Origin of the sequence: Staphylococcus sp. GDY8P54P, from assembly GCF_017892645.1 — a bacterium.
Taxonomy (GTDB): Bacteria; Bacillota; Bacilli; order Staphylococcales; family Staphylococcaceae; genus Staphylococcus; species Staphylococcus ureilyticus.
The window spans coordinates 1-57,671 of the sequence record NZ_JAESLN010000010.1 but is presented as its reverse complement, the minus strand read 5'-3'; the positions used below and the strand labels follow the sequence as shown (position 1 = coordinate 57,671).

Here is a 57,671-nt window from a genome sequence, read left to right as displayed (position 1 = left end):
GTCTTGTTACGAAAATGGTAACAATCAAGATTCCCACAATAAGTGAAATAATAACGATTGGTGATGTGAAACCTAAGTTGCCTGCGCTGCTAAAGCCGTAAAGCATTAAACCAAAACCTAATGTTGAATATATAACAGAAGTTTTGTCTAATTGTGTATGTTTGGTTTCGTTATTACTTTCTACAAATATTGCGCCTACAATAAATGCGATAATCGCAATAAAAGCTACCACAATAAATGGTGCTCTCCAGCTAAATGTATCAATTAAAAATCCGGTTAAGGTTGGTCCGATTGCTGGGGCTGATTGTGCTACTATACCGGTAAGTCCCATTGCAAATCCACGTTTCTCAGAAGGGAACAGTGTAAATACAGTGAATTGCATAAGCGGTAAAAGTATCCCTGCACCAATCGCTTGAATTACACGTGCAAACATGAGTAAGCCAAATGTAGGTGAAAGTGCTGCAATGATTGAACCAATTAAGAACGCACTCATAGAAAAAATATAGAGCGGTCTTGTGTGAAATCGATCCATAAGAAAGGCTGTTAGTGGAATCATGATACCATTCACTAACATAAAGCCTGTAATCAACCATTGAGCAGTTGTGTCAGTTATTTCTAATCCCGTAATAATTGCTGGTAGTGCGGTGTTGAGCAATGTTTGATTTAGCATCGCTACAAAAGCACTACTTAGCATAACTAATATAATCGTATTTCTTTTTTTATTAGATATAACATTCTCCGACATTATAAATGCATCTCCTTTTTATAACATCCCATCGATAAATTTTAATTATTTTAAGTTAGCAAAGCAAACCATTCGGTTTAAAAAAATTAATATTTTTTGCAAAGAATTTTTAGAGAAAATGAATGCATAGATAATATAGGTTGGAATCGCTTGTTTTAGAGGTAACATAGATCACTGTTGTTTTATTAATGGAAAAAGCTACGTTGTTTGCATGATTGCGCAAACAGCGTAGCTTTTTTAAATAGATGGAGCGATTAATCGAAACGAATCATTTCAGATACATATAAAGCGATACGTATGTTTAAGGAATGAACAGGGTCTTCAATATTTGTACCAATCATATTACTGCATTTATTGATTCTATATTTTACAGTATTTCTGTGTATAAATATTTTATCTGCCGTTTTTGTTATATCGCATTGATTATCCATGTACACTTTTAAAGTTTGTTTTAATTCTAAATCTATTTTTTGTTTTGGATAACTCAGTGGGCCCAAAGTATGTTTTACGAAAGGTAATAGCTTTTCTTGAGGGATAAGTTGTAATAGCTCCTGAATATCTTTGGAATGATATTGTGAGATAAAAGTTTTTGCATGATTTAGCAGTTCATTTTCAAAGGCCTCATTTGCTTCAAAAAAGGAAGAAGGTAACTGTGTGAATTCTGTTACTTCATTTCCGATACCAAATGAAATCGTATCATCAAAGTACTCACTATAACTTTGTTGTATTTTTTTTAGGTATTCAAAGTAATATTCATGTCGATTTTGGATTAATATCGCAAAACGATCGTTACTCGGTAATTTATAAACGCTGATATAAGAATCAATATCAGTTAATTTATGCTTTAACCAAAGGAATGTGAGATGGTGCCGCTCATTTAAGTAGTAACTATTTTCTAGATTATTTTTGGTGTCAATGCCGCAAATGATAATTTGATAATAGTCAGAGGGATAAATATAATATTGTCTTAATAAATCAGCATGCTTTTTGATCGAAAGGGTTTGATCGTTTTGATTATTGACTAACGATTCGAAAAATCGATTAATATCATTTTCCTCGGCTTCTTGTATTTTGGTGTTTTTGTATAAGGCGAAACTTAACACGCTGACTACTTGTTCGAGTGTTAATAAACTAAAGGGGTAGGAAAGCTTATTAACTTGAGAAACCATTAAATAGTATGGAAAGTATGTGTAACCTAATACTTTGAAAATTACATGGTCTTTATTTTCAAAGACGAGGTTATTTTTATCATATGTTAGCGCATCTTGATAATGGTTCATGAAATACTTGGTATGTTCAGCCATTAAAGCGTTACCTTGTCTATAATGACGACTGTATGCTTCAGGTGCTTTGAAAGGATCGAATAGAATGATAGGTACACCTAAGAGTTTGCTCATGCGCTCAATCATAGTATCAATACTGAAGCCTTTGATTAATAATTGGTTTAATTCTTGTTGTACTTGTAATGCATAATTTAACTTTCCAGTTTCAGAGTCTGAAATAAATGAAGAAATCTCGTGTGTAATTTCACCTAAGTTCCAACTTTCTGGTATTTCAATTAATGGGAATTCGATAGCATCCGCAAAATCAATGACATCTTGCTCGATTTCGTGTAAAAACCTTGAAACTTTGATTCCAAGTCCAGCAGTGTGTATATCATTTAAATCTTTAATTAACTTTTTTAAGTTATCTTGATTATCTTGAAACAAGACACCGGTTGTTAAAATAAAAGAATTATTTGAAGTAAAATGCTTAATATCATTATTTTCAGTAATGTCTAAATTTGTCACTTCTGCTGATAAATCTCCGTTGCTATTTAACAATTTTAAGCCTTTAAATTGGGGAACGGATAAAATTTCGTTTAGAGTAGTCATAATTATGTCCTCCGCTTCTGATTTACACAATCACTAGTAATGAAAATGCATGAAAATATATATAATGATAAATTCTATTTGTCTGTATTTATCTTAAAAAACAGGGTTTTTGTCAATTTGTGATAACGATTGTTCAAAATGTTCAAAAAATTTAATGTATATCATTAATTATACACTTATTTTGTTCGATTCCTATAATTTTATTGTTTAGAAATGTCATTAATAACAAAGAAAAACGCTTACACTCGTACTACACTTATAACTGAAGATTATACAACTAGTTATTAGCTTGTTAAAGTAAAGGAGATAAAAATAGAATGGGAAGACAGGAGAACAATGCGGCATTATCACAAGCGGTTTTCGAGAAGCGCGGTTATAATAAAGATATAATGCCTAAGACACCGACACAAAGAAATAACTCCGCATTTAACTTTTTCACACTATGGATGGGTGCTGTCCATAATATACCTAACTATACTGCAGTTGGGGGATTCTTATTATTAGGACTATCGCCATTACAAGTCATATTTGCATTAATATTAAGTTCTTTTGTAATCGCTTTATTATTAGTTAGTAATGGTTATGCTGGTTCTAAATACGGTATTCCATTTGCTATGCATTTACGTCATACATATGGTGATGTAGGCGCGAAGTTACCCGGTATCCTACGTGGCGTTGTCGCAGGTATCGCTTGGTTTGGTCTACAAACGTTTGCGGGGTCACAAGCACTATTAATACTATTAAATAAAATATTCCCTGGTTTTGCGGATATTGGACAAGGCATATCGATACTTGGTATTTCTGTTCCAGGTCTCATTGCATTTTTAATATTTTGGGCTATTAGTTTTGCAATTGGATTTGGTGGAGGAGATATTTTAAATAAATTCACAGCTATATTAAATCCACTTATTTATATTGTCTTTGGTGGTATGGCTATCTGGGGCGTTATGGCTGCTGGTGGCGTTGGAAATATTTTAGATTATGAAATTTCTACAAAATCTAGTGGTATCATTTACCCAGCGATTTTATCCTTTATTTTAATTATCAACTCGCTATTAGGTGTGTGGGCAGGACCTGGTGCAAGTGTTTCTGATTTTACGCAAAATGCAAAATCTACTAAAACACAAGTGGTTGGTCAAATTTCAGGTATTGTAGTTGCCCACATTTTATTCGCGATTGCTAGTGTGTTCATCATTATTGGTGGCTCGATTTATCTTGGACATCAAGAATGGAATATCCTAACAATTATTAATGAATGGAGCAACTTCTGGGCGATTCTGATATCTACTGGTGTGCTATTGATGACGACGATTTCAACAAATGCGACGAGTAATATCATCCCAGCAGCATATCAACTCACTGCACTTTTACCAAAATGGATTAACTATCGTCGTGGCGTAATTATTGCCTCGGTATTAAGTATAGTCATTATGCCGTGGAAGATGATGGAAGAGGAAGATAGTATTTTCTTATTCCTAAACGCGATAGGTGCTATTCTTGGTCCGGTAGCAGGTGTTATGATTGTTCATTTCTATATTGTGTCTAAATGTCACATTGATATAGATAAGTTGTATTTTGATTTGAAAGAAAAAGAGCATAAAATACCACGTATTAATATTTCTGCATACGTCGGAACGGTTGCTGGTGTCATCATTTCACTATTAGGATTTTTACCAGCATTTACAGTGATATCAGACTTTTCTTGGTTTATAGGCTTTGTCATTGCCGGTGGTGTTTACTTAATTTTACATTATGTATTCCATGCAGAAAGAAGAAAAAAAGGAGGAGCAGATTATAATGAAGTATGATTTGATTATTAAGAATGGTTTAGTCATTTTAGAAGACGGAGAGCAACAAGTTGAAGTCGGTGTTAAAGACGGTAAAATTGTCGCTATTGGTCAAGCATTGGGAGAAGCTGAACAAGTTATTGACGCACAAAATCAAATTGTTTCACCTGGTATGGTGGATGCGCATGTGCATATAACTGAGCCAGGCGGTGGCTATCGTGATGGTTGGGAAGGATATGTTACAGGGACAAATGCTGCTGCTAAAGGTGGCGTGACTTCATTTGTGGAAATGCCATTAAACCAAGTTCCAGCTACAACTGACAAAGCGTCTATCCAAGCAAAATTTGATGCTGGAAAAGATGAATTATCAGTGGATGTTGCAAGTTATGGTGGTTTAGTACCATATAACTTAAACGGTGGTATTCAAGAATTAGATGAAGCAGGTGTTGTGGCTTATAAAGCTTTCTTAGCAAAATGTGGTGACCGTTCTATTGAGGGTGACTTTGAAAATGTTGATGATTATTCATTATATGAAGGTATGAAGCAAATTGCTAAGACTGGCAAAATTTTATCAATTCATTCTGAAAATGCGGCAATCACTGATCGATTAGGTGAGATCGCAAAAGAAAATGGTGAAACGACATTAAGTGCTTACGTGGATAGTCGTCCGGTATTTACAGAAGTTGAACCAATTCGTAAAATTATTTTATTTGCTAAGGAAACGGGCTGTCGTGTGCACATTGTACACGTTGCTTGTGAAGAAGGCGTTGATGAAGTCATCAAAGCACAGCAAGAAGGTGTAGACATTACTTGTGAGACATGTACACACTACTTGTACTTCTATAAAGAAGAATTAGATGACATTGGACCAGTTGTTAAATGTTCTCCACCAATCCGTGAGCAATCTCGTTTAGAGGGAATGTGGAACCGCGTATTAAACGGTGATATTAGTTTTGTAACATCTGACCATTCACCTTGTACGCCAGACTTAAAAGATACTGACAATGCATTTGAAGCATGGGGTGGTATTGCTGGATTACAAAACAACGTAGACATTTTATTCGACGAAGGTGTTCAAAAACGTCAAATGCCATTAACAAAATTTGCTGACATTATTGCGACAGCACCAGCAAAACGCTTTGGTTTAGACACAAAAGGTAGTATTGCAATCGGTAAAGATGCTGACTTCGTATTTATTAAACCAGACGCACCTTATACATTACAAGCTGAAGATTTAGCTTATCGTAACAAAATGAGTCCATATATCGGTCGTGAAATTGGTGCTCAAGTCACACGTACAATTTTAAGAGGACAAGAAATTTATAGTGATGAAGCAGGTATTTCAGACAAACGTATTGGACGTTTTATCTAAAAGTTTCTTGAAAAGCTTGAAGTTAAGGATGTTGGAATATTAAAATCAAGCGCAACAAGGATTAATCCGTTTACTAAATGGATTGGTCCATACTGTCGACAAAGTCTCTGACTTTGTTGGCAGTTTTTTTATGCGCGCTTTCTAGGGACACTACCTTAGCTGTAGTCTTTCGCTAGTGTGCTTACCACAGGAGTAGGTATAAACCACTGCCAACATCACTCAAAATGATTACAATATATCAATCAAATCAGTGAGACAAGTGATTCAAAGAAATAGAAGTAAATGTAGCAGACCATTGATATTTAGGGTAGAGCTGAAGATTTAAAATTTGTTAATACTGTAAAGAAACAAAAACTGATCCATTTATTAACTGGACTATTTTTTTGTTTTCACAAGCTCTGAACTCGGTTTGAGTGAACGACTCTAGGGAATAATATTACATATTACATTTTTAAGTATCTACATATATCGCTTTTAAAGTGATTGGAGCTTAAAGTCATATTACTTTGATCACAACATATGGTGAGATGCTTTAAAGCAAAGGGGTTGTAATATTTGGAAAAATTAATTTCTTTTTCGGATTGGTTATGGGGTTATCCACTTGTACTCCTGCTTTTGTTTGCAAGTGTATTTTTGACAGTCTATTTAAATTTTATTCAATTTAGGCATTTTTTCTATATGCTCAAACAAACATTTGGGAGTGTTAATAAAAAACCTAGAGGGGAAGGAACAATTACACCACGTCAGGCTTTAACTTCCGCCTTATCTTCAACTGTAGGTGCAGCTAATATTGTGGGTGTACCTACTGCGATAATGATGGGTGGGCCTGGTGCGGTATTTTGGATGATGGTTATCGCTTTTTTAGGCATGGCTTTAAAATTTAGTGAGAATGTCTTAGGTGTCCACTATCGTGAGCAAAATAAAAAAGGTGAGTTTGTAGGCGGTCCGACTTATTACATGAAAAAAGGCTTTAAAAACAAGAAGTTAGGCACAATTTTTTCGTTGATATTTGCCTTTGCGCTGATGATTGAAATTGTTCCAAGTATTATGGTTCAAGGTCATTCTGCAGCGAGCACGATGAAGGATACATTTAATGTGCCTATGGCGGTTTCTGGTGTTATATTAGCAGTTCTTGCTGCACTCGTCGTTTTTGGCGGTGTGAAACGTATTGCTTCGTTTGCTGAAAAAATTGTACCAATCATGGTTGGGCTTTACTGTTTTTTTGGCTTTTTAATCATTTTAATGAATATTAGTCATGTCCCTAATGTTATTTGGTTAGTGATAGAACAGGCATTTAATCCTACGGCAGCTGTAGGAGGTACATTTGGTGCAGCATTAGCTACTACAATTCGTTGGGGCTTTGCGAGAGGGATTTATTCTAATGAAGCTGGTCTTGGTACATCGTCAATTGCGCATGCAGCTGCAAAAACGGACCACCCAGTTCGACAAGCTTTCTGGGGTATCAGTGAAATTGTGGTAGACACGTTAATCATTTGTAGTACCACTGGTTTTGTTGTTTTAGTTTCAGGTGTTTGGAAAGCGAGTGATGCGAAAGCACAGTCTGCAGCGTTAACTGCCAGAGCATTTGAAAATACTTTTGGTCAATTTGGAAGTATGATGGTATCTATTTCGATGATGTTCTTCGTATTTTCAACCGTTGTAGTAGTTATTTTTTATGGATCAAGAATGGCAGAATTTTTATTTGGATTTACGGCAGGTTGGGTGATGAAAACAATATATGTGCTTTCGATGATCGTAGGTGCGTTAGGTGCTGCACAACAATTGTGGGACTTGCTTGATTTGGCACTTGCAGCCGTATTGATTCCAAACGTTATCGCAGTGATAATGTTATCGCCCAAAGTGAAATCGTTAACCACAGATTTCTTTAAAAATTATAAATAAACCTTATTAATATAAAAAGTACCAAACCTCATACTTGTCATTACTAAAAGGAAATATTGGCTTTAACTTTTAGTACGATGCATCATGAATGAGTGTTATGGTACTTTTAATTGTTGATGATATTTATGATTTCGGGCTCTGAACTGGTAAATGATGTGTCGTATTATAGTCTAGGATGTGCGTGTTATTGTCGTTAATTTCTAATGTACTGAAACTACCATTAGCAAGTCTAGTAATACCAGTGCCGATTGCTCCATTAGAAAAATAATAGAATATAGCATTAATAAAGGCGCCATGAGAGATAATTAAAATATTTTTATTTGTGTGATCTTGATGTACGGTCTGAATCCCCTTTAAAAAACGTTCGGTAATCATTGCTTCAGTTTCTTTGTTTGGATATTCACGATTCGGAAAACGCGCATCTCGTTCGTAATAAGTAAGGCCTTCTGCATCTCCAAATGCAACTTCAATAAATGATTCCTTTTCATAAAGCGGTATGTTTAACTTTTGTTGAATAATTTGTCCAGTTTCTTTAGCTCTTAGTAATGGGCTCGTAATCATGAGGTCCCATTCATTTTGAAGTAAGGAAGTGCCACAAGCTTGCGCTTGTTTTATGCCTGATTCATTCAATGGGATGTCTGTTCTGCCCTGTAATTTACCAGCAATATTCCAATCTGTTTCTCCATGTCTAATAAAACATATTTTTGTCATTATAAATCAACCTTTACCTTGATGTGTTTTAAGCAGTATCTCTTTGATATTATTAACGATTTTTCTATTTATTATGGTATAACACGAATTAAATTTCCACTTATTATAAATAATCATAACACGTTTGCTTGTGTTAGATGGTGAAACACATATCAACAGGCGTTGGTTTCAAGAACCCTGTGTTTATGAAATGATGCATGATCATGATTGGTGTGATTATGCTGAAAGATTGTATATCATATTGCGATTGATAGGTCAAAAGACTAATATGCATTAAGTTTCCAGTACTGTGTCAACTTTTGCTAATTCGATCGTTGTTGCAATCATCACATTAATACCTTTTTCGATTTGGCTATCGGTTACAGACTCTTTTGGCGAATGACTAATGCCACTTTTACATGGAATAAAAATCATACTTGTAGGACAAATGGGTGCGAAATTCATCGCATCATGACCGGCACCACTATACATATAGCGATATTGATATGCTAGTGCCTTACAACCGTCTTCAGAAATCTTAGCAATCGCTTGATTAAATTGTCGAGGTTGATCCTGACCTAAATCTTCTAATTCATAATCTGCTTGACGTTTTGTGGTAATGGTTTCGATGTGCGTTTTCATCTCTTCGACAACTTTTTCTCGAATATCTTCATCTTTTCCTCGAATATCGATGAGTAGTGTGACTTCACCAGGAATTGCATTCATTGTATTAGGATAAACGTTGGCATACCCCACAGTCGTTACTATCCCCTTATCATGATAAGCCTGACCTAAGGCTTCGATTTTTAAAATGACTTCAGCAGCAGTAGTCAATGCGTCTGTACGCATCGGCATAGGTGTTGATCCTGAGTGGCTAGTAATACCAGCTATTTGTAACTTGAAGCGGTGTGGTGCAGCAATGTGTGTGACGATGCCAATATCTTTTTGATTATTTTCAAGAATTGGACCTTGTTCAATATGTAATTCTAAAAATGCTTTGATTTTGTTTCTTTCAAATAATGCTGCTTTACCGTTCATATCTTGTGCTAAAGGTGCAACAATATCGTAAAGTACGTTGCCATCGTTATCTTTGATAAATTTCATATCATCTTTTGTCATTTTACCAGTAAGGTATTTACTTCCTAAAGTTGCTTCGTTGAAACGTGTAGATTCTTCGCAAGCAAATGCAATAATTATAATTGGATGATCCGTTTCTATATGATGCGCGTTTAAATGTTCGACTACTTCCAGTGCACCAAGCACACCTAATAGACCGTCATATTGGCCGCCATCCTTTACAGTATCGATATGTGAGCCTAGTACAATTGGTTTTAAAGAAGGATGCTTTCCTTCTCTGCGTGCAATAACATTACCAAAGAAATCAAAGTAAACATCTAAACCTGCCTTTTGACATAACATTGAAAATTTTAAGGCTGCGACACGTTCTGGATGACTAAAAGCAATGCGGTTAATCCCCCCGTTTTTGGGGTTGCGAGCAAAATTATTAAATGTTTGAAAATTTTCTATTACATTTTGTAAGTTCATCATTTATCCCCTTCGATATTCAGTTTAATTTGATTCAAAAATTGAATAACTCGTTCATATACTGCTTTACTCGTTGAGTTAACTTCACGATCAAAATCATGGCTGTCTAGGTCTAAACGTTCAAAGTGACTCGTTTCAATTAATCTAGCTATATATTCACTTTCACTATAAGGTACATCAGAATCTCCTGTACAGTGTACAATGAACATAGGAGGGAAGTTTTTCATTTCTTGTGGTGTGATATTATAAGTACTTTGTGTAGATGATTGAATCCCTAAATAGGACATCCAACGTGCTTGACCACGAACATATAAGTAAATTGGATATCTTGTTTGCAACGGCGCAGATGTTAATGGTTTAGATTGAATCAATTGATTTAATATTTTCGGTGTAATTTGTGTAGATAGCGCTTGATATTGTTTATTTGGCTTCAAAAAGGCAGGCACATGTACACGCGAGTAACCATAGAAATCAATGATACTATCAACTTTACGATGACGTGCGACAAGCATAGCTAAAAATGCACCGGCTGAACGTCCGAAGGTAATCAGTGGTAACGAAGGATAAAGTGATTTTAAATAATCGTAGTTACTCAGTGCATCTTCAATAATCGTATCAATATGACTTTCTGGGGCAAGTCGATAGGAAACCATTATTAAGTGATAGGATTCGGATAAAATATCTATATACGCTTGCGGTAAATCGTTTGGTTGTCCAAAAATGAGTCCGCCACCATGAAAGTACATAATGACGCCTTTAGGGCTTTGGCTTTTAGCTGCTATGATGGAATAAGGTAATGGAAAACCATCCTTTGATAGACAAGTAGCTTTTTGTTGAGTCAAATTGACCTAGCCTCCTATTAGATATATTTTGCTAAATATATTATCTCAAATAAAAAACACGACGTATTTGTATAAATCGAATAAAAGTAAAGAACATTATTGTTAGAATTGTGAATGATAAGTCATATGTAAACGCTTATAATTGTATGTGAAATGAAAAAGGAGTTGAATTACATGGACATCCGATCTTCTTTTGAGGCTCTAGACAAAAAATTCACTGCGTTTGGCGGTTTGACTGGTGGAGGCATCACGCGTCTACTTTATTCTAAAGAATGGTCAAATGCTGTACAAGCATTGAAAGAAACACTAGAAAAAGATGGATTTGAAACAGAATTCGATAGCATCGGCAACTTAAAAGGACGTATTGAAGGTAGTAAATACCCTGAAGAAACAATTATGTCCGGTTCTCACATTGACACAGTTGTTGAAGGTGGCCATTTAGATGGTCAATTTGGTGTGTTAGCTGCTGTTGTTGCGATGCAGTCACTTAAAGCCGAATATGGCCAACCATTACGTTCATTAGAAATTTTAGCTTTAGCGGAAGAGGAAGGTAGTCGTTTCCCATTTGCTTTCTGGGGAAGTAAAAACTTCTTCAACTTAGCTGATAAAGCTGATGTAGATTCAATTGCTGATGGTGAAGGTGTTGCTTTTAAAGAAGCGATGCGTGAATGTGGCTTTGATTATCGAACAGCAGATAATGATTATAGTTACATAAAATCATTTATCGAAGTGCATATTGAACAAGGTAAAGTATTAGAGACGGAAAATAAATCAATTGGTGTCGTTAACGGCATCGTTGGTCAAAAACGCTATACGATTAACTTAAAAGGTGAAGCAAACCATGCAGGTACGACACCGATGGGCTTGAGAAATGACGCAGTTGTAGCTTTCAGCAAAATTGCTAATCAATTAACAGATCGTGCGCGAGAAATAGGTGATCCATTAGTCATTACATTTGGTCGTGTAGACCCAGTGCCGAATACAGTTAATGTGGTTCCAGGAGAAGTTACGTTCTCTATTGATTGTCGTCATATTAATCAAGATGAGTTAAATCAATTTGCAGAAGAAATTGATGCATGTATTAAACGTGTATCTGAAGAAGAAGGCGTGCAATGCGACATCGATTTATGGATGGATGAAGCACCGACTTTGATGGATGAACGCTTGGTTAAAGAAGTTCAAAATGCTGCTGAAACAGTAGTGGGTGAATCAAAGTGGAAATTAATGCCTTCTGGTGCAGGTCACGATTCTCAAATTTTTGCTAAATATGTGCCGACATCAATGTTGTTTGTACCATCTATTAATGGTGTGAGTCACAACGTTGAAGAAGAGACAAATGTAGAAGATTTAGTTAAAGGTATCGAAGTGTTAAAACAAGTATTATATAAACTTGCTTATAAAGAATAATACTTAGTCATAGACACCTAGAACAACATCATTGAGCTATATAAATAAACATGGTTCAACAAACTTTTTATAGAGAAAAGCAAAAAAGATTTTAAATACAGATAAAGAAAAGGAGCATTTTATTTATGGGTTATATTAATCATAATCAAGGATATAGAGAAGGTTTATTAGAAACACGTTCAGTAATTAAAAAAGATAACTATGCAGTCATCACACCAGATGGTTTAGTAAATAATGTTGTACCTGGTTTTGAAGATTGTGACGTAACGATTTTAGGTTCACCAAGACTTGGTGCGCGTTTCGTAGACTACCTCGTAACATTGAAAAATCAAGGTGGAAATAGACAAGGATTTGGTGGAAATGGTGTTCAAACATTCATCTATGTTGAATATGGAAACATCAACGCGTATGCAGATGATAAAAAATATGAATTGAGTGCAGGTGGTTATTTATATGTACCATCTCATCAAGTAATGACATTTGAAAATAGCAATCAAAATAATGACAGCCGAGTATTCTTATATAAAAAACGTTATCAACCTTTAGAAGGTTATACGCCAGAAGTTGTAACTGGAAACGTTAATGATATGGTTCAAGAGCCATATGAAGGCATGGAAGAAGTTAAAATTCTTGATTTGCTACCAAAAGAATTAGCATATGATATGAATATTCACATCTTGTCATTTAAACCAGGTGCTTCACATGGTTATATTGAAACACACGTTCAAGAACATGGGGCTTATGTATTAAGTGGACGTGGTATGTACAACTTAGACAACGAATGGCAACCAGTTGATAAAGGTGATTATATCTTTATGGGTGCTTATGCACCACAAGCAACTTATGCTGTTGGTTTAGACGAACCATTCGCTTACATCTATTCCAAGGATGCAAATAGAGATATAGAAATTTAAGGAAGGTTGTTAGTCATGGAAGAGGGAGCATTAATATACGTCGAACGTGGTAAACTACGCCAATTATTTAAAGAGAAATTAACACACGCAGGTTTACCTGACGCGCAAGCTGAAAAAACAGCAGATCTGATGATATTTGCTGACGAACGAGGCATTCATTCACATGGCTCAGTTCGAATGCAGTATTATGCAGAACGAATTGCTAAAAAAGGTTTTAATTTGGAACCAGATTTGAAATTTACGAAGACGGGTCCTTCAGCAGGCACATACTTCGGCGATAATGCTGTTGGCCATTATGTTGCATATCAAGCGATGGAAGAAGCGATCAATTTAGCAAAATCCAGTGGTATCGGCATGGTAGGTATTCAAGAGATGGGGCATAGTGGTGCCATTGGCTATTTTGCAGAACAAGCTGCAAAACAAGGTATGGTTGCATTAACCGTATGCCAATCTGACCCAATGGTCGTACCATTTGGTGGTACAGAATCTTATTTTGGTACGAATCCAATCGCTTTTGCGTCACCACGAAAAAGTGGTAATCCTATATTGTTTGATATGGCAACAACGGTACAAGCGTGGGGGAAAATATTAGATGCACGCTCAAAAAACAAATCAATACCTAATACATGGGCAGTGGACAAACATGGTGAACCTACTGCAGATCCTTTTGAAGTAGCTGCGTTATTACCTGTTGCCGGACCAAAAGGTTACGGTTTGATGATGATGGTAGACATATTAGCAGGTAGCTTGTTAGGTTTACCGTTTGGTAAGCATGTCACTTCAATGTATGAAGATTTAAGTCAATATCGTAGATTAGGACAATTTCATATCGTAATTAATCCAGCATATTTTGGTGATGAAACACAGTTTTTAACACAGGTTTCTGACATGGTAGATGAGTTGCATGACGTTAAACCTGCTAAAGGTTTTGATCAAGTGTATTATCCAGGTGAGATTCAAGAAGAAGTTAAAAAACAATATGCAGAGCGAGGTATTCCAGTTCCGCAAGAAATTTATGATTATTTAATATCTGATGACATATATTAGGAAGTAATAAAAAGAAGTGAACGAGATAATTTAATGTAATAAATGGTGACTTATGACATTTAGCATGGTGCGTCTTTAGTAACTTCTTTTTTTACTGCTTGAAAACACAAATTTTAATGAAATATAACACAATAATAGTAATAAGGAGGTTGTAATATGCGTGTTTCTAAAAATGATTTATTTGATTTAATGAAAAATAAACTAGTTAAAGCAGGATTAAATGAAGATGCTGCAAAGGATGTCGCTGATGTTTTGACTTTTGCAGACCATAGAGGTATTCATTCTCATGGTGCAGTCAGAGTGGAATATTATGCGGAACGTATTGCTAAGGGAGGTATTACTGCTAACCCTGAGTATCAATTTGAGCAAACAGGTCCTTCGACAGGTGTTTTTGAAGGGGATAATGGCCCTGGACATCAAGCTGCGAAACAAGCGATGGAAAAAGCAATTGCAATGGCAAAAGAAAATGGTGTCGCAGTTGTTGGTGTGAAACATATCTCTCATAGTGGTGCCTTAGGTTACTTTGTGGAAATGGCATCTAAAGCAAACATGGTTGGTTTAAGTATGTGTCAATCTGATCCAATGGTCGTACCGTTTGGTGGTACAGAACCTTATTTTGGTACAAATCCAATTGCATTTAGTGCGCCGTCTAATGATGAGAGAATTATTACATTTGATATGGCGACAACAGTACAAGCATGGGGCAAAGTGCTCGATGCTAGAGCCAAACATCAATCTATTCCAGATACTTGGGCAGTAGATGCTAACGGCGAGCCAACAACAAATGCAAGAGATGTTCATGCACTAGTTCCAGTGGCAGGTCCAAAAGGTTACGGTTTGATGATGATGGTAGATATCTTGTCTGGAAGCCTGTTAGGTGTGCCACATGGTGTTCATGTTTCATCTATGTACAAAGACTTAACTAAAGGTCGTGACCTAGGACAATTACACATCGTCATTAACCCTGCATTTTTTACTGACTTAGATCAATTTAAATCACGTATTTCAACGATGTTAGATGAACTAAAAGCGCAACCAGCTGCTGAAGGATATGGAGAAATATTCTATCCAGGTGAACGTGGACGCTTACGTAGTGAAAAATACGATGAAAAAGGCATTGAAATAGTTGATGAAATTTACGATTACTTAGTGTCAGAGGATGTACACTTTGATCGTTATCATGGAAAAAATAGATTTGCAGAATAATAACGGAGGAATAGTATGTTATACACAATAATTAAAGAAAACACGTACCAAGATTCGATTGTATTAATGTTGTTATCGAATAAATTGTCTGCTATTGATGGTGTGAACCAAGTTTCAATTATGATGGGCACGCCTGCCAATAAGGATATTTTCAAATCATCAGGATTTGACACTGAAGCATTAGATAATGCGAAACCTAATGACATCGTTGTTATCGTAGATACTGATGATGAATCTAAAGTTGATGAAGTTAATGAACAAGTTGATGCAGAACTCAAAGGTAAAGGTGAAGAGGATGACAAGTCTAAAAAGCAAGACGAAGCTTCAAACTGGAACCGTGCTTTAGAATTAGCAAACAATCCAAACTTGGCATTAATTTCAATTCCTGGTCAATATGCAGCGATGGAAGCTGAAAATGCTTTGAAAAACAATTTAAATGTATTTATGTTTAGTGATAACGTTGCAAAAGCTGACGAAGTGCGCTTAAAACAAATGGCGCATGAAAAAGGATTATTAGTGATGGGGCCTGACTGTGGTACAGGGATAATCCATAGCCTACCACTTGCATTTACTAACACAGTGAACGAAGGTGACATTGGCGTTATCGGTGCTTCTGGTACAGGTATCCAAGAAGTGACTACTATCATTGACCGTGAAGGCAAAGGTGTGACAAATGCAATCGGTACTGGCGGTCGTGACTTATCAACTGAGGTTGGTGCGATTACGATGTTAGATAGTATAAAAGCATTAAATGCCGATCCTAAAGTTAAAGTCATTACTGTTATATCTAAACCACCAGCTAAAGAAGTCGAAGAAAAAGTATTAAATCTTCTACGTAATATTGAAAAACCTGTGGTTACCTTATTCTTAGGTTCTAAACCAACTTACACAGAAGAAAATATCTATCATGCATATACTTTAGAAGAAGCGGCACGCGTATCTGTCCAACTATCTAATGATGAAACGCCGCAATTTAACCCAACTTTTAAGGAAAATCTTGGTATTAAATTTGCTGACAATCAAGACGGCATCAAAGGATATTATTCAGGTGGTACTTTAGCTTCAGAAGCAGCAATGTTAGTGAAGGATACTTTAGGCGACGCTTCAGGTGAAGTAACACCAGAAGGATTCTCATATAAAGGTGGAAACCATGAAATTATCGACTTAGGCGATGACATTTATACACAAGGTAGACCACATCCAATGATTGATCCATCGAAACGCATTGAAATGTTAGAAACATCATCTGATGATCCATCAACTGCTGTAATTATGTTAGATAATGTTATTGGTTATGGTAGTCATGATGATATGGCTAGCGAACTTGCACCGACAATCAAAACGATTTTAGACAAAGTTAAAGCTAATGGTCGTTCATTAGCAGTGCTTGCTACAGTTGTTGGTACGAAACATGATCATCAAGGGTATGATAATCAAGTTAAAACTTTAAAAGAAGCTGGTGCGATTGTTTGTGAAACAAACGACCAAATGGTTCGTACTGCGCTTAACTTAGTTGGCAGCAGCGTAGCACAACCAAAATTATCAACGAAATCATTTGATTCAGAACCTGTAGATTTAACTGTCGATGAAAAAGTGATGAATTTAATAAACATGAAACCAAGCGTGATTAACATTGGATTGAAGAGCTTTACTGAAGCAATCCAAGCAAGCGATGCACCAGTCGTTCAATTCAACTGGCGTCCAATTGCAGGAGGAGACGAAAAATTAATGAAAGTACTGCAATTCTTAAACAATTATGAAGGAGAGACGGTATAAAATGGCATATAAAACAATAGATGAAGCTAACCAAGCAGTCATTGATAAGATGATTGCAGCAGCACCATTTTTAGTGGATGTCGTGCCAGCTAAATCTAAAATTCCTGAACTCAAAGAAAACGTATTATTACATGCTGGTCCACCAATTAAATATGAAAATATGACTGATCCTATGCAAGGTTCTTGTGTCGGTGCAATTCTTTTTGAAGGATGGGCAGACAATGAACAAGACGCACGTAAATTGTTAGAAGAAGGTCAAATCACTTTCATCCCTTGTCACCACGTCAATGCAGTTGGTCCAATGGGTGGTATTACATCAGCTAATATGCCTGTACTTGTTGTGGAAAACAGAGAAACAGGTAACGAAGCATATTGCCAAATGAACGAAGGTATCGGCGCAGTATTACGTTTCGGTGCTTATAATGATACAGTAGTCAATCGTCTTCACTGGATGAAAGATGTTTTAGGACCGGTATTAAGTAAGGCATTACACAAAATGAACGATGGTTTAAATGTGAACGTATTAATCGCTAAAGCAATTGCAATGGGTGATGAATTCCACCAACGTAACATTGCAGCTTCATTAGCTTTCTTAAAAGAAGTTACGCCTATCATCTCATCATTAGATGATGTTGAAGCAGAAAAACGTACTGAGGTATTACAATTCTTAGCTGATACAGACCAATTCTTCTTGAACATAGCGATGGCTACAGGTAAAGCTATGATGGATGCAGCACGTACAATTGAGCACGGTACAGTTGTAACAGCGATGTGTCGTAACGGTGAAAACTTTGGTATTCGTATCGCTGGTATGGGCGATGAATGGTTTACTGCACCAGTCAATACACCACATGGGCTATTCTTCACAGGTTACTCTGCTGAAGATGCTAATACTGATATTGGTGACTCAGCGATTACTGAAACGATTGGTGTTGGTGGTATGGCAATGATCGCTGCACCAGCTGTAACTAAATTCGTTGGTACTGGGGGCTTTGATGACGCATTAGATATCAGTAATGAAATGACTGAAATTTGTATCGGTGAGAATCCAAACTTTGCCATCCCTACATGGAACTTTAAAGGTGCTTGCTTAGGTATTGATGCACGTAAAGTCGTTGAAACTGGTATTACGCCAGTTATTAATACAGGTATTGCTCATAAAATTGCAGGTTATGGTCAAATCGGAGCAGGTACCGTTCACCCACCGATTGAATGTTTCGAAAAAGCAATTACGGCATATGCTGAGAAATTAGGTTTTAAAGCGTGATTTTCCACGCAACAGCTATAGGCAATATTGCCCAGGAAATATTGGCAAATCATCAAACCTTTTATGTGCATAGTATATTTAACAAAGGATTCAATATTGTCAATGATGCGCAAGAACTGGTATTTATAGGTACAGATGAAAATGGCATGTTTCCGTTCGGCATATTAATAGATCAACAAACGAAACAAAGTTTGTTAAAAGAGATTGCTTTAAACCAACAAATCTCTATAGGTCCTAACACGATATATATTAGTAAAACGTGCCAACTTGTGTGGCATGTCCCATCATTGCCATTTAAAGACTTCGCTGAAAAGGTAAATAATGATGAACTCAAGCAGAATATATCGACATATGATTTTACGATGTATGAAGAAGGTGACTTTGACCGCCAAACAATGAGCCGAATCATACATGCGCTTAAAGATGAAGATGTTGAAACCGTAGAACATTATTATCGCTACTTAATTGGTAGAGGAAAAGGGCTCACGCCCTCTGGTGATGACATTCTAACTGGTATGTTGTTCATTCATTTTACTGATCCTTATATTAGAAAACCAAATTTAGAAAAGTTAAAACAACTACTTGATGAACCATTAACAACACTAGTAGGAGAAACATTTTTAAAATGCGCACAGCAAGGGTTGTTTAGTTCGAAAATATCAGAGTTACAACATGAGCCGTCACTGGCAAATATTGAGCGACTGCTTAAAGTAGGTTCGTCATCAGGAAGAGACACAGTATATGGCATGTTTGTAGCATTAACTTGAAGGAGTGAAACGTATGAGTAAGCGTGTTGTACTTGCTTTAGGCGGTAACGCTATTTTACAACCTAAACAAGAAGCGTCATACGACAATCAATATAAAAACGTGTTTGCTGCTACACGAAAAATGGCAGAGTTGAAAAAAATTGGACATAACGTTGTCATTACACATGGTAATGGACCACAAGTCGGTAATATTATTGCACAAAATGAAGCGGCAAAAGACGTTGTAGATCCACTTCCAATCAATGCATGTAACGCTGAATCACAAGGATTTATTGGTTATATGATGGAAGAATCTTTGAAAAATCATTTACATGCATTAAATATTCAAAGTGATGTGGTAACATTATTAACAATGGTAGAAGTGGATAAAGATGATAAGGCATTTGATAATCCAACAAAACCAATTGGCGTATTTTTTGACGAAATTGAAGCAAAACGCCTAGAAAAAACGCATGGTTTTGTGATGGTAGAAGATGCTGGTAGAGGTTACCGTCGTGTTGTTCCTTCACCAGAGCCACTCGTGATTCACGGTGTCAATCAAATTAAAGCATTGATTGACCAAGCGATTGTTATTTCATCTGGTGGCGGTGGTATACCAGTTTATCGTGATGAAAACGGGAATATTCAAGGTGTGGAAGCGGTTATCGATAAAGACCGCTCTGGTTTAAAACTTGCGCAACAAGTTGAAGCAGACACATTTATGATGTTAACAGATGTATCAAATGTTTGTGTGAACTTTGGTAAACCGAACGAAAAGAAATTAGCAACAATTTCAGTTGAACAAGCAAAAACTTATGTTGCCGAAGGGCAATTCCCTGCAGGAAGTATGTTACCTAAGATTGAAGCTGCGATTCAATTTGCTGAAATGGGTAAAGAAGCGATTATCTGTTCATTAGATGATGCAGTTGAAGCATTAGAGGGTAAAGCAGGTACACGTATTTTATTAAATGTTGAACAATAATGGATGAGTTCTTTAGAAACAATTACTTGCGAATCGTTCAAATGGTTTTCATTTGATCGATTCGTTGTATTATTATATTAAAAGATTTGGAAGAAAGGTGGTATAAGATGACTGAACCCTATCGTATACATAGAATTAAAGAAAATTGGGGCGTAATTTTGGCAATTGTGTTTATTGCTTCTACTTTACGTGCGCCACTCACATCAGTAGGGCCTGTAGTTGATGAGATCAAGCATGTAATGGAAATTAATAACAGTGTTGCTGGCATCTTAACTACTATACCGCTCATTATTTTTGCGATTGTTTCTCCATTAGTATCGAGAGTAACGTCGCGTATCACAATGTCTCGTACAATTCTGTACTCTACTATATTACTAATAATTGGATTGTATTTACGTGTAGCTGGTGATTTTACTTTATTTATTATTGGTACATTAGTATTAGGGATAGCAATTGCATTTGGTAACGTTGTACTACCTAGCTATGTAAAATGGTATTTCCCAATGCAAATCGGCATTGCTACGGGCATTTATAGTGGAACTATGAACTTTACAGCAGGCTTAGGTGGCGGGTTAAGCTTCCCATTATCACAAACATCACTCGGTTTTAGGTTGTCACTGTCATTTTGGATTATTCTAGGTATTATCGCGATTATTTTGTGGATTCCTAAAGCACGTCAAGGTGCGCAATTAGAACAACATACAATTGATCAAACACAAGTCAAACATCGTAAGAAAGTCAATATTGTCAAATCTAAATTAGCTTGGATGGTTGCTTTGACGATGGGCTTCCAATCTATGGTATTCTATACCGTTGTCGCATGGGTGCCATCTATATTAGTTGATAGAGGGGTAGATCCATCCACAGCAGGTTATTTATTAATGCTCAATCAATTTTCTCAAGTACCTATGACATTTTCATTTCCAATTATAGCATCTAAATTGAAAGACCAACGTATATTGGTCGTTATTATCACAATTTTATTCTTAACTGGTTTTGGCTTATTCTTTACACAATCATTAGTGTTACTTGTTATTGGTATGGTTATTGCTGGTTTAGCAATGGGAGCATGTTTCAGTTTATGTATGACATTCTTCTCAATCCGTGCACGGACGAGTGATGGTAGTATTTCATTATCCGGTTTTGGTCAATCTGTAGGATACTTAATTGCAGCGATTGGACCATTTTTAATTGGATACTTGCATGATTTCACAGGAAATTGGATATCAGGCATTGTTGCATTATTACTCATGTCATTACTATTTTTTATTTTTGGTTATCCTGCAGCTAAAAATAGAGTTGTAGAAGATGAATAATAGCAAAGACTTAAATTTATAATGAAAAAATTAAAAAGGTACGACACCAATGGTTTTTGATGGGCACCTCTAAAGTTGGACTAAAAATCTAACTTCTGAGATGTGCATCATTTTAGGATTGGAGTTGTACCTTTTTTGATTTATATAGTCAAATGATGTGTTGAAATCTTATGATATCGCATTATTATCATAGTGATTGATAAGTGTTTTAATTGCATTTTCTATATCAAGATTTTTGATAAGGCCTTGAGCAAGAAGGTGAGTTGCAAATGCAGCTAAAAATGTTAAGATATTCTGTTTTTGGATAGCATAACCCATGATACCGATTCTCCATATTTTACCTTTTAACTCTCCAAAGGATCCTGCAATTTCTATGCCATAATTTTTTAATAAACTGTCTCTGAATGCTATATCATCTATACCATCAGGAATATTAACGCATATAACCATTTTCATTTCGTTCGATTCATTGCCGTATATTTCGAGTCCTAATGCCTTCAAGGCTGCTTTTAAACCTTCTTGGTGAAAGGCATGCCGTTGCGCACGTGCTTCCAGTCCTTCAGATAGTGCTAATCTTAGACCAGTATGAAGTGCATATATTGCAGTCGTTGCTTCAGTATGATGATTTAAACGTTTTGGGCTCCAATAATCTTGTAATTGTGCTAAATCTAAATAATTACTTCTAATAAAATGATCTGGTTCTGTGGTTTCAGTAGAGCGAATGCCAAGTTCTACACGTTTGCGCGCATTGATGGCATCACTAAATCTATCGTTGAAAGTAATTGGGGTAATACCTGAAGGAATAGATAAACATTTTTGAGCGCCACCAATGACTGCATCTAATTCCCACTCATCTACTGGAATAACCATACCTTGGTATGTAGCCACAGCATCAACAACAGAAAATATCCCTCTTTCTTTACATGCTCGACCAAGTTGATCAATTGGTTGCAATCTACCAGTCGATGTTTCACCGTGTACAATAGCAAGTACTTTTGGTTGATATTGATCTAAAGCTTCAATGATTTCTGATTGTTCAAATACCTCTCCCATTGGTTTATAAATGCTGTGAACGATACCACCAGCACGCGTAACCAGTTCAGCGAATAAATAGCCAAAACGTCCGATGACTGGAACTAGGACATCATCACCAGGTTTAACAATACTGGAAATCACAGCTTCTAAGCCAGCACGACTTGTGCCATCAATAGGAAAGGACCATTGATTTTTTGTTAAAAAAGATTTACGAATTAGTTCCATTGTTTGATTCATAATGTCTACAAATTCATAGTCAAATTGACCTAAAATAGAGTTTGACATTGCTTGTGAAACGCGGGGGTCTACGCTAACAGGGCCAGGTGTCATAATTAATCTTTTGTTGATTTTTAAATCATCCATATTTATTACCTCGTTTTCCTTTAAATTCCGTCATTATATATTATACTTTATTAAAGCTGAGTTATATTCGTCAAAATCGATAATTATTTAACAATCATTTATCTGAATATTACAAAAATAAAGAAGATAAATAGAAATTATCCTATATACTTGCATGTAGATAAAATGAATTTCAATAGTTTCAGTATTTATAAATGTTTGAAAGAACTTACATAAAATTGTACACTATATAAGCATGCCAAGGGCATGCACACACTATGGGTCGCTGTGAGCATGCCTTAGGCATGTTTCCAGACTTCCTCATAGAAGCAAGCTACTTCCATTAAGGAAGTGGCTTGTATTTTTTTGAGAGATAGTCGTTTGAGCAATCTTGATTTTCATTAATCATAACGCGTTGTATCGTAAACGATTTTCTATTACAATGTGTATGGATGTTAAAAGTTGGAGTGACAATAGATGATAAATGTAAAAGAACCTAATCCGATATTTTTGGAAAATAAATCTTCTGAACGTGCTATATTGTTATTACATTCATTTACAGGTACGATTAGAGATGTAAAATTATTAGCTACAAAATTAAATAAAGCTGGTTTTACATGTTATGCGCCTTCCTATAAAGGGCATGGCTTATTGCTCGAATCATTGATGGCTTATGACGCAGAGGATTGGTGGCAAGATGCGCTAGAAGGATATCAATATTTGCAAGATCAAGGTTATTCAAATATAAGTGTATGCGGCATCTCATTAGGCGGTATTTTGTCTTTAAAATTGGCGGAAGAAAAGCAGGTTGCTTCTGTTGCAGTGATGTCGACACCGTTTAGTAAAGACGATGCTGGACTTGCAAAAAGGCTGGAATTTTATGGAGAACGCATGGGAAACTTAGTAGGTTTGTCACAAGAAGCAATACAACAACAGATGAATCAAATTGAAAACTATGCCGTTGGTTTTGATAAATTTAAAAAACTTGTTGATGATGCGATGGCACACTTAAATCAAATTTCTGTCCCTATTGCTATAAAGTTTGGCGAACAAGATGAAAAGGCTTATGAAGCTAGTGCAAATTATATTTATAATCAAATTGAGCATGAGGATAAAGAAATTCAAGGTTATCCTACGTGTAAACATTTAATGACGTATGGTGAAGGTCATTTGGATGTAGAGCAAGATGTGATAGCGTTTTTTGAAGATTATACATAAACAATTTAAATACTAAAAAGGATGGTTTCTACCCAATATGAGTAGAGCCATCCTTTTATGTTTCAATATGTTTAAAATTAAGTTCTCCAAAATGTAGTACAATTCGCTTTGTCTTCGATATTGAATTGAATCATGGACTGCAATAGTTCATAGTTAACGTCTTGTGTCCATTTAATACGAAATAAATTATTGGTTTGTGAATATCCAGATTCTGCAATCTGTTCAGTAAATTCAGCCATTCCTTTTGCTTCAGGTGCTACTGAGAAATGCTGTTTAGATTTACTAAAAGCAATAATAAACGTACCGTGATGCGTAAACATCGGTTGATTCCATTTTACTGTTGTTTCGAGTTCAGGAAAAGTCTCAGAAATCCAATTAAAGATAGCTTCCATTGTGGCTGTTTGTTTGTCATTTTCTAATGACTCCAAAAATTCATTAAATTCAGTCATACCCAATCACAATCCTTAAATAGCAAATTTTATTATATAGCTAACATGTATTATACCAATTACATACAAATATATCATTTTATAGGTGAGTGAATATAATGGAAAATTCTAAATTATGCGTATAAACAACTTTAAAAATCCGAAAACTTTTTTGAAATTTTACTATTTTACATAAAAAATACATCCCATAGTTGAAGGGATGTATTGATGAGAATGGATATGTGTTGACATACCGTCTGGTTAATAGTGCGCACTAACTTAAGTCATTTTAGCTTGCGATTTAGCATAGCAGAAATCGATAATAATACCGATTAGCAGACACACTATAAATGGTATCAACCATGCTAATTGGATATTTGCTAATGGGAAATGCGCATATACAACATTAAGTATTTTAATTAAATTAAAGTCATTTAATATTTGTAATAAAGAAATAATCAATGTTGCAATTGTTGGTATGATAAAGCTATATTTCATTTCAAATGAGATGAAGATACTCAATAACGAAATAAGCACTAATACGATAGATGTTGGATAAATAAATGTAAGTAATGGTACAGCAATTTCCAAAATAAGTTCTAATCCTAAAGTAGAAACAGTAAAACCTAATATTGAAAAGATAAGTACAAATAATTTATAAGAAATCTTTGGTAATTTTTTCATTGCAAACGCTGAACAAGCATTTACAAGTCCAATACAAGTTGTTAAACAAGCTAGTATCACAATTATCCCAAAAATTAAGTTTCCTAAAGACCCAAATACACGTAATGAGTTAAAAGTTAAAATATCTGTGCCATCTTTTAAGCCTGTTTGATCAGTTGTCGCGCCAACATAAGCTAAAGCAAAATAAATGATAAATAACAGCACGGCAGAAATAAAACCTGCTTTCACAACATTTTTAACTAATAACTTTGGTTCATTAATACCATTTAATTTAAAACTTTGAACAATGACTACTGAAAAAGCGAGTGCAGCAACGAGGTCCATTGTGAAATAACCTTCTAAGACACCAGACACAAGTGGTGTTTGCGCAAAGTCGCCACCAGCTTTACCAATTGAACCTTCTGGTTTAATAATAACTAAAATACATAAAATAGCGATAATGCATATTAAAATAGGTGTTAGGTATTTACCTAAATTATCTATGATTCGATTTGGATAAAGTGCAATCAAGTAAACAACTAAGAAGAAGACTGCTGAAAATATAATTAAAGTTAATTGATTATGTACAGGTAATACGTTTTTTGTGCCAATTTCGTAAGCGACATTTGCAGCACGTGGTATACCATATAATGCACCAATAGATGCATAAATACAGATTGCAAAAATCGTACCAAATAACGGATGGACTTTGTTACCAATACTTTCAACGCCACCGTTCATATAAGCTACGACGATGACTGTTAAATATGGTAATAAAATACCAGTGATTGAAAATCCTATCATTGAAACCCACATATTTTCTTGAGCTGTATATCCTAACATAGGTGGAAATATTAGATTTCCGGCTCCAAAGAAAAATGAGAATAACATTAGACCAGAAATCAGTATGAGTCTATTCATTTTAATACCTCTATTATTTTTAAAATTATTTGTTGCAAAACATACATTAATATAACACAAAAGTTATATGAATTCAATGAAATTTCAGAAAATTAGAATGTCTAAAATGTTAAATGAAGTAGTTTTTAATGTCATGTTTGTAAATGTGATGATATCGAGTGTTTTAAGTAATTAACTATTGAGCTCAATTCAAAAAAATGTTATAGTAGTTTCCTATGTTACATAAACGCTTTAACGCAATAAAGAATAATAGGGTGTAAAGGATGTATGAAAGATGCATAATGAATCACAATGGAAGTCATCGCTCGGTTTCATATTGGCAAGTGCGGGGTCTGCGATAGGGCTAGGCGCAATGTGGAAATTTCCATATATGGCAGGTATTTATGGTGGTGGGGCTTTCTTATTAATGTTTTTAATATTTACACTGTTTGTAGGACTGCCATTATTAATGATAGAATTTACAGTGGGAAAAATGGGCAAAACATATACTACTAAAATATATGAAAAATTAACAAATAGAAAATGGTTAAATATTATAGGATGGAATGGTAATTTAGCTGTATTTATCTTATTTGGTTTTTATAGTGTCATCGGTGGTTGGATTATCATTTATATATTTAATGTATTACTTCAAATATGCTCGTTTAATGGTGGTAAATTAAGCCAAATAGAATTTGAATCTATTATAAGTAATCCATGGTTGACGGTTACAGGCCAAGGGATATTTATTTTGTTGACGATGTTCATTGTAATGATGGGAGTTGAAAAAGGATTAGAAAAAGCATCTAAATTTATGATGCCGTTATTATTTATCTTCCTTATTATTATTGTTGTTAAATCGCTAACTCTCGATGGCTCGTTCGAAGGATTGAAATATATATTGCAACCACGATTAGAAGATATTTCAATAGAGGGGATTTTATTTGCGCTAGGCCAATCGTTTTTTACACTGTCATTAGGAACAACAGGCATGATTACATATGCTAGTTATGCATCTAAAGAAATGACTATTAAAACTTCGGCTGTTTCTATTGTAGCGATGAATATTCTAGTATCTGTGTTAGCAGGTTTAGCAATATTCCCTGCGATTTCAGCTTTCGGTTATAGCCCAACTGAAGGACCTGGATTACTATTTAAAGTGTTACCAAAAGTATTTGATCAGATGGCATATGGTTCAGGTTTTTATTTTATTTTTTTAATATTATTTTTATTTGCAGCACTTACTTCTTCAATTTCGTTACTAGAACTCAATGTGTCAAACTTTACTAAAAATGATAATTCGAAACGTAAATCTGTATCGCTTTATATAAGTGTACTTGTTTTTATGATAAGTATTCCTGCAACATTATCTTTTGGAAGTCTGAGTCATGTAAAATTTGCAGCAGGTACTATCTTTGACAACATGGATTTCTTAGTTTCCAACATTTTAATGCCTATAGGTGCGTTGGGAACAACACTTGTTGTAGGACAATTACTTGATAAACACGCTTTAAAAGAACACTTTGGAAAAGATAAATTTAGGTTGTTTATGCCTTGGTATTATCTCATTAAATTTATATTACCAGTCGTTATTATATTAATATTTGTCGTACAATTTTTATAGCAATTAAATAACATTAATTATTAGCCCTTTATCATATCAATGTGAAAATTGAGTATTGATAAAGGGCTTTTTTGAATAATTTGTAAAGTATGAATTAAGTTATTATATTTTTATTTATATTGTTGACTATTTTTTATTTGTTTAGTAAGGTCAAATTAAATTATTTATTTAAAAAATTTGTTGTATTGCATTAATTGTTTTAAATAGATAATTTAATTTTTACTATTATTTGAAAACGTTTTCTGAAAGGAGTAATTTATGAAAGAGATTATTGGTAAAATTTTCGAATTAGTACCGCGTTTTATTTTAAATCTATTCATTTAGCAAAAGGAAGTTTGTTATTTATTAAATTCTATTAACCAAGAGGTGTCTAGTATGGAACAGAAAAAAAACAAATATAGTATTCGCAAATTCACTTTTGGCGCATCATCTATATTAATTGGATCTTTACTCTTTATAGGCGTAGACAATGCGCAAGCTGCTGAAACAGAAAAACAAGCAAGCGAAATGAGTTATCAGGACATTGGGGAACATGTTGGGGAAACAAATAGTGATAACACTACTGGGGAAAGTAGTGTACCGGTTAATAAGAATAATAATTTAGAGCATGATAAACAAACTTCAGAAAATCAAAGCTTACATAATGATAAATTAACGACTGATGCAGAAAACGTAAATAATGAAAAGGTAGACTTAGAAAATAATAAAAATAACACAACAGAAGAAGTAGATCCAGACTACAATAAACAAGATAAAGGCAAAGCAGAGGCAACAGAAGAAGTAGATCCAGACTACAATAAACAAGATAAAGGCAAAGTAGAGACAACAGAAGAAGTAGATCCAGACTACAACAAGCAAGATAAAGGCAAAGTAGAGACAACAGAAGAAGTAGATCCAGACTACAATAAACAAGATAAAGGCAAAGTAGAGACAACAGAAGAAGTAGACCCGGACTACAACAAGCAAGATAAAACTAAAACAGAGACAACAGAAGAAGTAGACCCGGACTACAACAAGCAAGATAAAACCGAAGCACAGACAACAGAAGAAGTAGACCCAAACTACAATGAACAAGATAAAGTAAAAGAGATGAAAGTAAATGAAAGTGCATCCCAATCAAAATCTCAAAATGATATTAAATTTGGGCAATTAAAAAATGACAATTTAGCTAATGAAGATAGCCAAAGCAATCAACAGAAAAACGATCCAGATAAAAATTTAGCTTTACTTAAGAAAAATGCGGTTGCTACAACAAATAATCAAGTGAACCAACAGAACGCTGAAAAAACGCAAGAACAACCAACAAAAAAAGCGAAACAAGGCCAATATAAAAACCAAGATCCCATTATATTAGTACACGGTTTTAATGGTTTTACAGACGATATTAAACCCTCTGTTTTACCTCATTATTGGGGAGGCGACAAATTAAATATTCAACAAGACTTAGAACAAAAGGGTTACAATGCATATGAAGCAAGTATTGGTGCGTTAAGTAGTAACCATGACAGAGCAGTTGAATTATACTATTACATTAAAGGCGGTACAGTACATTATGGGGCTGCACATGCTGAAAAATATGGTCACGACCGTTATGGCAAGACATATGAAGGTGTATATAAAGACTGGCAACCAGGTCAAAAAGTTCATTTAGTTGGTCATAGCATGGGTGGACAAACGATTAGACAACTAGAAGAATATTTACGTAATGGTGATCCAGAAGAAATAGAATATCAAAAACAACATGGTGGCGATATAGCACCAGTATTTCAAGGTAATAACGATAACATGATTAGTTCAATTACTACCTTAGCAACACCCCATAATGGTACACACGCAGCTGATCAATTAGGTAATGAAACGCTTATCAGACAAGTTGCGTTTGATTACGCGAAACTAAAAGGTAATAAAAATTCTAAAGTTAGCTTTGGTCTTGAGCAATGGGGTTTAAAACAAAAAGATGATGAGACATATAATCAATATGTTAAACGATTGAAAGACAGTAAATTATGGACGACAGACGATAATGGCTTTTATGATTTAACCAGAGCAGGAGCGACTGAATTAAATAAAAAACTTCACTAAATCCGAATATCGTTTATAAGACATATACTGGAGAATCTACAAGAGATGGATTGTTTGGTAAACAAAAATCAGATATTAACATGTATTTACCTATGGGATTAACAGGTAATGTGATTGGAAAAGCACCCGAAAAAGAATGGCGTGTCAATGATGGTCTGGTTTCAACAATTTCAGCATTACATCCATTTAATCAAGCACATGTAGAAGCATCGAACCAGGTTCAAAAAGGTGTTTGGCAGGTGACACCAATTATGCATGATTGGGATCATGCGGACTTTGTCGGACAAGATAGTAATGATACAAAGCGTTCACAAGCAGAATTAAGACAATTTTATGAAGGTATTGCTTCAGACTTAGTAAAAACTGAAAACGCTGAAGCATAGATCAAGCGATGCAAATATATTTTATGAAGGTGAGGGTAAATGATGAGTGGAGACTTTTTTGATTTAGTAGGTTCATTATTCAATATATTGAAAACTTTATTTTCGTAAGAAAGTAGAAATAAATATAATGAAGGAAATTAAATATTATTATATAAAGAGAATGGTTTAAGGCGATTTGATATGAAAAATTGAGCGAGGATAAATAATCAAAATTTATGGTTTTGATTTTATCCTCGCTTATTTTTTTATTAAGCGTACTATGATTTGTGTCATATTATCTTGAATACAATTTTTGTATAATGATGAAGTATGATAGGTGAATAAGCTTATTGAACGGGTAAAAGAAGTGAAACAAGACGTTAAAGAAGGATGAGAGAAATAAAAAAAAGAACAACATCAGTGAATGGTTTCAGTGCAACTATTGGTTATAGTATGTATCAAAAAAAGACTGATACATACCGTACCAGTCTCTTTATAGAGGTTAGAAATTATTTACCTGTGAATAAACCAACGATTTTTTTGATGATATCAATGATAAAGTCCATGTCCTTCACCTCACTTTTATTTGTTAACTTCACTATAAAAGACTTGTGCTAAATTTTGTTTGAAATTCCCTAAATAGTAATAAATTATTCCAAAATGGAATTTAATAAAAAAATATAACAATAAAGTATTCAAAAGTGTATGAAAGATGATTACATTATCATTTATACTTAATAGAAGCTTATTTTCAAAAAGCAACATTTTTTAAATATAAAATTTCCATAGAAACAAAGTAAATGTTAATTCGTAAATCAAAAACATTGATGTCTTAACATCATACTATTATCAAATTTTGTGAAATTAACTATATGTAATAAAGTTTAAAAAGACTGAGCGTAATTGTTTGCAGTGATACCGTACATTTTTTTGAATTGTCTATTTAAATGTGTTAAATCAGAAAATCCTAATTCACTAACTGCTAAATGTATATCTTTATCTATTTCTATGATATTTTTTGCTTCTTCAATTTTGCTGTTTAATAAAAATTGGTAAGGTGTTATCCCGGTTTGCTCTTTAAAATATCGTATAAATTGGAATTTTGACATGCCGAATTCATGTGCTAAATCTGTAATTTTCAAATTTTCTTTTAATCCATAAAGTATTCTTCCCTTAATCTTACTTATATAGGCGTTACTTTCAACATGTTTCTTAATTGTAGATTGATTGACTAAATCATCTACAAGTTTGATTAATTGCTCATCTATAATTTCTTCCTCGTTTTCATGAAATATAGCATTCGCTAGATGATATACATCAGATTCAATTTTACTATTATAAATTATTGGTGTTGTAAATTGAATAGGTTCTTTACGTTCAGCTGCATCTAATAATACAGCTGGTTCAATATATAACATAAAATATTCAAGGCCTGAACGATCGTGAGCCATTCCATCATGGACTTGTTCTGGATTAAATAACATGATGCCATCTTGGTATGAAAGTTGAAGCTTACCATCCAAATGATAATGTTGTATTCCTCTTTTAGTAACGCCAATAGCATATTCGCTATGTGTGTGATTTTTATATGAGAAGTCATTAATACTTGCAGATAAAGCAGTAATTCCCCCATTTTTTTTATATATGAATTCTTCCATCTTTTCACCTTCTTTTAAGTTCTTTAAACCCATAACATAATTGCAGCATAAATCAAAAGTATACCTAATACAATGTTTAAAATTTTATTATATTTTTGAAATATTTTATTAAATATAGCGCCAAAACCCACCCAAATCATAAAAGCAATAAACCCAATGGTACCTATGATAAATATATTTATCAGTAATATATAATTTTCACTTGAATAGGGTAATATAAAGCTAGGAAAAACGGTTAAAGTGAATAAAATTACTTTAGGGTTTATAAATTGCAACAATAAACCAGAAAAAAATGAACCTTTCACTTTTGACTCATCTTTTTTTGAAACATCCATATTGAATATTTGATAAGCCAAGTGAATCATATAAATGGTACCTAAAATTTGTAAATAAATGATGATATTTGGAAGGACTTTACTTAAAAAAGAGTTCAAAATAGCAGAAATTACAAGCAATACTACAAACCCAATGGTTGAGCCATATGTAAATCGCATACCAGATTTTATTCCATAGTTCTGAACATTAGATAAAATTATGATGTTGGTGGGGCCAGGTGTTGCAGTAACAATAAAACAATAAACAATCAAAGTAATCATATTCATCATATACTCCTTAAAATTTAATCGTTCTAATAGAGTATACGTAAATGAATATTTTATATAGGATATTATTGCATTGATAATTTTCCAAGAATATAAATACTGCAATTTTATCCTATATATAACACTTGATTCTATATAAGATATAGAAAAATATTTGTTATCACCTTAAAGGAGTAAATTATATATGGCTTTTGATACTAAAATTAAAATTGTTTTGAGAGAAGACTTAGAAGTATGGCAAAAATTAAATGTAACTGCCTTCTTAATGAGCGGAATTGCTGGAACCCAAAATATTATTGGGGAACACTATATAGATAAGGATAACGTACAATATTTACCGATGTCTCAGCAACCTGTGATGATACATTCATCGACACAAGAATCCATGGTAGAGTTGTTACAAAAATCTTTGAGTAAAGATGTTGTTATCACAGTATATACTGAAGAGTTATTCTCCACATATAACGATGCAGATAATCGCGCGGTAATTGCTAAATATAAAACAGAGGACTTAAACCTTGTTGGCATTGGTATACGCGGTAAGAAAAATCATGTAGATAAATTATTTAAAGGATTTGCGTTGCATAGCTAAATAAATTAATGACATTAACATAAAAAACCAACGTACATTTTTGATGTACATTGGTTTTTAATTAAAAGTTCAAATTATACTTTTAACATTAATTATAGAATGGTATTAAACAAATGTGATGCATTAGTCAGTAATTGCACCTTTTGAAGCAGATGATACGAGTTTGGCATATTTTGCTAAAGTACCACGTGTTTCTTTTAGTGGTGGTGCTTGCCATGCATTGCGGCGACGTTCTAGCTCTTCATCTGAAATATCAAAACTAATTTCTAAATTTTTAGCGTCAATGGTAATGATGTCGTCTTCTTGAAGTAATGCCATTGGGCCCCCTGCTTGGGATTCTGGAGCAGCGTGACCAACTACTAGACCATGTGAACCGCCTGAAAAACGTCCATCTGTTAGCAATGCTACAGATTCACCTAATCCTTTTCCTACTAAAATAGAAGAAGCTGATAGCATTTCTGGCATACCAGGCGCCCCTTTTGGTCCAGCATAGCGAATCACCACAACATCTCCAGGTTGTATATCGTCATTGAGTATGGCTTTTGTAGCTGCAGGTTCTGAATCAAAAACCTTAGCAGGTCCTTTAATATAAGTCACACTTAAACCTGAAATTTTGGCTACTGCGCCCTCAGGTGCTAGATTACCTTTTAAAATAACAAGTGGACCCGTAGGATGTTTAGGCTGATCAAAATTAATGATTGCTTTATCGTCAGAAAGGCTAGGTTGTTGAGCTAAGTTTTCAGCAACGGTTTTCCCAGTAACTGTTAAACAATCTCCATGAATTAACCCTTTTTCATGTAATAATTTCATTACACCTGGCACGCCACCTACTTCATCAAGATGTGCCATGACGTATTTGCCGCTAGGTCTTAAATCAGCAATATGCGGTACGCGTTTACGTATTTTTTCAAAATCATCAAGTGTCAAATCTACGTCAATAGTATGTGCAATAGCTAGTAAATGTAAAATCGCATTTGTAGACCCACCTAATGCCATGACAACAGTAATTGCATTTTCAAATGCTTCTTTGGTCATGATATCTTTAGGATATATACCTTGTTCCAATAAATGATAAACAGCTTTGCCTGCTGCACGACTATCTTTAGATTTATTAGTTGATACAGCTGGGTGAGACGCACTTCCAGGTAAGCTCATTCCCATAGCTTCAATGGCAGAGGACATTGTATTCGCAGTAAACATCCCGCCACAAGCACCAGCACCAGGGCAAGCAGCGCACTCTACTTTATGTAATGCTGCCTTATCTATTTCTCCATTATTGTATTGTCCCACACCTTCAAAAGCAGATACGGCATCCAAATCTTTGCCATCTAATTTTCCGGGTAATATAGTACCGCCATATACAAAGACAGCGGGTAAATTAAGACGAGCGATACCAATCATACATCCTGGCATGTTTTTATCACAGCCACCGATTGCTACTACGCCATCTAAATTTTCTGCGTTGACTACAGACTCAATTGAATCAGCAATGATTTCACGACTTGGCAATGAGAAACGCATACCATCTGTGCCCATGGAGATACCATCTGAAACTGTTATCGTATTAAAAATCAATGGTGAACCTCCGGATTCGCTTATACCGCGTTTAGTTGCACGAGCGAGACCGTCGATGTGCATATTACATGGTGTGACTTCACTCCATGTACTAGCGACACCTATCATAGGCTTTTCAAAATCTTCATCTTCAAAACCAAGTGCACGTAAATAAGATCGATTTGGTGTGCGACTTACACCTTCACTAATCACTTTGCTGCGAATTCGTAAATCGTTTGGTTGTTGATTTTGCGATTGTTCCTTGCTCAAATAATCCCCTCCAAAATAAAAAACATAATATATTAAGAATAGTCTGAAAATTAATAATAAACACCAAGCAGTGTGACGCTTAAACGTTCATACATATCACTAAACCGTGAGGTGCCAAAATGTGTAAAAATTATTAGATTAGCTATACAAATGTATAGACATACACAATATCTATTTATTTAATTGATGTCAATATCAAAAGATTGTCTATAATCATTATTACCCCTTATCATATAAAATAATAGAATATATTGAAGAAAATTATACATAACTTAGAATAACTATATTTTTGTTGTTTCGAGTGAATGAGTGGGGTTGATCGAGTTTAAGTTGAAGATGCTTTTTGATGTACTTAAAATTCCTGATTTGCTTGTTACTTCTAATTGAATTCATGCATCGTGAGTATCGAGCTTATTTTTAAGCTATTAAGAAATGGAGGAGTTGTATGACTAATTTTAACGTATTAGAAAATTATTTAGAGATAGACACACATACAGATCATGGCAATCACTTAGAAACATTGAACTATTATATTGAAAGATATGTATTGAATGTGCCATTTGAAAATATTAATGTGCAGAATGGACAACCTATTGCTTTAGATAATGCATCAATGATAGATAAAATTGTGAACCAACATAGAGGTGGTTATTGTTATGAACAAAACAGATTGTTTTGTGAATATTTAACAAGTAAAGGCTATAACGTTTATATGGTTTCTGCGACAATTTATAATGGTTCAGACTGGGCCATGGAAGGTTCACATATGGCATTAATCGTTATATTGAATCAGAAAAAATATTTAGTTGATGTCGGTTACGCGGATATACCTAAAGCAGCCATACCTATTGCACATGATGAGCAACCTGTTTATGATGTGAACGGTGAGTTTAAGGTAAGTAAAGTAAGTGACCATACATTTGAAATGAAGAAAGAAGTTGATTATAAATGGCAGACGCAATATCAATTTAAAGATGAACCTAGAGAACTGGCAGATTTTGAACCAGGTATAGCGTTTAATCAAAATAATGAATCATCTATTTTTGTACAGAAACTGTTAATTAGTAAAGCAATGCCATATGGTAGGGTGACAATGTCGAATGATCATATAACAATTACACATCATGGTCAAAAGGAAAAGAAAAATATAACATCTGAAAATTATAAATACTTTTTACATCGTTATTTTAATATTAAAGATATAGATATAAAAACATTTGACTGAAATATACAGTTTTCAAAGCCATGTTTCATTAGAAATAACAAAAGGTTTACTTTGTAATAATAATGTCATATAAATTATATACAAAAGTGTTAAATTAAATTGTATAATAGTAAGCGTGATGGAAACGAAAAGTATCGGATTTATATTTGGGAGGTTAACATAAGTGCATAAAAAAATAATAGCAACTGTAATTGGGACAAGTGCGCTTGCAGCTATTAACTCTGCAAATGCAGATGCAGCTACAACATACAAAGTCAAAAGTGGCGATTCTCTTTGGTCAATAGCGAATAAATATAATATTTCAATAGCAAAATTGAAATCATTGAATAATTTGACATCGAATGTGATTTTTCCAAATCAAACATTGAAAGTGTCAGGGACTACAACTTCAAGCACTTCAACAAGTAGCTCAAGTGCGACAACATATACAGTGAAATCAGGTGATTCATTGTCATCGATTGCTGCAAAACATGGGACGACATACCAAAAAATCATGAGTTTAAATGGGCTCTCGAATTTTACAATCTATCCAGGCCAGAAATTAAAAGTATCTGGATCAACATCTACGTCAACAAGTGGTTCAACTGCATCAGGTAGCACAACGACATACACAGTGAAATCAGGCGATTCATTATCGGCGATTGCAGCTAAATACGGTACGACTTATCAAAAAATCATGAGTTTGAATGGTCTTAAAAACTTTAATATCTATCCAGGACAAAAATTAAAAGTATCTGGTACTGCATCGTCATCTAGTGGCTCAACAGGTTCAACTGGCTATAAAACGCCGGTATTCAATCATTCAAATTTATATGACTGGGGTCAGTGTACATGGCATGTATTTAATAAACGTGCTCAAATCGGTAAAGGGATTAGTACTTATTGGTGGAATGCTAATAATTGGGACAACGCTGCACCAGGAGATGGCTACACAGTAGATCATAGAGCAACTGTAGGGTCAATCTTACAAAGTGACCTTGGATATTATGGACATGTAGCATTTGTAGAATCTGTAAATTCAAATGGTAGTATTACGGTTTCTGAAATGAACTACAGTGCTTCGCCTGGCATTGTCACTTATAGAACAATTCCAGCATCTCAAGTAAGTTCATATAAATATATTCATTAAAGCTGTCGAAGAAATAAATATTTTTGACACACACGCATAAACGTCAATTTCTATTAATTATATAGAAATTGACGTTTGTTTTGCTTTTATGAAATTTTACAACACATTGATGTGCAGTTTATATTTATGGTTCTTGACGTAATGATTTTATACGCTTGGCAGTTGAGAACAACGTACTTGCCAAAGTGAATGTTGAAAATATTTTAGCGAATTTCTTAGGTGATTTTAAGGCAGTGTAGAAATCTAAGACTGCACCCACACTTGTAATAGCCATGCTCGTGTATAGTAATTTTTTATTTTTTGATTGATATGCATACCAATTAAAGCCTTCTACGGCAATACCTATGAAATTCATTGTATTTGAAATGCGGTTAATTTTTGTTTTTTTAGCCATGAATGAAATCCTCCATTTTATAAAATCCGTTTTATTATTATAACATTAAATAAATTAAACTCTATGGTGAGAGAGATATACCAAATGTTTTCAAGGAAGAAAATATGATAACATAAGTGCTGAAAGTACAAAAATAGTTTGATTATGATGTTTATTCATGAGGGGGAGTGGAGACGTTAGTTATGATTAAATGTGTATGCTTAGTAGTTGAATCAGATGACAAGTTGTTATTAGTACAAGCTAGAAACAGAAATAAATATTATTTTCCAGGTGGAAAAATAGATTCAGGAGAATCCCTAAAACAAGCTTTACGAAGAGAATTACAGTTGGATATTTCGGAAGAAACCTTTACATATATGGGGAAAGTTGTAGGAGATGCTTATCCCCAAAAAGATAAAAAGACGGAGTTAAATTGTTTTTCAACATCTTTTGAAATTGATTGGTCATCAGTAAAACCAGCACAAGAAATTACTGATATAAAGTGGATGAAAAAAGATGAAACAGAAAAAATTGCACCTGCCGTGCTTACATGGATTGAATATGCTAAAGAAGCGCAGTATCTAAAATGGTGAAATTAAGACCGTATCATACATTGTTATTTTCTGATTTAGAGAAATTTACGTTGTTGGAAGAAGATCGTAAATTCACTAAAACCCCTTTGGAAAATATTGATTTGGCAAATCGAGATCAAGAACGTCACCCTACGTTAGTGTATGATGACAAAGATCGATGTGTTGGCTTTTTTACGTTACATGAAGGTGAAAGGATCAAACCTTATTCTACAAACCCAAATGCAATATTTTTTAGATCTTTCAGTGTGGATAGTCAATATCGAGGATTCGGGTACGGTAAAAAGGTTATGCAAGCATTGCCTCAATATATCAAGCGGTATTATCCGACGATCAATGAAATTTATTTAGCGGTTAATACAGATAACCATTTGGCTAGAAAACTTTATATTCAAAATCATTATGAAATCGTAGGGGAAACGTTATTAGAAAACAAACCTGTCTACATAATGAAACAAAGTTGTTGAAATTAAAAGTTGCGTCGTAAAAGCTAACAGAGTTTGTTAGACTTTGCGACGTTTTTTTACGTGAAAAACTTGATAAATGTGGTTGCGTAATAGAGTTACAAATGGAAAATAAATAAGAGTAAAAAATTGATAACTATAATTAAATTTGAAGATTTTAAACGCAGAATTAAAAATATATTAAAATTATTTAAATTTAGATGAATCAATTATGTTTATTTAAATATGAAAATCTGCTATGGTTGGTTATTAAATGTTAAATATATAAATAATATAAAATAAGGATATGATTATTTTGAATGTATAAGCTGTTAAACTGAATTGCTCAAGCATGATTAGATTGAATAGACAATATGAACCGAAGATTTTTATTTGAACTTCTTGATGTGCAGTTTGGTTTATGAAAAATCATTTTTAAACCGTTAAGATTGGCTTTTGCAAGTGCTTCGCATATGAGATTGTACGTAGAGCTTAATAGATATTATGGTTGAAAGTCATTTATTAATGTTGTCTGCTGTCATAAGTTTTGATGATACTTTGTAGAAGTTTGATTTTTAAAAGTTTAGCATGCCATAAATAGTAGAATTATTTTATTGATTAATAATCATTGATCTTAAGTTGAAAAATAAACATGAGCTTTGGCACTTCACATTTGATGTGGGGTGTTTTTCTATGTGTGTCGACAGCGAGTATTGCGATAGCCAACTATTATGATGAAAAACAATGTAATAGGAGGTTATTTTATGCTTATAAAACGTAACAATGTGAGCCCAAATGTGAGTCCATTTAATATTATGTGTAAAAATTTTAATGAAGAAATAAAACCTTTTACTTATCAAAGGTTCGTAGATTTTGGGGAATGTTACTATTATTTGAAAGGTACTTCATTTGATTATATTGCGACAAGCGTTATTACTAGATATGAAAATGAAGCTTACGATACATTTAGTTCTAGATTTGATCATTTTGATGAAACTGAAAAGGTATACATTGAAAAATTAGAGGTGGCACCTCCTTTTGAAAACAAAGGGATTATGACAATTATGTTTTGTGACATTATGTTAGCATTATTAACGAGAAGTTTAGCGAATGAAAATCATATAGAGATTAAATTTATCAATACTTCAGATTTAATCAAAGATGGGAAGATAGTCAATGTGTACCATAGTGTGATGCCCCAATATGAATTATCCTTAGCACAACCTAGTAGTTCGAGAATTGTATTGGAAGGTAGACGTACTAAATTTAATATTGATTTTTATCAAGATATTTATTATATATTCCCACTGCAAACAAGAGAAGAGGATATCGCATATTACACAAAGTTACGAGAACGTAAAATACGGTTATTAAATGAAAAATTGCAAGAACTTTAAATGATATCATTGCGTTGAAAAAACGCTTGGAAAGTTAAATTCACAAATAAAAGCTGAAAAATTTGTGCCATTGTAGGATGGAAAAAAGCTTTAATTATAAAAATTAGTATATATGCATTATATAATTATACAAATTTAAGAAGGAAGTGGGAGGCATTTAATGATGTCCCACTTCCTTTTCACTTTTTAATGTGACGATTGATGTGTGTGTTCTGGATGACGCTTTTTTTGATATTTAATTAAAAGTGCAGTTATCCAAGCAGTAATAGGGATGCTGATTGCAACAGCGATACCACCTAGAAGAATGGATATAAATTCTTGTGCGAAGATTTTAGAATTGATGATATGTCCAAAAGAATAGTTCAATCTAAAAAACCAAAAGAATAACGTTAATTGCCCACCAAAATAGGCTAGATAAATTGTGTTTGCAGATGTAGCTAAAATTTCACGTCCTACCCGCATACCAGATTGAAACAATGCTTTGCTTGATAAAGTTGGGTTGGTTTCGTATAGCTCATACATGGGTGAACTGATTGTTATTGCTAAATCAATCACCGCAGCTATGACGGCAAGCACTACTGTGAACACCATGAATTTCACCATATCAATGCCAATATTCATAGAAAAAATATACGTTTCATCTTGTTGCTCGGTCGTAAATCCTTGTAAATGTCCGATAGATACTGATAAATAAATGCCGACTATCAAGCATAAAGTAGTAATAATCGTCGCGCAAAATGCTGCTTTGGTTTTTGTATTGTAACTATTTAAAACGAATAAATTACATGCTGCGATAACGATACAGAATATCAGTGTTACGAGATAAATAGGCGCACCAAGCATAATGATAATAACAGTGATTAATAATATGACAAAATTTAAAAAGAGTGTTAAATAAGAGATGATTCCTTTTTTTCCTCCAAAGATTGCCATTAATAAGAAAAGTATAAAACCTAAGATTGTTATGACGCTCACTGATTAGCACCTCGCATTTTAAACCATAATTGCATTAATAAAATAGTGATTGGAATAGTTAAAATAATGCCAATACCACCAGTAATTGCCCGGGAAATTTCTAATGACCAATTCATGGAAATTGTATAAGTAACTGTATTGGCATTTTTAAGATATATAAGAAACATTGGAAGACTACCAGATAAATATGAAAATAATAAGATATTTGTCATTGTCCCCATAATATCTTGGCCAATATTACGTCCTGCGAGCGCCCAACGAGTCATGTTGATGTTAGGCGTTCTGCGTAATATTTCAGCCATGCCACTTGCTATTGTGATAGCAACATCCATGACAGCACCGAGTGTGCCAATCATAACAGAAGCGAGGAAAACGTCCTTAGGAGGCAAAGTTAAGAAACTCATAGTTTCAAACTTTAAGCCAGCACCGCCTGTTAATTCAATAACTAATTGGGTAGCACCAACACAAATAAAAGTCCCTAATAAAGTGCTTGCTATCGTAATTGACGTTCGCCATCGCCAACCAGTAACTAAGAGTAAAGTGAATATCGTGCTGAAAATGACACCGATACTCATAAGTGCAAATAAGTTTAAATTCGGGAATTTACTGTGTAAGTAGATAGCCAAGAGCACAACAATAGTATTGAAAACTAAAGACAGTATCGATTGTAAACCGATTTTTCGACCTACCAGTAAAACGGTTAATAAAAATATTCCAGTTATCATAACGACGAGGCTATCTCGTTTCTTTTCTATGATATAAGTATCACCTAGATGCTTGCCAATGTGTAACAAAACTTTGTTGTGTTTGGAGAATGCTTCACTATCAGCTTGTGATGCGATGTAATGGTGTGGTATCTTCGTCGTTTGCCCCTTGAACTTCCCGTTTAAAATTTTAAGTGTTAGGGTTTGGTTATATTTAGTATCTTTATTGTGATTATCATCCGTAATGTGTGATGTGGATTTATTTTCGATTTTTGTGATTTGACCAATTGGTGTATCGTAAAATCTGTCATTGAAAAATGTGAAAATAAATACAGCTAAAAATAAGATCATGAATATCAAGACGACCCAATCAAAAGGCCGTTTAAATAACGTTTTAAAAGGCATTGTTTTGTTTCAGTCCTCTCTATATAGACAATGCGATTATACGCTCACAACGATTTAAATTCAAAAGTTTTATGCATATGATTAATGATAAGTTGTGCTTCTACTTAATAATTTATCAATGAGTTCTAATAAAAATTGTAAATCGTGTTTTCGATTGTCTAGTCGAACAACTTGGCAAATGGTTCTTTTCAATGCAGTATGTTCTAATGATATTTTTTCCCATTTTTGTAGATTTTTTGTTAGCAAATGATAAGAAGCTGTGACGATGTAACCACGCGATTTGCTTAGGATATATTCTGCTAGTTGAGGATGTGTGATCGTTTGTATAGGTGTTTTGGTTGTTTTTACTAATGCTTGTCTGATTTTCGTTGGTAATGGATATAATTCGTAAATAGATTTATTCGAAAATTGTACTAAAGGTGGATTTGTAGCCATAGTGATGGGGTCATCTTTAGGTACATAGACATGAAATGTTTCTTCAAATAAAGGGCTTACTTTTAAAGAACGGTGTTGTTTGAGTTCATCTGACATAGCAGTAAAAGCAATATCAATTTTATCTGTGAGCAAAGCTCCAAATATATCGTCCTCTTCCATTAAAATAGGCTGAATGATAGATGTACTTTCGTTTTCAAAGGATTGCATTAATAAGGTTAATACCTGCGTTATATAGCTTTCAACGTAACCAATACGTATAATATAATGCTCTGTTTCAGATTGGTTATGAAATAAACGTACTGTGTTATCAAGTTGTTCGATAATCTTGGTTGCTTCAGAAAACAATTGTTGTCCTTCTTCGGTAATGTGTATGTTACGTCCTTCTCTATTAAACAATGTTACTTGTAACTCTTTTTCTAATAATGTAATTTGCCTGCTTATGGCAGATTGAGCAATGTTAAGTTCTAATGCAGCATCTGATAAATGTTCTCTTTTTGCAACTTCTATAAAATATTTCAATTGTTTAATTTCCATATAACCATTCCCAACATATTAATATTATTCGAATTATTAGAATAATATCATCTATTTTATATATTGAATAGATTAATGTATTACTATATAGTTTACTATACTTATTTATTATTCAGAATTTTCGAAAAAGAGGTGAGGGTTATGATCGAATATGGTAAGCAATTGGGGTTATATGATAGTCGTGAAGAGCACGATGCATGTGGTATTGGATTCTATGCCAATATGAATAATGAAAGGTCACACGATATCGTTGAAAAGTCATTGGAAATGCTACGTAGGTTAGATCATCGTGGAGGAATTGGTGCAGATGGTATAACTGGTGATGGTGCCGGTATCATGACAGAGATTCCTTTTGGGTATTTTTCTGAACAAACAGATTTTGAATTACCGGAAGAAGGTCATTATGCAGTAGGCATGTTTTTTTCAAATGAGAAGATAAAAAATTCAAAGCATGAAGCAACGTTTAATCGTTACTTTGAAAGCGAAGGATTGAATGTTATTGGTTATAGAGACGTACCAGTTGATGTCAATGCCATTGCCGAACATGTAGCTCAAACAATGCCATATATACAACAGGTATTCATCGCCTTAAATAATCAAACGCATATAGAAAAAGCATTGTTTTTAGCACGTAAGCAAATTGAATTATATGCTAAAAAACAACAAATAGATTTATATTTTACAAGTTTGTCTCATAAAACAATCGTCTATAAAGGGTGGTTGCGTTCTGATCAAATTAAGAAACTCTTTCAAGATTTAAATGATGAGCATTATATATCAAAACTTGGACTTGTACATTCCCGTTTTAGTACAAATACCTTTCCGAGTTGGAAACGTGCACACCCCAACCGATTATTAATGCATAATGGGGAGATTAATACCATTAAAGGTAACGTAAATTGGATGCGCGCAAGACAAAATGATCTCATTGAAAGTATTTTTGGTGAAAACAAACATAAAGTAGAGGAAATCATTGATGAAGACGGTAGTGACTCTGCTATTGTAGACAACGCATTAGAATTTTTATCTTTAGCAATGGAACCAGAAAGAGCAGCGATGTTAATGATACCGGAGCCTTGGCTTTATAATACGGCGAATGACAATAATGTCCGTGCTTTTTATGAATATTATAGTTACCTAATGGAACCGTGGGATGGCCCGACAATGATTTCTTTTTGTAATGGGGAGAAAATTGGTGCGCTAACAGATAGAAATGGCTTGCGTCCAGGACGTTATACAATCACTAAAGATAATTACATTGTTTTTTCGTCAGAAGTGGGTGTTGTAGATGTACCGGAAGAACAAGTTGCTTTTAAAGGCCAACTCAATCCAGGTAAATTATTATTAGTTGATTTTCAACAACAAAAAGTAGTTGATAATAATGAATTAAAAGCACGTATCGCTGATGAATTACCATATGAGAATTGGCTAAATCAATTTAAAATAGACTTAGATTTAAATCATGTAAAAGTGACACCATCGGATTGGGATGAAACAACTTTAACAAGGTTACAAAAGCAATTTGTTTATACGAAAGAAGAAATCGACAAATATATGACAGAATTAATTGAAAGTAAGAAAGATCCAATTGGTGCTATGGGGTATGATGTTCCAATTGCTGTTTTAAATGAAAAAGATGAATCGTTATTTAATTATTTTAAACAACTTTTTGCACAAGTTACCAATCCGCCAATTGATGCATATAGAGAAAAAATAGTGACAAGTGAATTGTCTTATCTAGGTTCAGAAGGTAATTTACTAAATCCTAATGAAGATGTGTTGAACAGAATTCAATTGAAAAAACCGGTGCTAACTGAGGCGCAATTAAAAACGATTGACGACAGTAGGTTTAAAGTTAAGCATTTATCTACATTGTATCAAGAAAATTTAGAATTGGCGTTAGACCATTTAGGGGAACAAGCAATTCAATCAGTAAAAGATGGCTATGAAATCATTGTCTTAGATGACCGTGTATTAGTAGAAGAGCAAGGTTATGCAATGCCAATATTGCTTGCGGTCAGTCATGTGCATCAGTTATTAATCAGAAAAGGTTTACGCATGCGCACAAGCATCATCGCACTTTCTGGTGAAACGAGAGAGGTGCATCATGTAGCGTGTTTATTAGGGTATGGGGCGAATGCAGTCGTACCATATCTAGCGCAACGTACAATAGAAAATTTAGTAGATAAAGGACGCTTAAACGGAGAGGTTACTGAAAATGTCCAAACATATACAGATACTTTGTCAGAAGGTGTCATAAAAGTAATGGCTAAAATGGGCATTTCTACCGTTCAAAGTTACCAAGGAGCACAAATTTTTGAAGCGGTAGGTTTGTCGCAAGATGTGGTTGACCAGTATTTTACAGGCACACAAACCAAGTTATCTGGTATCGATATAAACTTGATAGATAAAGAAAATAAAGCAAGACAATCATCTGAGAGCGAGTACCTGGAATCTGGCAGTACGTTTCAATGGCGTAAGCAAGGTCAACATCACGCATTTAACCCGACGACAATTCACTTACTACAACATGCGTGTCGTTTAAATGATTATGAACAGTTCAAAACATTTTCAAATGAAGTCAATCATCAACGTACAGATCATATTCGTCATTTAATGGAATTTAAAAAGCAAGACTCGATTGATATCAATGAAGTAGAAGCAACGACTGAAATCGTTAAACGTTTTAATACAGGTGCGATGAGTTATGGCTCTATTTCTGAAGAAGCACATCAAACACTTGCTGAAGCAATGAATCAAATGGGTGGTAAAAGTAATAGTGGTGAAGGTGGAGAAAACCCAGAACGATTTGTGGTGGATGATGAAGGTCGAAATCGATCTAGTGCAATCAAACAAGTTGCTTCCGGAAGATTTGGAGTGACGAGTCACTACTTACAACATGCCAAAGAAATACAAATCAAGGTAGCTCAGGGAGCTAAACCAGGGGAAGGCGGGCAGTTGCCTGGTTCTAAAGTTTATCCGTGGATTGCTGAAGTCAGAGGGTCTACGCCGGGTATTGGCTTGATTTCCCCGCCGCCTCATCATGATATTTATTCAATTGAAGACTTAGCACAATTAATTCATGATTTGAAAAATGCTAATAAAAACGCAAATATTACAGTGAAGCTCGTATCTAAAACTGGTGTCGGAACAATTGCAGCAGGTGTAGCTAAAGCTTATGCAGATAAAATTGTGATTAGTGGATATGATGGTGGGACGGGTGCTTCTCCTAAAACAAGTATCCAACACGCAGGTGTCCCTTGGGAAATTGGCTTAGCAGAGACACATCAAACTCTGATGATGAATAATTTAAGGTCGAGAGTGATTGTAGAAACAGACGGCAAATTACTTACAGGTAAAGACGTGGCATATGCGTGTGCGTTGGGAGCTGAAGAATTTGGTTTTGCAACAGCACCTTTAGTCGTACTTGGCTGTGTCATGATGCGTGTATGTCATAAAGATACATGTCCAGTAGGTATTGCTACTCAAAACCAAGATTTACGCGCGTTATTTAATGGTAGAGCAGATCACGTGGTTAATTTTATGCATTTTGTTGCTGAGGAATTAAGGGAGATATTAGCCGAACTTGGATTACGCACGGTAGATGAATTGGTGGGTCGCACAGACTTATTAAAACGAAAAGATAATTTATCTCAACAAAGACCTAAAGCTGCTTCTATGAATGTAGAAGCATTATTATATCAGCACGACGGTGAAAGATATAAAAATATTGTGCAAAATCATCATCTTGATGAAGGTTTCGATTTAACGCAACTATTACCTGATGCTCAATCAGCAATTGAGCAACATAAGTCATTTACTGGCAATTATGTTGTAAAAAATGAACAACGAGACGTGGGTGTCATTACTGGCAGTATGATTACTGATATCCACGGTGCCGACGGTTTGCCTGAGGATCGTATTTATGTCAATACGGTAGGGCATGCTGGTCAAAGTTTAGGTGCCTATATACCTCAAGGATTAACAATACATCACACGGGTGATGCTAACGATTATGTAGGTAAAGGACTTTCTGGCGGTAAAGTGATTGTTAAGGCACCGACGCAACAACGAGAATCAGAAATTATAATTGGCAATGTTTGTTTCTATGGTGCATCATATGGCAAAGCTTTTATTAATGGTAAAGCTGGTGAACGATTCTGTATTAGAAATAGTGGTGTACAAGTAGTTGTTGAAGGTATTGGTGATCATGGTCTTGAATATATGACAGGTGGACGTGTCATTGTGCTTGGAGATGTCGGGAAGAATTTTGGTCAAGGTATGAGTGGGGGCGTCGCTTATATCTTCCCATCTGATGTTGAAAAATTTAAAGAAGCGCATCAATTAGACAGTTTAGACTTCGACGAAATCACTGTTGAAGCAGAAAAAAATGTTGTAAAAGAAATGTTAGAAGACCATTTACTTTATACAAATAGCGCTAAAGCTAAAAATATATTAAACCATTTTGAATCTGTAGTTGATCAAGTAGTAAAAGTCATTCCAAAAGATTATAAATTAATGATGCAAAAAATTGAATTGCAAAAGCGCGAATCTAACCAGCAAGATGAAGCGTTATTGAATGCTTTTAATGACAAGAGAACACATTTAGAACCAGCACAACAATTAACGGCTGTGTATTAAATTGAAGGGGGACTGAGTATGGGGGAATTTAAAGGATTTATGAGTTATGACAAACAACCCTTGCCTGAATTGTCTTTAGTAGAACGTTTGAAAGGACACGCACCCTTTCAGCAGAGGTTTACCAAAGAAGAAGCATCAGAACAAGGTGCGAGATGCATGGATTGTGGCACACCATTTTGTCAGACAGGTGAGCCACATGGTAGAGAAACAATTGGTTGTCCTATTGGGAATTACATTCCTGAATGGAATGACTTAGTGTACCAAAAAGACTTCAAGACAGCATATGAACGGTTGAACGAGACAAATAACTTCCCAGAATTTACTGGACGCGTATGTCCAGCACCATGTGAACAATCGTGCGTAATGAAGATAAATAGAGCATCTGTTGCGATAAAAGGGATTGAACGTACCATTATAGATGAAGCTTTTGAAAATGGTTGGGTCGAACCAACGATACCAAGTGAGCGCAAAGCAGCATCAGTAGCGATAGTAGGAAGCGGTCCGGCTGGCTTAACAGCTGCAGATGAATTGAATAAATTAGGTTATTGGGTAACTGTATATGAACGTGCGCGTGAAGCAGGCGGGTTGTTAATGTACGGGATCCCCAATATGAAACTAGATAAAGCGGTCGTGCGACGTAGAATTAAATTAATGGAACAATCTGGTATCACCTTTATCACTAATACGGAAATAGGGGTAGACATCAGCAAAGAAAGTTTAGAGGAACAATTTGATGCCATTATTATTTGTACAGGCTCACAAAATGCTCGCGATTTACCATTAGAAGGCCGAATGGGCATGGGTATTCACTTTGCTATGGATTACTTAACAGAACAAGGCGAATATTTAAATGGTGAAATTGAAACGCCGTCCATTTCCGCAGAAGGAAAAAATGTGATTGTCATTGGTGCAGGTGACACAGGTGCAGATTGTGTGGCAACTGCATTGAGAGAAAATTGTAAATCTATCGTTCAATTTAACAAATACACGAAGCAACCAGAAGCCATTGAATTTGATGAAAATACGTACTGGCCGTTGGCAATGCCTGTGTTTAAAATGGATTATGCGCATGACGAATATGAAGCGCGTTTTGGTTTTGAACCACGAGCGTATGGTGTGCAAACGATGCGTTACGAAGTGGATCGTATTGGTAATGTAACAGGTGTTTATACACAAATACTTGAAGAAACAGAGGATGGTATGGTGGTTGTCGATGGTACAGAACGTCATTGGCCAGCTGATTTGGTACTGTTATCCATTGGATTTATTGGTACAGAAACTACTGTGCCACATGCTTTTGATATACAAACTGAAAGAAATAAAATTGTCGCAGATAATAAAGATTTTAAAACGAATCAATCAAATATTTTCGCGGCAGGTGATGCAAGAAGAGGTCAAAGTCTTGTTGTTTGGGCTATTCAAGAAGGAAGAGCAGTCGCTCGTGCAGTGGACGAATTCCTAAATGAAAAAACATTGGTGTAATACTTTAATTATAATTGACTTTTTTAATGGGCTATAATATTATAATTATTGTGTTCATTTGGAGGAATACCCAAGTCCGGCTGAAGGGATCGGTCTTGAAAACCGACAGGGGCTTAACGGCCCGCGGGGGTTCGAATCCCTCTTCCTCCGCCATTATCATTAAATACCAAGACTAATAAATATAGTAGGCAAACGTTTATTTAATATAAAGTGTTTGTCTTTTTTGTTTTTAAAGTCAATGATGAAGAAAAATAGACGAATAGTGAATATCGTCTTACTATTGCTTGTGTCACAGGTTATTAAACATAATGCAATGATTACATCAGATGCAAAACAATATATTTTTTTTGAAGTAGGTCTATACGGAAATTAAAAATTAATTTCCGTATAGACCTTTTTTGTGAGTTGAGTGAAAGCCCTTGCAAAACTTGTCTATACAAGTTATACTCTGGATAATATTAAAGTTTAAGGGAGGGAATCATCATGGCTGTTAAAAAGAAAGATGTTCAAGATATCGTCAAGGCTATTGGGGGCAAAGAAAACTTGGACACAGCAACACACTGTGTGACGCGTTTGCGACTTGTTTTGAAAGATGATGATAAGGTAGATAAAGAGAGTCTGAGTAACAATGATTTGGTTAAAGGACAATTCAAAGCTGACAATCAATATCAAATTGTAATTGGACCAGGTACTGTTGATGAAGTTTATAAACAATTTATTGAAGAAACTGGGGCAGAAAGTGCCTCTAAAGATGATGCTAAAGCAGCGGCAGCTCAAAAAGGCAATCCTATACAAAGATTGGTTAAGTTATTGGGAGATATCTTTATTCCGATTTTACCAGCTATCGTAACTGCTGGTTTATTATTAGGGATTTATAATGTATTAACGATGGAAGACTTGTTTGGGAAGCAGGCATTGGTGGCACAATATCCACAGCTAGGGGACTTTGCAGATATCATTAATGTTATCGCGAATACTGCCTTCATATTCTTACCGGCTTTAATTGGTTGGAGTAGTATGCGTGTGTTTGGCGGGAGTCAAATACTCGGTTTGGTATTAGGTCTGATTTTAATGAATCCGCAACTCGCTTCACAATATGACATAGGTAAAGGTAACATTTCGGCGTGGCATATCTTTGGTTTAGAAATTAAACAACTGAATTATCAAGGTCAGGTCTTACCGATTTTATTAGCATCTTATGTATTAGCGCAAATTGAAAAATTCTTAAGTAAATATGTGCATGATTCAATCAAGATGTTAGTTGTTGGTCCCGTCGCCTTATTAATCACTGGTTTCTTAGCCTTTATCGTTATAGGACCAATTGCTTTATGGCTAGGAACAGGGATTACAAACGGTGTGACATTTGTGTTTGAACATATAGGTTGGTTAGGTGGCGCAATTTATGGGTTCTTCTACGCACCTCTAGTGATTACAGGTTTACACCATATGTTCTTAGCGGTTGATTTCCAACTGATGGGAAGCAGTCTTAAAGGAACATATTTGTGGCCGATCTTAGCGATTTCAAATATCTGTCAAGGTTCGGCCGCATTCGGTGCATGGTTCGTCTATAAAAGACGTAAAATGGCAAAAGAACAAGGCTTGGCAATGACTTCTGGCGTATCAGGTTTCTTAGGTGTTACTGAACCAGCGTTGTTTGGTGTAAACTTACCGTTGAAATATCCTTTTGTTGCAGCGATTTTAACTTCGGGTGTGATAGGTGCTATCATAGGTGCAATCGGTGTCTTAGGTAATGTTGGCGTTGGTGGTGTACCAGCTATCATTTCTATTAAAAAAGATTTTTGGCTCATTTATGGCATAGGTACTGTTCTGGCAATGGTAGTACCAGCAATATTAACTGTGATCTTCTCGAAATTTAGTAAAGAAGAAGCGAAAGAAATAGTAGAAGAATAGTTAATGCAAATAGATAAGTACAACTAAACTCGCTAAGTTTGTTTAGCGGGTTTCTTAATTTAAAATACAAAGATAAGGTGGTAATCAAATGGTAGTCAATGATTGGAGAAAATCGGTAGTTTATCAAATTTATCCCAAATCATTTAATGATACGACAGGTAATGGTGAAGGAGATTTAAACGGCATAATTGAAAAGTTAGATTATCTACAATATCTGGGTGTGGATTATATTTGGTTAACGCCTATTTATGAATCACCTATGAATGATAATGGTTATGACATTAGTGATTATTATAAAGTGAACGAACAATTTGGCACGATTGAAGACTTAAAAAGGTTGATTGCTGAAGCGCATCGACGCGATTTAAAAATAATGATGGATATCGTCATTAACCATACTTCTACAGAACATGAATGGTTTAAACAAGCATATTCAGATAAAAGTAACCCGTACAGAGACTACTATTTCTTTAAGCGGTCAGCGGATAATCAACCACCAACTAATTGGGAATCGAAGTTTGGTGGTAATGCTTGGAAATACGATGACAAAACGGATGAATATTACCTACATTTATTCGATGTAACACAAGCAGATTTAAATTGGGATAATCCAGAAGTACGTCGGGAACTTTATAAAGTAATTAATTATTGGATTGACTTTGGCGTAGACGGTTTTAGATTCGATGTCATTAACTTAATATCAAAAGGTGAATTTAATAATTCAGAAAAGGTAGGAAAGGAATTTTACACTGATGGGCCACGTGTGCATGAATATTTACATGAAATGAATCAGCAGACATTTGGTAGTAAAGATATGATGACGGTGGGTGAGATGTCTTCAACAACGATTGAAAATTGTATCCAGTATACGGATCCTGCACGTCAAGAGCTAAGTAGTGTGTTTAATTTCCATCATTTAAAAGTAGACTATATTGATGGCGAAAAATGGACAAACGCTAAGTTAGATTTTCATAAATTAAAAGAAATATTAATGGAATGGCAAATAGGTATTTATAACGGTGGCGGATGGAATGCCATTTTTTGGTGCAATCATGATCAACCACGTGTGGTAACGCGGTTCGGTGATGATTCGACTGAAGCCTTACGTCAAAGTAGTGCTAAAATGTTAGCCATCGTCTTGCACATGCTCCAAGGCACGCCGTATATTTATCAAGGTGAAGAAATTGGCATGACAGATCCTCATTTTAATGATATCGACCAGTATAGAGATATAGAATCTTTAAATGCATATCATAAGTTAAAAGGTGAAGGTTATCCAGAAGCAGAGATTCTAACGATTTTAGGACAAAAATCTCGTGATAATTCTCGTACACCTGTACAGTGGACAAATGGTGAAAATGCAGGTTTTACTTCCGGTACACCTTGGATTGATATTCCTGATAATTATAAGGAAATTAACGTTGAAGCAGCTATAGAAGACGACCAATCTATTTTACAAACATATAGAAAATTAATAAAGCTACGTCACGAATATGATATTATAACTTATGGAAATATTGAGCCACTTTACATGGATCACGATGAATTGTTTATTTATAAACGTCATCATGAAGATGAAACATGGTTGGTGATTGCTAACTTTTCAAAAGCAAAAGTTGAACTACCAAAAGCGTTAAACGTTGATGGGCAAGTCATGTTACAAAATGGGTCGATTGAGAATGGCTTAATAGATGGATTTGGTGCCATAGTAGTTAGACAATAATTTAAAGTAAAAGGCAGTGAGTGAAATCACATGAAACAGAAAAAATTTATTTCGATTTATGAAAATTTACGCACAGATATCATCGAATCAAAGTTACCCTATGGCGCTCAATTGCCCTCAGAAAATGAATTGGTATTCGACTATAATGCTTCTCGCGAAACTGTGCGCAAAGCGCTTAATCTACTTGTTAGAGATGGCATGATTCAGAAAATAAAAGGTAAAGGTTCAGTTGTCATCTATCAAGGTATTACAGAATTCCCATTTGCGAATTTAACCAGTTTCAGGGAAGTTCAACAAGGGTTAGGTCTGGGTCACGAGACTGAAGTTAGATTATTAGAACGCATACCTGCTAGTGAAGCGCCAGAAGTAAAAAGCGCTTTGGGCTTGCGTCAGAGTGAGACATTGTGGCATATTATTCGAACGCGAAAGATTGATCATCGTGTGAAAATTATCGATGAAGATTATTTAGTAGAAAAAATCGTTCCTAATATAACGATGCATATTGCTAAAGATTCGTTGTACCATTATATAGAACAAACATTGAAACTAGAAATTAGTTACTCTAATAAATCTATCACTTTTGAATCATTTGGTGATTTAGAATATGAAATATTTGGAGATGTAACGCCGTCGTATACTGCTACGGTCCGAGGAATCGTCCATTTAAAGGATACGACAAAATTTCAATATAATATTTCCAAACATTTAGCTACAGAATTTAAGTTTAACGATTTTTCGAGACGTCATAAAATTTAATGAAATAAGTTATAAAATAATGAATTGTATGACTTGCAATCAGTCATTACCTTATAGTATGATATATCTTGCCGTGCTAGGTGGGGAGGTAGCGGTTCCCTGTACTCGAAATCCGCTTTATGCGAGACTTAATTCCTTCGCTGAGGCTACGTTTTTGTGAAGTCTGCCCAAAGCACGTAGTGTTTGAAGATTTCGGTCCTATGCAATATGAACCCATGAACCATGTCAGGTCCTGACGGAAGCAGCATTAAGTGGATCATCGTATGTGCCGTAGGGTTGCCGAGATTTAGCTGTCGACTTTGGTTACGTTTATGATACGTATTCGAAGCGAAGGTGCACGGTTTTAATTTTTAAATAAATACAATTAACCATATATTATGAGTGACTTATCTTTTGATAGCAGTCACTCTTTTTTTATATTAAAATAAGAGCGATACATTAATTTAATTGATCGAACTGCAACGATATCATTCTGATTGTAACTGCTGAAAATTGAATTTAGTGAATTTGGAGGAACGACATATGCAAATTTATTTAAGTACATTAACTGAAAATGACTATGACGCAAGTTTAGAGGAAATAAAAACCGCTTTTGAAAACGTCGTAGAGTCCAACCATGATGAACAAGATTTAGTTTTGAAAATTAGAGCGTCGACAGAATATAATTACGAATTGGAAGTTGTTGCTAAGACAGATGAAGGTGATGTCGTTGGTCATGTGATGCTTACGGAAATAGAGATAATTAACGATGAAACACGCTTTACCGCCTTAGCGTTAGCCCCTTTATCCGTATTGCCGAAATACAGAGGTAAAGGTATAGGTAAAGCCCTTGTCCAAGCAGTGGAGGAACGTGCAAAAGCGCAAGATTATACGACAATCATTGTACTTGGAGATCCTGGATATTATGGTATGTTAGGTTATGAAGAGGCGAGCCGTTATCAAATTTATAGTCCGTTTGATGTGCCATCGAAATACTTTATGGTTAAATTCTTGTGGGAACAACTTGTTGAGCAACCAAATGGTAATGTAGTTTATCCAGAGGCATTTAATTAATATTCAAAATATAAAGCACAGTGATATAATAGTTGTTGAATGTTATTGGAGGTGCAAAGGTGAATTATCAAGCTTTATATAGAATGTTCAGGCCCCAAAGTTTTGAAGATGTAGTTGGCCAAGAACATGTAACTAAAACATTGCGCAACGCAATTTCAAAAGGAAAACAATCACATGCGTATATTTTTAGCGGACCTAGAGGAACAGGTAAAACAAGTATCGCAAAAGTATTCGCGAAAGCTATCAACTGTCTAGAACGTTCTGATGGAGAACCTTGTAATGAATGCGCTATTTGTACAGGTATTACGCGCGGAACGAATTCAGATGTGATTGAAATAGATGCTGCTAGTAATAATGGTGTGGATGAAATTAGAAATATCAGAGATAAAGTTAAATACGCACCAAGTGAATCAAAATTCAAAGTATACATTATAGATGAAGTTCATATGTTAACAACAGGCGCTTTCAATGCGTTGTTGAAAACTTTAGAAGAACCACCAGCCCATGCAATCTTTATTTTGGCGACTACCGAACCACATAAAATACCTCCGACAATTATTTCAAGAGCGCAAAGATTTGATTTTAAAGCAATTAGCCATGATGAAATTGTAGAACGTTTGCAATTCGTAGCAGACAATCAAGAGATAGAATATGATCATGGAGCCTTAGATTTTATCGCTAAAGCTTCTGAAGGCGGTATGCGAGACGCGCTAAGCATTATGGACCAAGCAATCGCTTTTGGCGATGAACACCTTACATTACAAGACGCGTTGAATGTAACTGGTAGTGTAGATGCTCAAGCGTTGAATGATTTACTGAAAGAGGTAGTTGAAGGAGATGTAAAAACTGCATTTTCAACTTACCATCAATTTATTGCACAAGGTAAAGAAGTAAATCGCTTGATTAACGATATGATTTATTTTGTAAGAGATACCATTATGAATAAGACATCTAATATGGACTCTGAATATGATGCACTGATGCATTTTGACTTGGATACTTTATATAAAATGATTGACGTGATTAATGATACGCTTGTTTCAATCAGATTTAGTGTCAATCAAAGCGTTCATTTTGAAGTATTATTAGTTAAAATAGCAGAAATGATTAAAGGAGAACCTGAAAATGTGCAAACTGTTGCTACAACGAGTGTAGCCAGTGAGCCTAATAATGAAGTATTGTTACAGCGAATGGAACAATTAGAAAATGAATTAAAAACTTTAAAATCACAGGGCGTCGTAGCTAACAGTGCCAAACCACAAGCTAAAAAAACAGCTAGTAAAGGTCCACAATCGAAAAATGCATTTTCAATGCAACAAATAGCCAAAGTGTTAGACAAAGCTAACAAAGAAGATATTAAGCAACTTAAAGACCACTGGCAAGAAGTTATAGATCACGCTAAGAGTAATGATATGAAGTCATTAGTAAGTCTTCTTCAAAATTCAGAACCAGTGGCAGCAAGTGAAACCCATGTACTGATTAAATTCGAAGAAGAAATACATTGTGAGATTGTAAATAAAGATGATGAAAAAAGAGAGAATATTGAGAACGTAGTATGTAACATTATAGATAAAACAGTGAAAGTAGTCGGTGTCCCAGCAGACCAGTGGATGAGGGTAAGGACAGAATATCTTCAAAATCGTAAACAAGGTACAAGTGCCGAGGAAAACAGAACAGCGACAACAACGTCACCTGAAGATGTTGATGTCGTTCAAAAGGCGAAGGACTTATTTGGAGAAAATACAGTAAATGTCATAGATGAAGAGTGATACATGACAATGAATTAAAAGGCATGTATAATGAGACAAAAGATGAAATACAATCAAATGAGATTGAAGTTTTTAAGGAGGATAAATATATGCGCGGTGGCGGAAATATGCAACAAATGATGAAACAAATGCAGAAAATGCAAAAGAAAATGAATGAAGAGCAAGAAAAATTAAAAGAAGAAAAAGTACAAGGTACGGCTGGCGGTGGCATGGTGACTGTCACAGTATCAGGTCACAAAGAAGTTCTCGATGTAGAAATTAAAGAAGAAGCAGTTGATCCAGATGACATTGAAATGTTACAAGATTTAGTTATTGCTGCTACTAATGAAGCGATGAATAAAGCTGATGAACTTACTCAAGAACGCTTAGGTAAGCATACACAAGGCTTAAATATTCCTGGAATGTGATTGTATGCACTATCCAGAACCAATATCCAAACTTATCGACAGTTTCATGAAACTGCCAGGCATTGGGCCTAAAACAGCCCAACGTCTGGCGTTTCATGTATTAGATATGAAAGAAGACGATGTCGTTCAATTTGCTAAAGCTTTAGTCGATGTTAAACGAGAACTTACCTATTGTAGTGAATGTGGGCATATTACTGAGCAAGATCCATGTTATATTTGCCAGGATAAACAGAGAGATCGCTCAATTATTTGTGTAGTTGAGGACGATAAAGATGTAATCGCTATGGAAAAAATGCGTGAATATAAAGGCTTGTACCATGTGTTACATGGTTCTATTTCTCCGATGGATGGCATAGGACCGGAAGATATTAATATTCCAAGTCTGATTAATCGTTTGAAAAATGACGAAGTGAAAGAGTTAATCTTAGCGATGAACCCCAATTTGGAAGGTGAGTCAACAGCAATGTATATATCAAGACTGGTCAAACCAATTGGTCTAACAGTAACTCGATTAGCGCAAGGACTTTCTGTCGGCGGAGATTTAGAATACGCGGATGAAGTAACCTTATCAAAAGCGATTATGGGCAGAACAGAGATGTAGTAAATGCTCAATTGTAAATTCAAATGAAACCGAAGCTACCTTTTTTTAAGGTAGCTCTAATTTTTCGAAAAGAATTTTAATAAATAGTAAAGTTTGTTTTATAGAGGTTTATCAGCTGTTTTTCGATAACAAACCTCATGATGAAGTAATAAAAACGAACTTTATGTATTTTTTGAGATTTTAAAGTATGTGAATTGAAGAAGTTATACTTTTGGTTTTACATAAAAGTGTAAATTTTACTGTTGTTCAAAGCGTTTTAAGCGTGTATAGTATTTACTTGTCGGACGAAACAAAACGACACACAAAACAATATTTCAAAACAAGCTTTAAAATTAATTTTAAAAAGTTCTTGACTTTCAAAGTCAAAACC

44 protein-coding genes, 1 tRNA gene, 1 other RNA gene and 1 pseudogene (1 of these 47 running past the window's edge) are annotated in these 57,671 nt (G+C 34.7%); 32 read left to right on the top strand and 15 right to left on the bottom strand.

Annotated features, from left to right (window positions below; translation table 11 throughout):
* On the bottom strand, positions 1 to 745 hold the 5' portion of the coding sequence (locus KA883_RS06035) for an MDR family MFS transporter (RefSeq protein ID WP_046207029.1). The gene continues 689 nt to the left of window position 1, outside the view; the window shows 745 of its 1,434 coding nt (coding positions 1–745); the start codon lies at positions 743 to 745; its stop codon lies off the left edge, out of view.
* Between the two features lie 254 nt (positions 746 to 999).
* Positions 1,000 to 2,619, bottom strand: coding sequence for a PucR family transcriptional regulator (locus tag KA883_RS06030; protein WP_210139910.1), 1,620 nt, complete (start codon positions 2,617 to 2,619; stop codon positions 1,000 to 1,002).
* A gap of 317 nt (positions 2,620 to 2,936) precedes the next feature.
* On the opposite strand from KA883_RS06030, the gene allW reads away from it, so the two are divergent.
* The 3 genes from allW (at position 2,937) to KA883_RS06015 (ending at position 7,680) form a co-directional block, all read left to right on the top strand.
* Entirely contained in the window at positions 2,937 to 4,427 is a 1,491-nt protein-coding gene (gene allW / locus KA883_RS06025) for an allantoin permease (RefSeq protein WP_046207027.1), read from the top strand.
* Positions 4,417 to 5,778 carry an allantoinase AllB gene (gene allB / locus KA883_RS06020; RefSeq protein WP_245337594.1) on the top strand — a complete coding sequence of 454 codons (1,362 nt, stop codon included), beginning with the start codon at positions 4,417 to 4,419 and terminating at the stop codon, positions 5,776 to 5,778. The genes allW and allB overlap by 11 nt, the downstream gene beginning before the upstream one ends.
* Before the next feature lie 555 nt (positions 5,779 to 6,333).
* A complete protein-coding gene (locus KA883_RS06015; RefSeq protein WP_210139908.1) occupies positions 6,334 to 7,680 on the top strand; it encodes an alanine/glycine:cation symporter family protein in 1,347 nt (448 codons plus the stop codon).
* Positions 7,681 to 7,803: 123 nt separating this feature from the next.
* Here the strand turns inward: KA883_RS06015 and KA883_RS06010 are convergent, their stop codons facing one another.
* The 3 genes from KA883_RS06010 to KA883_RS06000 form a co-directional block, all read right to left on the bottom strand.
* Entirely contained in the window at positions 7,804 to 8,391 is a 588-nt protein-coding gene (locus KA883_RS06010; protein WP_046207024.1) for a histidine phosphatase family protein, read from the bottom strand.
* A 273-nt stretch (positions 8,392 to 8,664) separates the two neighbouring features.
* Positions 8,665 to 9,915: a M20 family metallo-hydrolase gene (locus tag KA883_RS06005; protein ID WP_046207023.1), complete on the bottom strand. Its 1,251-nt coding sequence runs from the start codon at positions 9,913 to 9,915 to the stop codon at positions 8,665 to 8,667.
* On the bottom strand, positions 9,915 to 10,757 hold the full coding sequence (locus KA883_RS06000; protein WP_046207022.1) for an alpha/beta hydrolase: 843 nt from the start codon (positions 10,755 to 10,757) through the stop codon (positions 9,915 to 9,917). Before KA883_RS06000 ends, KA883_RS06005 begins: the two co-directional genes overlap by 1 nt.
* 174 nt (positions 10,758 to 10,931) lie before the next feature.
* Between KA883_RS06000 and allC the strand changes: the two genes are divergently transcribed.
* From allC to KA883_RS05955, 9 genes are all read left to right on the top strand, one after another.
* Positions 10,932 to 12,164, top strand: a complete 1,233-nt coding sequence (gene allC, locus KA883_RS05995) for an allantoate deiminase (RefSeq protein WP_046207021.1) — start codon at positions 10,932 to 10,934, stop codon at positions 12,162 to 12,164.
* A gap of 125 nt (positions 12,165 to 12,289) precedes the next feature.
* The gene (gene allE / locus KA883_RS05990) at positions 12,290 to 13,078 is read left to right on the top strand and encodes a (S)-ureidoglycine aminohydrolase (RefSeq protein ID WP_046207020.1); all 789 of its coding nucleotides are present in this window, start codon (positions 12,290 to 12,292) and stop codon (positions 13,076 to 13,078) included.
* Between the two features lie 15 nt (positions 13,079 to 13,093).
* Entirely contained in the window at positions 13,094 to 14,125 is a 1,032-nt protein-coding gene (gene allD / locus KA883_RS05985; protein ID WP_046207019.1) for an ureidoglycolate dehydrogenase, read from the top strand.
* A gap of 156 nt (positions 14,126 to 14,281) precedes the next feature.
* Entirely contained in the window at positions 14,282 to 15,331 is a 1,050-nt protein-coding gene (allD, locus tag KA883_RS05980; protein WP_046207018.1) for an ureidoglycolate dehydrogenase, read from the top strand.
* Positions 15,332 to 15,346: 15 nt separating this feature from the next.
* Complete coding sequence (locus tag KA883_RS05975) at positions 15,347 to 17,107, top strand: acyl-CoA synthetase FdrA (RefSeq protein ID WP_046207017.1); 1,761 nt, start codon at positions 15,347 to 15,349, stop codon at positions 17,105 to 17,107.
* Between the two features lies 1 nt (position 17,108).
* Positions 17,109 to 18,374 (top strand): YlbE family protein, encoded by a 1,266-nt coding sequence (locus tag KA883_RS05970; RefSeq protein WP_046207016.1) that lies wholly within the window; start codon positions 17,109 to 17,111, stop codon positions 18,372 to 18,374.
* A complete protein-coding gene (locus KA883_RS05965; RefSeq protein WP_046207015.1) occupies positions 18,371 to 19,141 on the top strand; it encodes an oxamate carbamoyltransferase subunit AllH family protein in 771 nt (256 codons plus the stop codon). Before KA883_RS05970 ends, KA883_RS05965 begins: the two co-directional genes overlap by 4 nt.
* A gap of 13 nt (positions 19,142 to 19,154) precedes the next feature.
* Entirely contained in the window at positions 19,155 to 20,102 is a 948-nt protein-coding gene (arcC, locus tag KA883_RS05960) for a carbamate kinase (protein WP_046207014.1), read from the top strand.
* A 107-nt stretch (positions 20,103 to 20,209) separates the two neighbouring features.
* Positions 20,210 to 21,418, top strand: a complete 1,209-nt coding sequence (locus KA883_RS05955; protein ID WP_046207013.1) for a CynX/NimT family MFS transporter — start codon at positions 20,210 to 20,212, stop codon at positions 21,416 to 21,418.
* 168 nt (positions 21,419 to 21,586) lie between these two features.
* Here KA883_RS05955 and KA883_RS05950 read toward each other — a convergent pair whose 3' ends face one another.
* Positions 21,587 to 22,816, bottom strand: coding sequence for a pyridoxal-phosphate-dependent aminotransferase family protein (locus KA883_RS05950; RefSeq protein WP_046207012.1), 1,230 nt, complete (start codon positions 22,814 to 22,816; stop codon positions 21,587 to 21,589).
* Positions 22,817 to 23,272: 456 nt separating this feature from the next.
* Here KA883_RS05950 and KA883_RS05945 point away from each other — a divergent pair, with 456 nt between their 5' ends.
* Positions 23,273 to 24,013 carry an alpha/beta hydrolase gene (locus KA883_RS05945; protein ID WP_046207011.1) on the top strand — a complete coding sequence of 247 codons (741 nt, stop codon included), beginning with the start codon at positions 23,273 to 23,275 and terminating at the stop codon, positions 24,011 to 24,013.
* Between the two features lie 77 nt (positions 24,014 to 24,090).
* Here KA883_RS05945 and KA883_RS05940 read toward each other — a convergent pair whose 3' ends face one another.
* Together KA883_RS05940 and brnQ are read right to left on the bottom strand one after the other, a co-directional pair.
* Positions 24,091 to 24,462 (bottom strand): iron chaperone, encoded by a 372-nt coding sequence (locus KA883_RS05940; RefSeq protein WP_046207010.1) that lies wholly within the window; start codon positions 24,460 to 24,462, stop codon positions 24,091 to 24,093.
* 258 nt (positions 24,463 to 24,720) lie between these two features.
* Positions 24,721 to 26,025: a branched-chain amino acid transport system II carrier protein gene (brnQ, locus tag KA883_RS05935; RefSeq protein WP_046207009.1), complete on the bottom strand. Its 1,305-nt coding sequence runs from the start codon at positions 26,023 to 26,025 to the stop codon at positions 24,721 to 24,723.
* A gap of 274 nt (positions 26,026 to 26,299) precedes the next feature.
* Between brnQ and KA883_RS05930 the strand changes: the two genes are divergently transcribed.
* Complete coding sequence (locus tag KA883_RS05930) at positions 26,300 to 27,628, top strand: sodium-dependent transporter (RefSeq protein WP_210139907.1); 1,329 nt, start codon at positions 26,300 to 26,302, stop codon at positions 27,626 to 27,628.
* 375 nt (positions 27,629 to 28,003) lie between these two features.
* A pseudogene (gene lip / locus KA883_RS05925) lies at positions 28,004 to 30,093 on the top strand (YSIRK-targeted triacylglycerol lipase).
* Between the two features lie 863 nt (positions 30,094 to 30,956).
* Here lip and KA883_RS05920 read toward each other — a convergent pair.
* Both KA883_RS05920 and KA883_RS05915 read right to left on the bottom strand, forming a co-directional pair.
* The gene (locus tag KA883_RS05920) at positions 30,957 to 31,730 is read right to left on the bottom strand and encodes a helix-turn-helix domain-containing protein (RefSeq protein ID WP_046207006.1); all 774 of its coding nucleotides are present in this window, start codon (positions 31,728 to 31,730) and stop codon (positions 30,957 to 30,959) included.
* 23 nt (positions 31,731 to 31,753) lie between these two features.
* A complete protein-coding gene (locus KA883_RS05915) occupies positions 31,754 to 32,332 on the bottom strand; it encodes a LysE family translocator (protein ID WP_046207005.1) in 579 nt (192 codons plus the stop codon).
* Between the two features lie 184 nt (positions 32,333 to 32,516).
* Between KA883_RS05915 and KA883_RS05910 the strand changes: the two genes are divergently transcribed.
* The gene (locus KA883_RS05910) at positions 32,517 to 32,924 is read left to right on the top strand and encodes a DUF2000 domain-containing protein (protein ID WP_046207004.1); all 408 of its coding nucleotides are present in this window, start codon (positions 32,517 to 32,519) and stop codon (positions 32,922 to 32,924) included.
* 123 nt (positions 32,925 to 33,047) lie between these two features.
* Here the strand turns inward: KA883_RS05910 and ilvD are convergent, their stop codons facing one another.
* Positions 33,048 to 34,748 (bottom strand): dihydroxy-acid dehydratase, encoded by a 1,701-nt coding sequence (gene ilvD, locus KA883_RS05905; protein ID WP_064209961.1) that lies wholly within the window; start codon positions 34,746 to 34,748, stop codon positions 33,048 to 33,050.
* 445 nt (positions 34,749 to 35,193) lie between these two features.
* Between ilvD and KA883_RS05900 the strand changes: the two genes are divergently transcribed.
* Complete coding sequence (locus KA883_RS05900) at positions 35,194 to 35,973, top strand: arylamine N-acetyltransferase family protein (RefSeq protein WP_046207002.1); 780 nt, start codon at positions 35,194 to 35,196, stop codon at positions 35,971 to 35,973.
* A gap of 163 nt (positions 35,974 to 36,136) precedes the next feature.
* Complete coding sequence (locus KA883_RS05895; RefSeq protein WP_046207001.1) at positions 36,137 to 37,102, top strand: LysM peptidoglycan-binding domain-containing protein; 966 nt, start codon at positions 36,137 to 36,139, stop codon at positions 37,100 to 37,102.
* A 124-nt stretch (positions 37,103 to 37,226) separates the two neighbouring features.
* Here KA883_RS05895 and KA883_RS05890 read toward each other — a convergent pair whose 3' ends face one another.
* Complete coding sequence (locus tag KA883_RS05890; protein WP_046207000.1) at positions 37,227 to 37,496, bottom strand: hypothetical protein; 270 nt, start codon at positions 37,494 to 37,496, stop codon at positions 37,227 to 37,229.
* 182 nt (positions 37,497 to 37,678) lie between these two features.
* Here KA883_RS05890 and KA883_RS05885 point away from each other — a divergent pair, with 182 nt between their 5' ends.
* The 3 genes from KA883_RS05885 to KA883_RS05875 all read left to right on the top strand — a co-directional run bounded on the left by KA883_RS05885 (position 37,679) and on the right by KA883_RS05875 (position 39,905).
* Positions 37,679 to 38,068: an NUDIX hydrolase gene (locus KA883_RS05885; RefSeq protein WP_210139906.1), complete on the top strand. Its 390-nt coding sequence runs from the start codon at positions 37,679 to 37,681 to the stop codon at positions 38,066 to 38,068.
* Positions 38,062 to 38,532 carry a GNAT family N-acetyltransferase gene (locus KA883_RS05880; RefSeq protein WP_046206998.1) on the top strand — a complete coding sequence of 157 codons (471 nt, stop codon included), beginning with the start codon at positions 38,062 to 38,064 and terminating at the stop codon, positions 38,530 to 38,532. The genes KA883_RS05885 and KA883_RS05880 overlap by 7 nt, the downstream gene beginning before the upstream one ends.
* A 740-nt stretch (positions 38,533 to 39,272) precedes the next feature.
* Positions 39,273 to 39,905, top strand: a complete 633-nt coding sequence (locus KA883_RS05875) for a hypothetical protein (RefSeq protein WP_046206997.1) — start codon at positions 39,273 to 39,275, stop codon at positions 39,903 to 39,905.
* A gap of 186 nt (positions 39,906 to 40,091) precedes the next feature.
* On the opposite strand, the gene KA883_RS05870 is transcribed toward KA883_RS05875, so the two are convergent.
* The 3 genes from KA883_RS05870 to gltC all read right to left on the bottom strand — a co-directional run bounded on the left by KA883_RS05870 (position 40,092) and on the right by gltC (position 42,958).
* Positions 40,092 to 40,880 carry a YibE/F family protein gene (locus KA883_RS05870; RefSeq protein ID WP_046206996.1) on the bottom strand — a complete coding sequence of 263 codons (789 nt, stop codon included), beginning with the start codon at positions 40,878 to 40,880 and terminating at the stop codon, positions 40,092 to 40,094.
* Entirely contained in the window at positions 40,877 to 41,989 is a 1,113-nt protein-coding gene (locus KA883_RS05865) for a YibE/F family protein (protein WP_210139905.1), read from the bottom strand. The genes KA883_RS05870 and KA883_RS05865 overlap by 4 nt, the downstream gene beginning before the upstream one ends.
* A gap of 81 nt (positions 41,990 to 42,070) precedes the next feature.
* Positions 42,071 to 42,958 carry a glutamate biosynthesis transcriptional regulator GltC gene (gene gltC / locus KA883_RS05860; protein WP_046206994.1) on the bottom strand — a complete coding sequence of 296 codons (888 nt, stop codon included), beginning with the start codon at positions 42,956 to 42,958 and terminating at the stop codon, positions 42,071 to 42,073.
* A 141-nt stretch (positions 42,959 to 43,099) separates the two neighbouring features.
* On the opposite strand from gltC, the gene gltB reads away from it, so the two are divergent.
* The 11 genes from gltB to recR all read left to right on the top strand — a co-directional run bounded on the left by gltB (position 43,100) and on the right by recR (position 57,301).
* Positions 43,100 to 47,599, top strand: coding sequence for a glutamate synthase large subunit (gltB, locus tag KA883_RS05855; protein ID WP_046206993.1), 4,500 nt, complete (start codon positions 43,100 to 43,102; stop codon positions 47,597 to 47,599).
* A gap of 18 nt (positions 47,600 to 47,617) precedes the next feature.
* Positions 47,618 to 49,081 (top strand): glutamate synthase subunit beta, encoded by a 1,464-nt coding sequence (locus KA883_RS05850; protein WP_046206992.1) that lies wholly within the window; start codon positions 47,618 to 47,620, stop codon positions 49,079 to 49,081.
* A gap of 60 nt (positions 49,082 to 49,141) precedes the next feature.
* Positions 49,142 to 49,234, top strand: a tRNA-Ser gene (locus KA883_RS05845).
* Between the two features lie 330 nt (positions 49,235 to 49,564).
* The gene (treP, locus tag KA883_RS05840; protein ID WP_046206991.1) at positions 49,565 to 50,992 is read left to right on the top strand and encodes a PTS system trehalose-specific EIIBC component; all 1,428 of its coding nucleotides are present in this window, start codon (positions 49,565 to 49,567) and stop codon (positions 50,990 to 50,992) included.
* A gap of 88 nt (positions 50,993 to 51,080) precedes the next feature.
* Complete coding sequence (treC, locus tag KA883_RS05835) at positions 51,081 to 52,715, top strand: alpha,alpha-phosphotrehalase (protein ID WP_210139904.1); 1,635 nt, start codon at positions 51,081 to 51,083, stop codon at positions 52,713 to 52,715.
* Between the two features lie 30 nt (positions 52,716 to 52,745).
* Entirely contained in the window at positions 52,746 to 53,471 is a 726-nt protein-coding gene (treR, locus tag KA883_RS05830; RefSeq protein WP_046206989.1) for a trehalose operon repressor, read from the top strand.
* Positions 53,472 to 53,542: 71 nt separating this feature from the next.
* Positions 53,543 to 53,812, top strand: an RNA gene (gene ffs, locus KA883_RS05825) — signal recognition particle sRNA large type.
* Between the two features lie 181 nt (positions 53,813 to 53,993).
* On the top strand, positions 53,994 to 54,524 hold the full coding sequence (locus KA883_RS05820) for a GNAT family N-acetyltransferase (RefSeq protein ID WP_210139903.1): 531 nt from the start codon (positions 53,994 to 53,996) through the stop codon (positions 54,522 to 54,524).
* A gap of 59 nt (positions 54,525 to 54,583) precedes the next feature.
* Entirely contained in the window at positions 54,584 to 56,293 is a 1,710-nt protein-coding gene (gene dnaX, locus KA883_RS05815; RefSeq protein ID WP_046206987.1) for a DNA polymerase III subunit gamma/tau, read from the top strand.
* Between the two features lie 89 nt (positions 56,294 to 56,382).
* The gene (locus KA883_RS05810) at positions 56,383 to 56,700 is read left to right on the top strand and encodes a YbaB/EbfC family nucleoid-associated protein (protein ID WP_026034724.1); all 318 of its coding nucleotides are present in this window, start codon (positions 56,383 to 56,385) and stop codon (positions 56,698 to 56,700) included.
* Between the two features lie 4 nt (positions 56,701 to 56,704).
* Positions 56,705 to 57,301, top strand: coding sequence for a recombination mediator RecR (gene recR, locus KA883_RS05805; protein ID WP_046206986.1), 597 nt, complete (start codon positions 56,705 to 56,707; stop codon positions 57,299 to 57,301).
* Positions 57,302 to 57,671: the final 370 nt, after the last annotated feature.

Excerpts from the sequence above, each read along its gene's own strand:
- KA883_RS06030 (WP_210139910.1), bottom strand. The coding sequence starts at position 2,619 with ATGACTACTCTAAACGAAATTTTATCCGTTCCCCAATTTAAAGGCTTA.
- allW (WP_046207027.1), top strand. The coding sequence starts at position 2,937 with ATGGGAAGACAGGAGAACAATGCGGCATTATCACAAGCGGTTTTCGAG.
- allB (WP_245337594.1), top strand. The coding sequence starts at position 4,417 with ATGAAGTATGATTTGATTATTAAGAATGGTTTAGTCATTTTAGAAGAC.
- KA883_RS06010 (WP_046207024.1), bottom strand. The coding sequence starts at position 8,391 with ATGACAAAAATATGTTTTATTAGACATGGAGAAACAGATTGGAATATT.
- KA883_RS06005 (WP_046207023.1), bottom strand. The coding sequence starts at position 9,915 with ATGAACTTACAAAATGTAATAGAAAATTTTCAAACATTTAATAATTTT.
- allC (WP_046207021.1), top strand. The coding sequence starts at position 10,932 with ATGGACATCCGATCTTCTTTTGAGGCTCTAGACAAAAAATTCACTGCG.
- allE (WP_046207020.1), top strand. The coding sequence starts at position 12,290 with ATGGGTTATATTAATCATAATCAAGGATATAGAGAAGGTTTATTAGAA.
- allD (WP_046207019.1), top strand. The coding sequence starts at position 13,094 with ATGGAAGAGGGAGCATTAATATACGTCGAACGTGGTAAACTACGCCAA.
- allD (WP_046207018.1), top strand. The coding sequence starts at position 14,282 with ATGCGTGTTTCTAAAAATGATTTATTTGATTTAATGAAAAATAAACTA.
- KA883_RS05975 (WP_046207017.1), top strand. The coding sequence starts at position 15,347 with ATGTTATACACAATAATTAAAGAAAACACGTACCAAGATTCGATTGTA.
- KA883_RS05970 (WP_046207016.1), top strand. The coding sequence starts at position 17,109 with ATGGCATATAAAACAATAGATGAAGCTAACCAAGCAGTCATTGATAAG.
- arcC (WP_046207014.1), top strand. The coding sequence starts at position 19,155 with ATGAGTAAGCGTGTTGTACTTGCTTTAGGCGGTAACGCTATTTTACAA.
- KA883_RS05955 (WP_046207013.1), top strand. The coding sequence starts at position 20,210 with ATGACTGAACCCTATCGTATACATAGAATTAAAGAAAATTGGGGCGTA.
- KA883_RS05950 (WP_046207012.1), bottom strand. The coding sequence starts at position 22,816 with ATGGATGATTTAAAAATCAACAAAAGATTAATTATGACACCTGGCCCT.
- KA883_RS05945 (WP_046207011.1), top strand. The coding sequence starts at position 23,273 with ATGATAAATGTAAAAGAACCTAATCCGATATTTTTGGAAAATAAATCT.
- KA883_RS05940 (WP_046207010.1), bottom strand. The coding sequence starts at position 24,462 with ATGACTGAATTTAATGAATTTTTGGAGTCATTAGAAAATGACAAACAA.
- brnQ (WP_046207009.1), bottom strand. The coding sequence starts at position 26,025 with ATGAATAGACTCATACTGATTTCTGGTCTAATGTTATTCTCATTTTTC.
- KA883_RS05930 (WP_210139907.1), top strand. The coding sequence starts at position 26,300 with ATGCATAATGAATCACAATGGAAGTCATCGCTCGGTTTCATATTGGCA.
- KA883_RS05920 (WP_046207006.1), bottom strand. The coding sequence starts at position 31,730 with ATGGAAGAATTCATATATAAAAAAAATGGGGGAATTACTGCTTTATCT.
- KA883_RS05915 (WP_046207005.1), bottom strand. The coding sequence starts at position 32,332 with ATGAATATGATTACTTTGATTGTTTATTGTTTTATTGTTACTGCAACA.
- KA883_RS05910 (WP_046207004.1), top strand. The coding sequence starts at position 32,517 with ATGGCTTTTGATACTAAAATTAAAATTGTTTTGAGAGAAGACTTAGAA.
- KA883_RS05900 (WP_046207002.1), top strand. The coding sequence starts at position 35,194 with ATGACTAATTTTAACGTATTAGAAAATTATTTAGAGATAGACACACAT.
- KA883_RS05890 (WP_046207000.1), bottom strand. The coding sequence starts at position 37,496 with ATGGCTAAAAAAACAAAAATTAACCGCATTTCAAATACAATGAATTTC.
- KA883_RS05885 (WP_210139906.1), top strand. The coding sequence starts at position 37,679 with ATGATTAAATGTGTATGCTTAGTAGTTGAATCAGATGACAAGTTGTTA.
- KA883_RS05880 (WP_046206998.1), top strand. The coding sequence starts at position 38,062 with ATGGTGAAATTAAGACCGTATCATACATTGTTATTTTCTGATTTAGAG.
- KA883_RS05875 (WP_046206997.1), top strand. The coding sequence starts at position 39,273 with ATGCTTATAAAACGTAACAATGTGAGCCCAAATGTGAGTCCATTTAAT.
- KA883_RS05865 (WP_210139905.1), bottom strand. The coding sequence starts at position 41,989 with ATGCCTTTTAAAACGTTATTTAAACGGCCTTTTGATTGGGTCGTCTTG.
- gltC (WP_046206994.1), bottom strand. The coding sequence starts at position 42,958 with ATGGAAATTAAACAATTGAAATATTTTATAGAAGTTGCAAAAAGAGAA.
- gltB (WP_046206993.1), top strand. The coding sequence starts at position 43,100 with ATGATCGAATATGGTAAGCAATTGGGGTTATATGATAGTCGTGAAGAG.
- KA883_RS05850 (WP_046206992.1), top strand. The coding sequence starts at position 47,618 with ATGGGGGAATTTAAAGGATTTATGAGTTATGACAAACAACCCTTGCCT.
- treP (WP_046206991.1), top strand. The coding sequence starts at position 49,565 with ATGGCTGTTAAAAAGAAAGATGTTCAAGATATCGTCAAGGCTATTGGG.
- treC (WP_210139904.1), top strand. The coding sequence starts at position 51,081 with ATGGTAGTCAATGATTGGAGAAAATCGGTAGTTTATCAAATTTATCCC.
- treR (WP_046206989.1), top strand. The coding sequence starts at position 52,746 with ATGAAACAGAAAAAATTTATTTCGATTTATGAAAATTTACGCACAGAT.
- KA883_RS05820 (WP_210139903.1), top strand. The coding sequence starts at position 53,994 with ATGCAAATTTATTTAAGTACATTAACTGAAAATGACTATGACGCAAGT.
- KA883_RS05810 (WP_026034724.1), top strand. The coding sequence starts at position 56,383 with ATGCGCGGTGGCGGAAATATGCAACAAATGATGAAACAAATGCAGAAA.
- recR (WP_046206986.1), top strand. The coding sequence starts at position 56,705 with ATGCACTATCCAGAACCAATATCCAAACTTATCGACAGTTTCATGAAA.